The organism is Telluria sp. ZB4P34, assembly GCF_059686055.1.
Genome location: NZ_JCASIF010000016.1, coordinates 1 through 57671, shown reverse-complemented (window position 1 = coordinate 57671; position 57671 = coordinate 1). Strand labels below are relative to the sequence as shown.

The 57671-nt window shown below is 66.8% G+C and carries 46 protein-coding genes (1 of these 46 running past the window's edge); 28 read left to right on the top strand and 18 right to left on the bottom strand.

Translation table 11 applies throughout. The annotated features are described in order from the left end of the window. Positions 1-21, bottom strand: partial view of a carbohydrate kinase gene (locus AC56KL_RS19820; protein WP_497181890.1) — the 5' portion only. It extends 1107 nt beyond the left edge of the window; 21 of the gene's 1128 nt are visible here — the first part of the coding sequence; it begins with the start codon at positions 19-21; its stop codon lies beyond the left edge, outside the window. A gap of 307 nt (positions 22-328) precedes the next feature. Between AC56KL_RS19820 and xapA the strand changes: the two genes are divergently transcribed. The 8 genes from xapA (at position 329) to AC56KL_RS19780 (ending at position 12387) form a co-directional block, all read left to right on the top strand. Continuing rightward, positions 329-1171: a xanthosine phosphorylase gene (gene xapA / locus AC56KL_RS19815; RefSeq protein ID WP_497181889.1), complete on the top strand. Its 843-nt coding sequence runs from the start codon at positions 329-331 to the stop codon at positions 1169-1171. Positions 1172-1205: 34 nt separating this feature from the next. Further along, entirely contained in the window at positions 1206-2399 is a 1194-nt protein-coding gene (locus AC56KL_RS19810; protein ID WP_497181888.1) for a phosphopentomutase, read from the top strand. Then, entirely contained in the window at positions 2396-3352 is a 957-nt protein-coding gene (deoC, locus tag AC56KL_RS19805; protein WP_497181887.1) for a deoxyribose-phosphate aldolase, read from the top strand. Before AC56KL_RS19810 ends, deoC begins: the two co-directional genes overlap by 4 nt. Before the next feature lie 17 nt (positions 3353-3369). Beyond that, positions 3370-5748 (top strand): aldehyde dehydrogenase family protein, encoded by a 2379-nt coding sequence (locus AC56KL_RS19800; protein ID WP_497181886.1) that lies wholly within the window; start codon positions 3370-3372, stop codon positions 5746-5748. A gap of 176 nt (positions 5749-5924) precedes the next feature. Next, complete coding sequence (deoA, locus tag AC56KL_RS19795) at positions 5925-7250, top strand: thymidine phosphorylase (RefSeq protein WP_497181885.1); 1326 nt, start codon at positions 5925-5927, stop codon at positions 7248-7250. Between the two features lie 8 nt (positions 7251-7258). Next, entirely contained in the window at positions 7259-7663 is a 405-nt protein-coding gene (locus AC56KL_RS19790; RefSeq protein WP_497181884.1) for a cytidine deaminase, read from the top strand. 463 nt (positions 7664-8126) lie between these two features. After that, positions 8127-10775: a TonB-dependent receptor gene (locus tag AC56KL_RS19785; protein WP_497181883.1), complete on the top strand. Its 2649-nt coding sequence runs from the start codon at positions 8127-8129 to the stop codon at positions 10773-10775. 61 nt (positions 10776-10836) lie between these two features. Next, on the top strand, positions 10837-12387 hold the full coding sequence (locus AC56KL_RS19780) for a tryptophan halogenase family protein (RefSeq protein WP_497181882.1): 1551 nt from the start codon (positions 10837-10839) through the stop codon (positions 12385-12387). Positions 12388-12401: 14 nt separating this feature from the next. Here the strand turns inward: AC56KL_RS19780 and AC56KL_RS19775 are convergent, their stop codons facing one another. Then, positions 12402-13148: a GntR family transcriptional regulator gene (locus tag AC56KL_RS19775; protein ID WP_497181881.1), complete on the bottom strand. Its 747-nt coding sequence runs from the start codon at positions 13146-13148 to the stop codon at positions 12402-12404. A 167-nt stretch (positions 13149-13315) separates the two neighbouring features. On the opposite strand from AC56KL_RS19775, the gene AC56KL_RS19770 reads away from it, so the two are divergent. Further along, a complete protein-coding gene (locus tag AC56KL_RS19770) occupies positions 13316-14296 on the top strand; it encodes a glycoside hydrolase family 18 protein (protein ID WP_497181880.1) in 981 nt (326 codons plus the stop codon). A 53-nt stretch (positions 14297-14349) separates the two neighbouring features. Here the strand turns inward: AC56KL_RS19770 and nagZ are convergent, their stop codons facing one another. The 3 genes from nagZ to AC56KL_RS19755 all read right to left on the bottom strand — a co-directional run bounded on the left by nagZ (position 14350) and on the right by AC56KL_RS19755 (position 16809). Further along, entirely contained in the window at positions 14350-15867 is a 1518-nt protein-coding gene (gene nagZ, locus AC56KL_RS19765) for a beta-N-acetylhexosaminidase (protein WP_497181879.1), read from the bottom strand. A 77-nt stretch (positions 15868-15944) separates the two neighbouring features. Then, complete coding sequence (locus AC56KL_RS19760; RefSeq protein ID WP_497181878.1) at positions 15945-16679, bottom strand: GntR family transcriptional regulator; 735 nt, start codon at positions 16677-16679, stop codon at positions 15945-15947. A gap of 1 nt (position 16680) precedes the next feature. Beyond that, a complete protein-coding gene (locus AC56KL_RS19755; protein ID WP_497181877.1) occupies positions 16681-16809 on the bottom strand; it encodes a hypothetical protein in 129 nt (42 codons plus the stop codon). A 530-nt stretch (positions 16810-17339) separates the two neighbouring features. Here AC56KL_RS19755 and AC56KL_RS19750 point away from each other — a divergent pair. After that, a complete protein-coding gene (locus AC56KL_RS19750) occupies positions 17340-18707 on the top strand; it encodes a sugar MFS transporter (protein ID WP_497181876.1) in 1368 nt (455 codons plus the stop codon). Between the two features lie 143 nt (positions 18708-18850). Beyond that, positions 18851-19522, top strand: a complete 672-nt coding sequence (locus AC56KL_RS19745; protein ID WP_497181875.1) for a DUF2076 domain-containing protein — start codon at positions 18851-18853, stop codon at positions 19520-19522. An 18-nt stretch (positions 19523-19540) separates the two neighbouring features. On the opposite strand, the gene AC56KL_RS19740 is transcribed toward AC56KL_RS19745, so the two are convergent. The 6 genes from AC56KL_RS19740 to AC56KL_RS19715 form a co-directional block, all read right to left on the bottom strand. Beyond that, positions 19541-20311, bottom strand: coding sequence for a LytR/AlgR family response regulator transcription factor (locus AC56KL_RS19740; protein WP_497181874.1), 771 nt, complete (start codon positions 20309-20311; stop codon positions 19541-19543). Further along, positions 20311-21201, bottom strand: coding sequence for a sensor histidine kinase (locus AC56KL_RS19735; protein WP_497181873.1), 891 nt, complete (start codon positions 21199-21201; stop codon positions 20311-20313). The genes AC56KL_RS19740 and AC56KL_RS19735 overlap by 1 nt, the downstream gene beginning before the upstream one ends. Positions 21202-21204: 3 nt before the next feature. Then, positions 21205-21456 carry a hypothetical protein gene (locus AC56KL_RS19730; protein WP_497181872.1) on the bottom strand — a complete coding sequence of 84 codons (252 nt, stop codon included), beginning with the start codon at positions 21454-21456 and terminating at the stop codon, positions 21205-21207. A 164-nt stretch (positions 21457-21620) separates the two neighbouring features. Continuing rightward, positions 21621-22184: a GNAT family N-acetyltransferase gene (locus AC56KL_RS19725; protein ID WP_497181871.1), complete on the bottom strand. Its 564-nt coding sequence runs from the start codon at positions 22182-22184 to the stop codon at positions 21621-21623. Positions 22185-22224: 40 nt separating this feature from the next. Next, positions 22225-22869 carry a TetR/AcrR family transcriptional regulator gene (locus AC56KL_RS19720; protein ID WP_497181870.1) on the bottom strand — a complete coding sequence of 215 codons (645 nt, stop codon included), beginning with the start codon at positions 22867-22869 and terminating at the stop codon, positions 22225-22227. Positions 22870-22876: 7 nt separating this feature from the next. Beyond that, complete coding sequence (locus AC56KL_RS19715; RefSeq protein WP_497181869.1) at positions 22877-24325, bottom strand: aminotransferase-like domain-containing protein; 1449 nt, start codon at positions 24323-24325, stop codon at positions 22877-22879. A gap of 225 nt (positions 24326-24550) precedes the next feature. On the opposite strand from AC56KL_RS19715, the gene aptA reads away from it, so the two are divergent. The 8 genes from aptA to AC56KL_RS19675 all read left to right on the top strand — a co-directional run bounded on the left by aptA (position 24551) and on the right by AC56KL_RS19675 (position 35160). Next, complete coding sequence (aptA, locus tag AC56KL_RS19710; RefSeq protein WP_497181868.1) at positions 24551-25867, top strand: omega-aminotransferase AptA; 1317 nt, start codon at positions 24551-24553, stop codon at positions 25865-25867. Positions 25868-25883: 16 nt separating this feature from the next. Continuing rightward, positions 25884-27377, top strand: coding sequence for a CoA-acylating methylmalonate-semialdehyde dehydrogenase (locus AC56KL_RS19705; RefSeq protein ID WP_497181867.1), 1494 nt, complete (start codon positions 25884-25886; stop codon positions 27375-27377). 190 nt (positions 27378-27567) lie between these two features. Beyond that, on the top strand, positions 27568-28956 hold the full coding sequence (locus tag AC56KL_RS19700) for an NAD(P)-dependent oxidoreductase (protein ID WP_497181866.1): 1389 nt from the start codon (positions 27568-27570) through the stop codon (positions 28954-28956). Continuing rightward, on the top strand, positions 28944-30221 hold the full coding sequence (gene preA / locus AC56KL_RS19695; protein ID WP_497181865.1) for an NAD-dependent dihydropyrimidine dehydrogenase subunit PreA: 1278 nt from the start codon (positions 28944-28946) through the stop codon (positions 30219-30221). The genes AC56KL_RS19700 and preA overlap by 13 nt, the downstream gene beginning before the upstream one ends. Before the next feature lie 163 nt (positions 30222-30384). Further along, a complete protein-coding gene (locus tag AC56KL_RS19690; RefSeq protein ID WP_497181864.1) occupies positions 30385-31878 on the top strand; it encodes an NCS1 family nucleobase:cation symporter-1 in 1494 nt (497 codons plus the stop codon). Positions 31879-31893: 15 nt separating this feature from the next. Further along, positions 31894-33285 (top strand): dihydropyrimidinase, encoded by a 1392-nt coding sequence (hydA, locus tag AC56KL_RS19685; protein ID WP_497181863.1) that lies wholly within the window; start codon positions 31894-31896, stop codon positions 33283-33285. Between the two features lie 14 nt (positions 33286-33299). Then, positions 33300-34538, top strand: a complete 1239-nt coding sequence (locus tag AC56KL_RS19680) for a Zn-dependent hydrolase (RefSeq protein ID WP_497181862.1) — start codon at positions 33300-33302, stop codon at positions 34536-34538. A gap of 79 nt (positions 34539-34617) precedes the next feature. Then, positions 34618-35160: an MgtC/SapB family protein gene (locus tag AC56KL_RS19675; RefSeq protein ID WP_497181861.1), complete on the top strand. Its 543-nt coding sequence runs from the start codon at positions 34618-34620 to the stop codon at positions 35158-35160. Positions 35161-35194: 34 nt separating this feature from the next. Here AC56KL_RS19675 and AC56KL_RS19670 read toward each other — a convergent pair whose 3' ends face one another. From AC56KL_RS19670 to AC56KL_RS19645, 6 genes are all read right to left on the bottom strand, one after another. Then, entirely contained in the window at positions 35195-35830 is a 636-nt protein-coding gene (locus tag AC56KL_RS19670; RefSeq protein ID WP_497181860.1) for a response regulator transcription factor, read from the bottom strand. After that, positions 35827-37065 carry a sensor histidine kinase gene (locus AC56KL_RS19665; RefSeq protein WP_497181859.1) on the bottom strand — a complete coding sequence of 413 codons (1239 nt, stop codon included), beginning with the start codon at positions 37063-37065 and terminating at the stop codon, positions 35827-35829. The genes AC56KL_RS19670 and AC56KL_RS19665 overlap by 4 nt, the downstream gene beginning before the upstream one ends. Positions 37066-37131: 66 nt before the next feature. Further along, positions 37132-37716: a porin family protein gene (locus AC56KL_RS19660; RefSeq protein ID WP_497181858.1), complete on the bottom strand. Its 585-nt coding sequence runs from the start codon at positions 37714-37716 to the stop codon at positions 37132-37134. 143 nt (positions 37717-37859) lie between these two features. After that, complete coding sequence (locus AC56KL_RS19655) at positions 37860-38567, bottom strand: DUF3841 domain-containing protein (RefSeq protein ID WP_497181857.1); 708 nt, start codon at positions 38565-38567, stop codon at positions 37860-37862. A 7-nt stretch (positions 38568-38574) separates the two neighbouring features. Beyond that, positions 38575-40335: an allantoate amidohydrolase gene (locus tag AC56KL_RS19650; RefSeq protein WP_497181918.1), complete on the bottom strand. Its 1761-nt coding sequence runs from the start codon at positions 40333-40335 to the stop codon at positions 38575-38577. A gap of 95 nt (positions 40336-40430) precedes the next feature. Next, a complete protein-coding gene (locus tag AC56KL_RS19645; protein WP_497181856.1) occupies positions 40431-41369 on the bottom strand; it encodes a LysR substrate-binding domain-containing protein in 939 nt (312 codons plus the stop codon). A 125-nt stretch (positions 41370-41494) separates the two neighbouring features. Here AC56KL_RS19645 and AC56KL_RS19640 point away from each other — a divergent pair, with 125 nt between their 5' ends. Further along, a complete protein-coding gene (locus AC56KL_RS19640; RefSeq protein ID WP_497181855.1) occupies positions 41495-42742 on the top strand; it encodes a urate hydroxylase PuuD in 1248 nt (415 codons plus the stop codon). After that, entirely contained in the window at positions 42742-43977 is a 1236-nt protein-coding gene (locus tag AC56KL_RS19635) for a M20/M25/M40 family metallo-hydrolase (protein WP_497181854.1), read from the top strand. The genes AC56KL_RS19640 and AC56KL_RS19635 overlap by 1 nt, the downstream gene beginning before the upstream one ends. Positions 43978-44157: 180 nt before the next feature. On the opposite strand, the gene AC56KL_RS19630 is transcribed toward AC56KL_RS19635, so the two are convergent. Further along, complete coding sequence (locus AC56KL_RS19630) at positions 44158-46515, bottom strand: S9 family peptidase (protein ID WP_497181853.1); 2358 nt, start codon at positions 46513-46515, stop codon at positions 44158-44160. Between the two features lie 628 nt (positions 46516-47143). Here AC56KL_RS19630 and AC56KL_RS19625 point away from each other — a divergent pair. From AC56KL_RS19625 to AC56KL_RS19595, 7 genes are all read left to right on the top strand, one after another. Beyond that, a complete protein-coding gene (locus AC56KL_RS19625) occupies positions 47144-47788 on the top strand; it encodes an ANTAR domain-containing response regulator (protein WP_497181852.1) in 645 nt (214 codons plus the stop codon). 28 nt (positions 47789-47816) lie between these two features. After that, complete coding sequence (locus AC56KL_RS19620; protein WP_497181851.1) at positions 47817-48992, top strand: CmpA/NrtA family ABC transporter substrate-binding protein; 1176 nt, start codon at positions 47817-47819, stop codon at positions 48990-48992. A 306-nt stretch (positions 48993-49298) separates the two neighbouring features. Next, positions 49299-50603, top strand: a complete 1305-nt coding sequence (locus AC56KL_RS19615) for an MFS transporter (protein ID WP_497181917.1) — start codon at positions 49299-49301, stop codon at positions 50601-50603. An 11-nt stretch (positions 50604-50614) separates the two neighbouring features. Beyond that, positions 50615-53164 carry a nitrite reductase large subunit NirB gene (nirB, locus tag AC56KL_RS19610; protein ID WP_497181850.1) on the top strand — a complete coding sequence of 850 codons (2550 nt, stop codon included), beginning with the start codon at positions 50615-50617 and terminating at the stop codon, positions 53162-53164. 22 nt (positions 53165-53186) lie between these two features. Further along, positions 53187-53534 (top strand): nitrite reductase small subunit NirD, encoded by a 348-nt coding sequence (gene nirD / locus AC56KL_RS19605; RefSeq protein WP_497181849.1) that lies wholly within the window; start codon positions 53187-53189, stop codon positions 53532-53534. Beyond that, entirely contained in the window at positions 53519-54754 is a 1236-nt protein-coding gene (locus AC56KL_RS19600; RefSeq protein WP_497181848.1) for an NAD(P)/FAD-dependent oxidoreductase, read from the top strand. The genes nirD and AC56KL_RS19600 overlap by 16 nt, the downstream gene beginning before the upstream one ends. Positions 54755-54765: 11 nt before the next feature. Next, entirely contained in the window at positions 54766-57432 is a 2667-nt protein-coding gene (locus AC56KL_RS19595; RefSeq protein WP_497181847.1) for a molybdopterin-dependent oxidoreductase, read from the top strand. Positions 57433-57671: the final 239 nt, after the last annotated feature.

Below are 57671 nucleotides of genomic sequence, written 5' to 3'. Positions count from 1 at the left end.
TTTTTTGGGCAGCTCGTTCACGGTGGCAGGCCTGGGGTGATCTAAACAAATGTTCGTCGATACTAGATAAATGTTTGAAGCATGTCAAAGCAAACGTGGCTGTCGCTATTGCCCTGTACCAGGAGGTCAACAATACACCCGCTGATTTATTTTTTAAACCAATAAATCGACAAGAAAAATGGTATTTGCCCACCATATCGCCCCTCATGCATAGTTATAATATTCCGGCTGATATGTGTCTCCTCGCTACTGTCTGGTAGCCATTACCCTTAGCAGCATCCATACCAGCCCCTCCCCACGCCTCCCGAATTCGCACACAAGGACGACCATGTTCAGCAACACCCCTTTTGAAGCAGCAGAAGTCATCAAGGCCCGCAAGCCGGGCTTCGCACCGCGCGCCGCGCTGATCCTGGGCTCGGGCCTGGGTGTGCTGGCCGAGCAGATGACGGACGTGGTCTCGATCAGCTATGCCGACCTGCCGGGTTTCCCGATCAGCACCGTGCATGGCCATGCGGGCGAGCTGGTGCTGGGCCTGCTTTCCGGCGTGCCGGTGGTGTGCATGAAGGGCCGCGGCCACTTCTACGAAGGCTATGGCGCCAACGTGATGACGTCCGCCGTGCGTACCTTCAAGCTGATCGGCTGCGAGATGCTGCTGGTGACGAACGCCGCCGGTTCCCTGCGTCCCGAAGTGGATGCGGGCAGCGTCGTGGTCCTGAGCGACCACATCAACCTGCTGCCGGGCAGCCCGATGGCCGGCCCGAACGACGAACGCTTCGGTCCGCGCTTCTTCAGCATGGCCAACGCCTACGACGCCGAGCTGCGCGCCCTGATCAAGGAAACCGCGGCCGCCAGGAACATCACCCTGCACGAAGGCGTGTACCTGGCCTGCCCGGGCCCGAACTTCGAGACGGCTGCCGAAATCCGCGCCTTCAAGACGCTCGGCGCCGACGTGGTCGGCATGTCCGTGGTGCCGGAAGTGATCTCCGCGCGCCACTGCGGCCTGAAGGTCGCCGGCATCTCGGCGATTACCAACCTGGCCGAGGGATTGACCCCGTTCCCGCTGTCGCACGAGCAGACCCTGAAGTACGCCGCGATCGCGGCCAAGGACCTGGTCACCCTGATCCATTCCTTCATCGAGCGCCTGGGCGCGACTCCCGCTTCTTCCAACTAAGCGAAGCCAACTCATTCCATAAGCGAGCGATCCCATGTCACGCGCATTCATCCTCCTGCTTGACTCGTTCGGCCTGGGCGCCTTGCCCGACGCCGACAAGTACGGCGATCAAGGGGCCAACACCTTCGGTCATATCGCAGCCTGGGCGGCGCAAGAGGGCAAGCCGATGGCGCTGCCGAACCTCGAGCGCCTCGGCCTGGCCGCCGCCGCCCACAAGGCCAGCGGCGAATGGGCCGCCGGCTTCGGCCAGCGCGACGGCTTCACGGGCGCCTGGGGCGCCGCGCGCGAGCAGTCGACCGGCAAGGACACGCAGAGCGGCCACTGGGAGATCGCCGGCGTGCCGGTGCTGTTCGACTGGGGCTACTTCCCGAAGACCGTGCCGTCCTTCCCGGCCGAGCTGACCGACAAGCTGCAGGCGCTGACGGGCGTGCCGGGCTGGCTGGGCAACTGCCACGCCTCGGGCACCACCATCATCGACCAGCTGGGCGACGAGCACGTCGCTACTGGCCGTCCAATCCTGTACACCTCGGCCGACTCGGTGCTGCAGATCGCCGCGCACGAAGAGCACTTCGGCCTGGAGCGCCTGTACCAGGTCTGCGAAGCGGCCTATGAACTGGTCAAGCCCTACAACATCGGCCGCGTGATCGCGCGTCCCTTCCTGGGCGAGAACGGCAAGTACAAGCGCACCAGCAACCGCCACGACTACGCCGTGCCGCCGACCGCACCGACGCTGCTCGACCACGTCAAGAACGAGGGCGGGGAAGTCATCGCGCTGGGCAAGATCAGCGACATCTTCGCGGCCCAGGGCGTGACCCAGCTGATCAAGGGCGTCGACAACATGGCGCTGTTCGACCGCCTGGTGGAAGTCGCCGACAGCGCGCCTGAAAAATCGCTCACGTTTGTCAACTTCGTCGACTTCGACATGCACTTCGGCCACCGTCGCGACGTCGCCGGCTATGCGAACGCCCTGCACGAGCTGGACGCGCGCCTGCCGGAATTCATGGCGAAACTCAAGGATGGCGACCTGGTCGTCATCACCGCCGACCACGGCTGCGACCCGACCGCGCCGGGCTCGGACCACACCCGCGAACATATCCCGATGATCTTTTTCGGCCCGAAGGTCGCCCCGCAGGAACTGCCGATCGCCTCGACTTTCTCGGATATCGGCGCAACGCTTGCCAAGCACCTTGGCGTCAAACCACTCTCGAACGGAACCGCACTGCTATGACCCAGCCCCTGGACTTCAAACGTAATACCGCCGTCGGCCTGGACCTCGGGCTGGTCAGGCACGTCAAGGTGAACCGCAACGCGGCCGACCGCCGCGCCGCGAGCCTGGCGAACCGCCGTACCGTCAAGAAGGAATACCAGGCCGCCTGGCTGGTGCGCGCCGTCGAGTGCATGGACCTGACCACCCTGGGCGGCGACGACACCCCGGGCCGGGTCGAGCGCCTGTGCATGAAGGCGATGCGCCCGCTGCGCGCGGACCTGATGGCGGCACTGGGACTCGAGAAGTTGACCACCGGCGCAGTCTGCGTGTACCACGAGATGATCGGGCCGGCCGTGAAGGTCCTGCAGGGCCGCCTTCCGATTGCCGCGGTGTCGACCGCCTTCCCGGCCGGCCTGTCGAGCCTGGAGACCAAGCTGCGCGAGATCGAATTGAGCGTGGCGGCCGGCGCGACTGAAATCGACATCGTGATCACCCGCCAGCACGTCTTGCTGGGTAACTGGCAGGCGCTGTACGACGAGATGCTGGCCTACCGCCAGGCCTGCGGCGACGCGCACGTGAAAGCGATCCTCGCCACCGGCGACATCGTCACCCTGGACAACGTGGCCAAGGCCTCGATGGTCTGCATGATGGCCGGCGCCGACTTCATCAAGACCTCGACCGGCAAGGAAGGCGTCAACGCCACCATCCCGGTGTCCCTGGTGATGACGCGCGCGATCCGCGACTACTACGAGCAGACCGGTTTCCAGGTCGGCTACAAGCCGGCCGGCGGCGTGAGCACGGCCAAGGCCGCGCTGCAATACCTGACCGTGATGAAGGAAGAACTCGGCAACGACTGGCTGCAGCCGCACCTGTTCCGCATTGGCGCCTCGAGCCTGATGACCGACATCGAACGCCAGCTCGAACACTACGTGACCGGCAACTACTCGGCCGCCCACCGCCACGCGCAACCATAAACAGCTACGGATTCGTCATGCCCACTATTAAAGAGATTCTTCAGACTATGGATTACGGCCCCGCACCAGAAAGCACCAAGGAAGCAAATGCGTGGCTGGACCAGCATGGACGCCGTTTTGGCCTGTTCATCGACGGCGCGTGGACCGATGCAGCGGAGACCTTCGCCACCAGCAATCCGGCCGACGCCAGCGAACTGGCGCAGGTAACGCAAGCGACCAGCGACGACGTCGAACGCGCCGTGCAGGCCGCGCGCCGCGCCCAGCCGGGCTGGGTGGCGCTGGGCGGCCATGGACGCGCGCGCGTCATGTATTCGCTGGCCCGCCTGCTGCAGAAGCATGCGCGCCTGTTCGCCGTGCTCGAGACCCTGGACAACGGCAAGACCATCCGCGAAACCCGCGATGCCGACCTGCCGCTGGCAGCACGCCACTTCTACCACCATGCAGGCTGGGCTGCGCTGCAGTCGGAAGAATTTGCGGACTACCGCGCCGTGGGCGTGGTCGGCCAGATCGTGCCGTGGAACTTCCCGCTGCTCATGCTGGCATGGAAGATCGCCCCGGCCCTGGCCGCCGGTAACACCATCGTGTTCAAGCCGGCCGAGTTCACTCCCTTGAGCGCCTTGCTGTTCGCCGAGATCTGCCAGCAGGCCGGCGTGCCGGCCGGTGTGGTCAATATCGTCACCGGCGACGGCGCCGTGGGCGAAGCCATCGTGAACCACCCGGGCATCGACAAGCTGGCCTTCACCGGCTCGACCGAAGTGGGGCGCATCATCCGCAAGGCCACCGCCGGCACCGGCAAGAAGCTGTCGCTGGAACTGGGCGGCAAGTCGCCCTTCATCGTGTTCGACGATGCCGACCTGGACGCAGCCGTCGAAGGCCTGGTCGACTCGATCTGGTTCAACCAGGGGCAGGTCTGCTGCGCAGGCTCGCGCCTGCTGGTGCAGGAATCGGTGTACGAGCGCTTCATCGCCAAGGTGAAGGCGCGCATGCAGAACCTGCGCGTCGGCTCGCCGCTCGATAAATCGAACGACATCGGCGCGCTGGTGGACCCGATCCAGCAGCAGCGCATCCACGCGCTGGTGGAATCGGCACGCAGCGAGGGTTGCGAAGTCTGGCAGCCGGCCTGCGAAGCGCCGGCTGCCGGCTCGTGGTACCTGCCGACCCTGATCACCGGCGCCTCGACCTCGGCCGCCGTGGCGCAAGCCGAAATCTTCGGCCCGGTGCTGGTGGCGATGAGCTTCCGCACTCCGTCGGAGGCGGTGCAGCTGGCGAACAACACCGTGTACGGCCTGGCCGCCTGCGTGTGGTCGGAATCGATCTCGCTGGCGCTGGACGTGGCGCCGCAGATCAAGGCCGGCGTGGTGTGGATCAACACCGCCAATCAGTTCGACGCCGCCTGCGGCTTCGGCGGCTACAAGGAATCCGGCTTCGGCCGCGAAGGCGGCAAGGAGGGCATGTACGAGTACCTGACCCCGCTGTCGGAAGATGCACGTCCTGCCGCGCCGGTGGTACCTGAAAAAGCTCGCGTGAAAGCGTCGGACGAGGGCAGCCCCTTCGCCGTTGACCGCACCGCCAAGCTCTACATCGGCGGCAAGCAGGCACGTCCGGATGGCGCCTACAGCCGCGCCATCAACGGCGCCAACGGCGCCTTCCTGGCCGACGTCGGCGAAGGCAACCGCAAGGACATCCGCAATGCCGTCGAAGCCGCGCACAAGGCATCCGGCTGGGCCAAGGCCACCGCGCACAACCGCGCCCAGGTGCTGTACTACATCGCCGAGAATCTGGCCATCCGCGCCGACGAATTCGCCGAGCGCATTGCTGCGCAGACCGGCTCAAAAGAAGCCGCACGCGAGGTGCAGGCGTCGATCGAGCGCCTGTTCTACTGGGCCGCGTGGTGCGACAAGTACGACGGCGCGGCCCACCAGCCGCCGATGCACGGCATTACCGTGGCGCTGAACGAGCCGGTCGGCGTGATCGGCATCATCTGCCCGAACGAGAACCCGCTGCTGGGCTTCATCTCGCTGGTCGCTCCGGCCCTGGCGCTGGGCAACCGCGTGGTGGCGGTGCCGTCGGAAACGGCGCCGCTCTCGGCGACCGACCTGTACCAGGTGCTGGATACCTCGGACCTGCCGGGCGGTGCGCTCAACATCGTCACCGGATCGAGCGCGGAGCTGGCGCGTACGCTGGCCTCGCACTCTGACGTGGATGCGGTGTGGCGCCATGACGGTTCTGCCGAGGGCTGCGCGGAAGTGGAGCGCTTATCAAGCGATTCGCTCAAGCGCACCTGGGTCGGCGGCGCGAAGGGGCGTGACTGGTTCGATGCGAAGCAGGCGTGCGGGCGTACGGTGCTGCAGCATGCGAGCCAGGTCAAGAACGTCTGGATTCCGTACGGCGTCTGATTGAATTATTGGCGCCTGCGGGCGTCGTAGGGTGGGCGGGTCTCCCGCCCGCGCGTTCAAATCATGTATCCCGGCCCGCTCGGTGGCTGATCATGGGACGCTTGAACGCGCGGGGTGAATCGGGCCGGGGGCCCGATTCACGAGCCGCCCACCCTACGTTATAGAAAAGGATTGATATGTTCCTCCCCCAAGAAATCGTCCGCAAAAAACGCGACGGCGGCGTCCTGAGCGCCGAAGAGATCGGGTTCTTCGTGCGCGGCATCCCGGACGGCAGTACCACCGAAGGCCAGATCGCCGCGCTGGCGATGGCGGTCTACTTCAATGACATGAACATGGACGAACGCGTCGCCTTCACGCTGGCGATGCGCGATTCCGGCCTGGTGATGGAATGGACATCGCTGGACCTGCCGGGCCCGGTGGTCGACAAGCACTCGACCGGCGGCGTCGGCGACGTGGTCTCGCTCATGCTGGGCCCGATGATCGCGGCCTGCGGCGGCTACGTGCCGATGATCTCGGGCCGCGGCCTCGGCCACACCGGCGGCACCCTCGACAAATTCGATTCGATCCCCGGCTACAGTACTGTCCCTGACCCGGACACCTTCCGCCGGGTGGTGAAGGACGTGGGCGTGGCCATCATCGGCCAGACCGCCCAGCTGGCGCCGGCCGACAAGCGCTTCTACAGCATCCGCGACACCACGGCGACCGTGGAGTCGGTGGCCATGATCACCGGTTCGATCCTGTCGAAGAAGCTGGCGGCCGGCCTGGACGCGCTGGTCATGGACGTGAAGGTGGGCAGCGGCGCCTTCATGCCGAGCTACGCCAAATCGGTAGAGCTGGCCGAGAGCATCGTCCACGTCGGCAACGGCGCCGGCACGCGCACCTCGGCGATCCTGACCGGCATGAACGAGTCGCTGTGCCACGCCGCCGGCAATGCCGTCGAAGTGCGCGTCGCGATCGACTACCTGACCGGCAGGTCGCGCCCGGCGCGCCTGCACGAAGTGACGATGGCGCTGTGCGCCGAGATGCTGGTCATCTCGGGCCTCGCCGCCAATGAAACCGAGGCCCGCGCCAGGCTGCAGGCGGCGCTGGATTCCGGCGAAGCCGCCGAGCGTTTCGCGCGCATGGTGACCGCCCTGGGCGGTCCTGCCGACCTGATGGACAAGCCCGACGCGCACCTGGAGACGGCGCCGGTCATCGTACCGGCGCCCAGCCTGCAGGCCGGCTTTGCCGGCGCGGTCGATACCCGCGGCCTGGGCCTGGCCGTGGTGGCGCTGGGCGGTGGACGCGTGCGTCCGCAGGATACGATCGACTTCGCCGTCGGCCTGACCGGCCTGGCGGAACTGGGCGACGGCATCGCGGTCGGCCAGCCGCTGGCCATGGTCCACGCCCGCACCCGGGACGCTGCCGAGCGGGCGGTGCGCCAGGTGCAGGCCGCCTACCAGATCGGCCCTGACAAACCGGCTGCCGAGCCGATGATCTACCGCACCATCCGCCCTGAATGAGCCTGGATATGAAATACGCAAAACTCATCGACGAAGCGCGCGCCGCGCGTGAACTGGCCTACACCCCCTACTCGAAGTTCCAGGTCGGGGCCGCGCTGGAATGCAGGGATGGGCGCATCTTCCGCGGCTGTAACGTGGAAAACGCGTCCTACGGCCTGTGCAACTGTGCCGAGCGCACCGCCTTCTTCAGCGCCATCGCTGCCGGCTACAAGCCGGGCGATTTCACGGCGCTGGCCGTCATCGGCCAGACCGACGGCCCGATCGCTCCTTGCGGCGCCTGCCGCCAGGTGATCCTGGAGCTGGGCGGCAATACGCTGCCGGTGGTATTGACCAACCTGAACGGCGACGTATTCGAGACCACGGCGGCGGCCCAGCTGCCGAACGCGTTCGGCGGCCGCGACTTGAATCAGTAAGCTTCTGCATGCGCGAGGGCAGCGCCCTCGCATCCCCTGCGGGCCATCCCCCGGCCCGACCCAGCCTGTCCAGGCGATGTCAATGCCACCGCATACCAATGTTGATTTTTTGCGACATCGGCAACAGCACGGTTTACACCATCGAGTCCTAATACCACTTCAGATGTGGTCTGTCTCTCTTACCTAATAGCAAGGCGAACCCAACTTCGCATTCGCCTGATACCAGTTGCGTGTTTCATCCCTGTCAACGCATAGGCCTATACCAAAATCTCATGGTCAACTCAAAATTGGTAGTGCTTTGGTATTAAAAGGAGGGTATATTGGTCACAAACTGGTTTAGTAGAGGGTGTAACAGCTTAGTTCGATAATCAGGCGGTGCAATGCACGGCTATTCCATGAGGGGACACACATGCAGCGTGAATCAAAACCATTCAATCTCACTCCATTTGCCGCCGCGGCGGCAATGTTGGTAGTGAGCCTGAACGCGAATGCTCAGCAGGAGAACACGGATGCGGCGGCCACCGTCGTCGTGACCGGTATCCGGGCATCGATGCAGGAGTCGATCAACCAGCGCCGCAATGCCGACTCCTACGTGGAAGTGATCACGGCCGAAGACGTGGGCAAGCTGGCCGACAAGAACGTGGCCGACTCGCTGCAGCGCCTGTCGGGCGTGAACGTGGCGGCGGCCGGCGGTTCCGAGGGCAGCTTCGGTGAAAACGACCGCGTCTCGCTGCGCGGCACCCCATCGTCCCTCACGCTGACCACCCTGAATGGCCACTCGGTCTCGAGCGGCGACTGGTTCGCCGACAACATCATCGCCGGTGGCCGCAGCGTCAGCTTCACCCTGTTCCCGTCCGAACTGATCGGCCGCGTGACCGTCTACAAAGGCTCCCAGGCCAGCCTGATCGACGGCGGCGCCATGGGCCTGATCGACATCGAGACCCGCAAGCCGCTGGACCTGCTGCGCAAGCAGACTTTCACCGGCCAGGCCAGCGTCGGCGCGATGCACTCCGAATACGCCAAGAAGACCGATCCGCAACTGAGCGGCATGGTCGCCTGGCGCAACGATGCGGCGACGGTCGGTGTGCTGGTCCAGGGCTTCCACCAGAAGCGCCACCTGAGCCGCGTTGCTCAGGAGAACTCGATCTGGTACGACAAGGTCGAAGCCGGCTCGCCGATCGCGAACGCGATTCCCGGCTCGGTCGGCGCCATCGTCAACTACCTGGGCGGCACCGCCTGGTTCGAGCAGGAGCGTACCCGCACCGGCGGCCTGATCGACCTGCAGATCCGCCCGAACCGCGACCTGAACCTCGACCTGACGGTCTTCCATTCGAAGATGGATGCGCCGAACGTCAACCACAACTTCATGCAGACCATGGGCCGCTTCCTGGGTAACTCCTGGGCCGCGCCATCCTTCCCTGCAGCGAACGTCAAGGGCACGGTCAGCAACGGCGTCATCACCTCGGTCTCGGCCACCGTGCCGGCCAACTGCACGGTGTGCGCCGACATGTCCGGTTCGATCCAGGAAATCTTCGCCCGTCCGGTCGCCGAGAGCCAGTCGCAGTTCGTCAACCTGGACGGCAAGTACCGCATCAACGAGCTGTGGACCGTGAGCGGCAAGATCGGCACCACCAAGGGCCGCGGCAATACCGAAAGCGGCGCGCTGAGCAACCCGATTCCCTTCGGCCCGATCAGCTATACGCTGAACGGCAGCGACAAGCCGATCACCTACGTGACCGCCGGCAGCGACAAGCACGCCATCGGCGGCGGCTACGGCGGCGTGCCGGGCACCTTCGGCTCCCACGTCACCTCGAAGGACCAGGAAAGCTACGGCCAGCTCGACCTCGAGCGCAGCATCGACGATTCCTTCTTCCGCGCCGTCAAGTTCGGCGTGCGCACCGCCCGCCACAAGCGCAGCCTGTCGGTGATCGACAATGGCCCGCTGCCGGGACTGACCGATCCGAAGAACCTGCCGCTGGCCAGCCTGACGACCTTCCCCGAACACCTGTCGGACGTGGCCGGCGTGGGCTCGAACTACTGGACCTTCAGCCAGCAGGGCGTGATCGACTGGGTGCGCAAGTACACCGCCTTCCTGGTGCGCCGCAGCCAGGCCGAGTTCGACATCAAGGAGCCGACCACCTCGGCCTATGTGCAGGGTGATTTCGGCAACGACACTGGCCTGTCCGGCAACGTCGGCGTGCGCTTCGCCCGCACCAAGGAAAACGTGCTCAAGTACGAGATGGGCCCGTCGGGCAACTTCGAGCCGCGCCGCTACGAGAACACCTACAAGGACGTGCTGCCGAGCCTGAACATCCGCTACGAGCTGGCGCGCGACCTGATCGTGCGTTCCGGCCTGAGCCGCACGCTGGCGCGTCCGGAACTCGGCGCCATGGCCGGCATCGACCTGCGCGACCAGCAGCGCACCGGCACCACCGGCAACCCGAACCTGGCGCCGATCACCTCGGACAACTTCGACATCGGCGTCGACTGGTACTTCGCACCGCGCTCGCTGCTGGCCGCCAATGTGTTCTACGCCGACATCGACGGCTACGTGTCGTATGGCGCCAGCTCGGGCACCTACTGGAACCAGCAGGCCCAGGCGAACACCCTGTACACCACCAGCTCGCCGATCAACTCGACGGCCAAGGTCAAGGGCCTGGAGCTGAACTGGATCCAGTCGCTGCCGATGGGCTTCGGCGTCAACGCCAACTACACCTACACCGATGCGGAAGAAACCGGCCGCAAGCCTGGATCGGCCTGCGGCGCCGTGCAGTTCGCGGACTGCACCATGATCGGCGCGTCGAAGAACGCCTACAATGCCGGCGCCTTCTTCGAGAACGACCGCTTCAGCGCCCGCGTCAACTACAGCTGGCGCTCGGGCTTCCTGAACGGCTTCAGCCGCAACACCGCGCAGTACCAGGATGCCGTCGGCACGGCTTCCGTCACCTTCTCGTACCGCATCAACGAGAACCTGAGCCTGTCGCTGGACGGCAAGGACCTGAACAACCCGACCCACCGTTCGATCGTCAAGAATCCGGGCGCGCAAGACCTGCCGGGCTCGATCTACCGCAACGGCCGCCAGTGGTTCCTGTCCCTGAACGGCAAGCTGTAATCTAGCTTACGCCAACCCGGCGGGGGCCAAGGCCTCCGCCTTTTGTCATGAGGAGTGCGACATGAAAAGCGCTTCGGAAATCAAGCAGATCGTGATCGTTGGCGGGGGCACGGCGGGCTGGATGAGCGCCCTGATCCTGGTCGACACGCTGGCGCAGTCCGACACCATGCGGGGAGCGACCATCACCCTGCTGGAGTCGCCCGTGGTCGGGACCATCGGCGTCGGCGAAGGCTCGACCCACGCCCTCAAGCGCTTCTTCGATTCGCTGGAGATCAGCGAAACCGAATGGATGCCGGCCTGCCATGCCACCTACAAGTGCGGCATCACGTTCGAAGGCTGGTCGACCCGTCCCGGCTTCACCAGCTACTTCCACCAGTTCTCGACGATGGTGGACAACCTCACCCAGCCGATCTTCATGGCCAACGTGCAGGCGCGCCTGCGCGGCGTGGATGCGCCGGCCTGGCCGAACGATTACTTCCTGTCCGCCCAGCTGGTCAAGAACAGGCTGGCGCCGGTCAATCCCGAACACTTTCCCTTCACCGCCAGCTACGGCTACCATTTCGACGCCGCCCTGCTGGCCCGTTTCATGCGCAAGAAGGCGCTGGAGCGGGGCGTGCGCCATCGCCAGTGCCACATCGTCGCCTCGACATTGAGCGCGTCGGGCGACATCGCCTCGGTGCGGTCGGAAGAGGGCGAGGAGTTCGCGGCCGACCTGTTCGTGGATTGTTCCGGCTTCGCCGGCCTGCTGATCGACAAGGCCCTGAACACGCCCTACCACAGCTACGCCAGGGACCTGGCCAACGACGCCGCGGTGGCCCTGCCGACACCGCACGAAGGCAAGGTGGCCCCGCACACGCTGTCCACTGCCCTGAAGCACGGCTGGGCGTGGCAGATCCCCCTGACCAGCCGCTTCGGCAACGGCTATGTCTACAGCAGGCAACACTGCAGCGCCGACGAGGCGGAATGCGAGCTGCGCGAACGTCTCGGCCTGCTGGACGCGGACGTGCCGGCTCGCCACCTGGCGATGAAGGTCGGCCGCGTGGAGCAGCACTGGAACCGCAACTGCGTCGCCATCGGGCTGTCGCAGGGTTTCCTGGAGCCGCTGGAAGCGACCGCGCTGTTCCTGACCCAGACGGCGGCGGCGATCTTCGCGGACTTCCTCACCGCCGGCGACTACGGCGAGCGCGCGCGCCAGGCCTACAACCGCGAAGTCAATGGCTACTTCGACGGGCACCGCGACTACATCGTGGCCCACTACAAGACCAACAGCCGCCTTGATACCGCCTATTGGCGCGAACGTGCGCAGAACCTGGGTTCGGTCTCGGACTCGCTGCGCATGGTCTTCGAAACCTGGCTCGGCGGGCGCGACCTGGCCGCGGAGATCACCCGCCAGGGGCTCGACAAGTATTACCCGATCGGCTCATGGTATGCGCTGCTGGCCGGCATGGGGATCTTTCCGCCATCGGTGCCGGCGCCGCCCAATCCGGCCTATGCGCAGCAGACGCGCGACATGGGCGAATTCCTGCGCCGCTGCACGCTCAACTTCCGCGACCACATGGAGGTGCTGCGCGAGTACGAACAGCCCGCTGCACAGCAGGCCCGGGTCGCGTGAAGCCGCGGCAAACCTCAGCCCGCGTTGAGCTCGGCGACGAAGTCGTACATGTCGCCGCGGAAGAACGAGCGGCAGAACTCGACGGCGCGCCCGTCGGCAAGAAAACCGAGCCGTTCCACGCACAGGCCCGCCGCGCCCGGTTTGGACTGAAGCAGTTCGGCCTGCTCTTCGTTCAGGGTGATGGCCGACAGGCGCTGCAGCGCGCGCACCGGACGGTGGCCGGTCTTGCCGAGCGCCTCGTACATCGAGGCGCCAACCTCGTCGATGCCGCCCAGTGCGCTGCCGGTCAGGGTTGCGTACTCGATGCACATCGGAATGCCGTCGGCGCAGCGGATGCGGTTGAAGCGGTACACCGGTGCTCCCGGCGACAGCCGGAAGCGCATGGCCTCTTCCGGCGTCACGGTGCCTTGCTGGCGCTTGAGCCAGCGGCTGCTGGGGACCTGGCCGCGCGCCCGGATGTCTTCCGAGAACGAGGTCAGCTTGGCAAAGTTCTTTTCCACCCGCGGCTGGACGTTGATGTAGGTGCCGGAACCGGGATTGCGCGCCAGGATGCCGTCCGCCACCAGACCGTCGATGGCCTTGCGCACGGTGATCCGCGATATGCCGAGCTCGGTAGCCAGCTGGCGCTCGGCCGGCAGGGCCCGGTTCGGGCCGAATACCCCCTGCTCGATGGCCTGGCGCAACGCAATATCGAGCTGCTGGTACAGCGGCAGGTTTCCGCTCGCCGCAACGGTGTGCATGATCGCCAAAAGCGCACTCATCAGAATGTTTCCTTAAGTAAATTCTTGCTCGGGCAGCCAGGCATGATAACAAAAAACGCATGCAGGCCGCATTAGCCAGGAACAGCAGTTTCCCCTTCGACGCCTGCAAAGGCCAACCCTCCGGCGGGCTGCCATGCGGCGGCGCCGGTCTTGCACAAGGAATGACGATGAAGCTGAAAGTTGTTTGCATTTTGCTCGCCCTGTCGACAGGCGTCCAGGCGGCGCCGCTGATGCGCGGGCCCTACAAGCACGTGCCCCAGCACCTGGGCGAGGACCTGGTGATCGCGGCGGCGCCGGGCGGCGTGCGGGCGCCCTACGTCGACGCAGGGAAGGCAATGTACGGCAATGCAACCGTGTCCCTGGCCTTCGCCACCGGCGAGTGCGGCAAGGAGACCTGGGGCGAGCCGGATGCGGATGCGCTCATGAAGGCCAACGTCCCGGCCTTCGTGCGGGCCGGGGTGCCCTATGTGATCTCGACCGGCGGCGCCGAAGGCATGTTCACCTGCAGCTCGAAGGCCGGCATGGACCGCTTCGTGCAGCGCTACATGTCGCCGATGCTGGCCGGCTTCGACTTCGACATCGAAACCGGGCAGACCGAGAAGCAGGTGGCCAGCCTCGTCAAGCAGGTGCGCTATGCCCAGCAAAAATATCCGAAGCTGCGCTACAGCTTCACGATCGCCAGCATCGCGGCGTCTGACGGCAGCCGCAACAGCCTCAACGAAACCGCCCGGATGGTGCTCAGGCAGGTGCGCAAGGGTGGCATCCGCAACCCGGTCTTCAACCTGATGGTGATGAACCATGGCGAGGCCACCCCGGCCAATTGCGTGCCGCTGGCGAACGGCAAGTGCGACATGGGCCGATCGGCGATCCAGGCGGTGCGCAACGTGCACGAGCGCTATCAGGTGCCGCTGTCGCAGATCGCCATCACGGCCATGATCGGCCGGAACGACCGGCCGAACAACGAGACCACGATCGAGGATGCGCGGATGATGACGGAAGCGGCCGAGAAGATGGGACTGGCGGGCCTGCACTACTGGTCGCTCGACCGCGACACGCCCTGCGTCGAAAAAGTCACCGAAGCCAGTCCGGTGTGCAGCGGCCTCGATGTGCCGGCAGGCGACTACGCACGGGCTTTCGGCCTGAAGTAATCCGGTATACGCCCCCCGTCCGGCCCGGCCGGCGGACGGGGAGGGCGCCGTGTTCAGGCGCGCTGCGCCTCGTGGTCGAAGCCGGGCACCGGGATGGACCCCGTGGCCTCGAGGCTGCCAGCCAGCCAGTCCCTGACCGCCACCAGGGCAGGTTCCGCGAACCCGTAGGTCATCAGGGCGGGCGCGTCGATGTCGAGCGCATGATAGGGATTCCACAGCGCCAGGTGCAGGTCCGGTTTCCAGCTGCGCCGCGCATGCTCGCCGTAGCGCAGGCGCGAGGTGGAGGCCAGGATGGTGTAGCTGCCGTCGTCGGGCAGCGTGCTCCAGTCGAAGTCCTCGGCGTCGGCGAATGTCACCAGCTCGAGTTCGCCCAGCCGGCCCAGGCAGGCCGCGATCTCCTCGGCCGGCACGCCGGCTTCCGACACGCCATCGCTCACCACGTCGCGGCGCGCGACCAGGCGCAAGCGGACGCCAGGCGCCGGGCGGCGCGGCGCGCCGTAGGCGCTCAGGCCGCGGCGCCAGCCCTCGTCCATGCAGCGCCGGTCGGCTTCCTCCTCATGATAGTGGGCCTGCACGCTGGGGTAGCGCCCGGCCAGGGCCGCCAGCCTGGCCCCGCGCTGCGCGGCCTCGGCGAGCGGCAGCGCACCGCAGGCCAGGGCCTGTGCGATCGCGTCCAGCGTTTCTTCCTGGGTTTCCCGGGTGCCGAGCGCCATCACCATGTCGGCGCCCGCTTCGAGCGCGCGCACCGCCGCCTGGCCGGCGCCATAGCGCCCGGCGATGGCATGCATGTCCATGCCGTCGGTGATGATCACGCCGCGGTAGTGCCACGCCTCGCGCAGCAGGCCGGTGAGGATCGGCCTGGACATGGTGGCGGGGTACTCGGCGTCGAGGCAGGGATAGACGATGTGGGCGCTCATGATGGCTGGCGCATAGTGCGCCGCCAGCCGGAACGGCTTGAACTCGAAGTCCTGCAGTGCCTGCAGGGGTTTGTCGACCACGGGCAGGTCGCGGTGCGAATCGACCACCGTGTCGCCGTGTCCCGGGAAATGCTTGACGCAGCAGGCCACGCCCTGCGACAGGCTGCCTTCCATCCACGCCAGCGCCAGTTCCGTGGCGCGTCCGGGCTCGGCGCCGAAGGAGCGCTCCGCGATCACGGGATTGTCCGGATTGTTGTTCAGGTCCAGCACCGGCGCGAAGTTCCAGTTGAAGCCGAGCGACCTGACGGCGCGCGCGACGGCAGCGCCGGTGCGGCGCGCCAGGTCGAGGTCGTCGGCCGCGCCCAGGCCCATCGCCGCCGGCGGCGGCGGCAGCCAGGTCGAGCGCACCACCGCGCCGCCTTCCTGGTCGACGCCGATCAGCGCGGCGGGGCCCATGGCTTCGCGCAGGTCGGCGGTGAGTTTGCGCAGTTGTTCAGGGTCGCGCATATTGCCCCGGAACAGGCACACGCCGCCGATGTCGTTGTCCCGGATGAATGCTGCCGTCGAGGCGTCGAGTTCGGTGCCGGGAAAGCGGATCATCATCAACTGTCCGGCTGTCTTCCTGTACTGCTGGTCCTGCCTCGTCTGGCTCATCTGGGCTCCGTGCTGGTAGGGATGGTGTGGATGGTGTGCGGACACGCGGCCGGCGGCATGGTCGGGCGGGGGCCGCCTCAGCGATGGGTTTCGGTGACATAACCGTAGTAGTCGCTGCGAAAATACGAATGGGTCAGCTCGACGGCCGCGCCGGAAGCGAGGTAGCTCACCCGGGTGATGTGCAGCATCGCGGCGTTGGCCGGCAGCGAGGTCAGGCGCGCCTGCGCGGCGCTGGCGTTCACTGCGCGGATGTGCTGCAGGGCGCGCACCGGATGGATGCCGCGCCCGTCGAAATAGTCGTAGAGCGAATCGCCGACCGCCTCCGGGTCCGGGATGTGGATGGCCGGGATGGTGGAGGTCTCGATCGCCATGACGATCTCGTCCGCCGTGCGCAGGCGCTTGAGCCGGACCACCGGCATGTTCGGCGACAGCCCCAGGGACAGCATTTCGAGCGGCGTGGCGGCGCCGGTCTCGCGCGCCAGCCAGATCGAGCCGGCCTTGGCGCCGCGCAGGCTGAGTTCCTCGGAAAAACTGGACAGCCGCGACAAGGGCTGCTCGAGCTTGGGCGTGATGTAGGTGCCCGAGCCACGGACCCGGGTCAGCACGCCCCGTTCGCACAGCAGGTCGGTTGCCTTGCGCGCGGTGACGCGGGAAATGTTGAGCATGCTGGACAGCATGCGTTCCGAGGGCAGGGCTTCGTTGGGGCGCCAGCGCCCGGTGCCGATCGCATTTGCCAGCTTGTTCGCCAGCTGGATGTACAGGGGCGTCACATCCGTCGGATCGGGTCGGAAGGCCTGCAATTCCTCGTCCATGCTACTGCCGGCCCAGGTGGTCGAGCGCCGGGGGCAGGGGCGCTCGCCAGGTGGGGGCAAGGACCGTGACCCTGGGCGCTGGCGTGTCGTCGCCACCGCCCTTCATGCCAACGAGGGATCCAATCATCATGAACTTTCTGCAATGAGGTAGAGAAACTATAGGGTGGACAGTACCGACTAGTCAATCGGTATTTAACTGGTATTGTAGATGTTTGTTGAGGATGGGATACGTTCCGTCAGCCGGCCGGCATCCATGCAACAAGGCGCCGGTCTCTAGGGGAGAGTGGCCTGTGGGGCGGATTTGGCCGATGCGGATGGTGGGAAGCTATCGGAGCAAGGGGCAGTCGATGGAGCTGGATTGCGCGACCAAATGACATCCCGATGTGAGTCCAAATACCCCTAGACGCGAATTTTCGTAAATTGGTAATAACCAGTGGCTTATATATTTATGTTTTGGTACCATAACTTCGCCGGTGCCTGATCCTTGGTGTTCGCGGCGTGCAAGCCTGCGCCGCCGGCGATTCCGTTTGAATGCTCACGGTGTCTCCCCTGTGAGTTCCCTCGTGGCGCTTCGCGGCGCCATGGGGGCTTTTTACGCATCCGGCAGGCGCCCCTGGATAGGGTTGCGGCATGCCGTATCTATTTTCCATGAGGGTAGCCATGAAGCGAGACGGAGCAGGTTCGGCAAGCGGTTCGACAAAGGAAGTGGTGGTGGCCATGCTGTTCGTCGGCATGCTGTTCTTCATCCTCGGGTTTGTCACCTGGCTCAACGGTTCCCTGATTCCCTATCTCAAGATCGTCTGCGACCTCAGCAATTTCCAGGCCCTGTTCGTTACCTTTGCCTTCTACATCGCCTATACCGTGATGGCCCTGCCTTCGGCCGCGGTGCTGGACCGGGTCGGCTACAAGCACGGCATGACGCTGGGCCTGGGCATCATGGCGCTCGGCGCCTTGCTGTTCATCCCGGCTGCCCGCAGCGCCGCCTATCCCTTGTTCCTGCTGGCCCTGTTTACACTGGCCTCCGGCGCCACGCTGATGCAGACCGCGGTCAACCCTTACCTCGTGTGCATCGGCTCGCGCGAGAGCGCAGCCATGCGCATCAGCATCATGGGACTGTTCAACAAGGGCGCCGGCATCGTCGTGCCGCTCGTGTTCGCTTCGCTGATGCTGTCCGGTGTCGGCGATGTGTCGGACACCGCGCTCGAGAGCATGAGCCTGGCGCAGAAGGACGCCCTGCGGGCCGAACTGGCAACGCGCCTGGTGCTTCCCTACCTGGCCATGGCGGCCGGCCTGCTGGCCATCATGGTGATCGTCCACTTCTCGACGCTGCGCGAGATCGCGCCCGAAAAGGATGCGGACGAGGTCACGGTGCGCCGCTTCGGTGTGCTGCAGTTCCCCCAGCTCGTGCTGGGCGCCCTTGCCCTGTTCGCCTACGTCGGCGTGGAAGTGATCGCAGGCGACACCATCGGCCTCTACGGCCAGCACCTGAACGTGAAGGAGTTCGGCGTGCTGACGTCCTACACCATGGGCTTCATGGCGCTCGGTTACCTGGTCGGGATCGTGGCGATTCCGCGCCTGCTGGCGCAAAAGACGGCCCTGATGCTGTCGGCCCTGCTCGGCTTGCTGTTTACCGGCGGCGTCCTGTTCGGCTCACCGAGCGATACGGCGCTTGCGCGCATCCTGCTGGGATGGGCCGGCGTGCCGCCGGTGCCGGAGTCCGTGATGTACCTGGCCTTGCTCGGCCTGGCCAATGCGCTGGTGTGGCCGGCGATCTGGCCCCTGGCCCTGGAGGGGCTGGGAAAATACACGGCGGCCGGATCGGCCCTGCTCGTGATGGGCGTGGCCGGAGGCGCCTTGCTGCCCATCGCCTACGGCCATTTTTCGGATGCGCTGGATCCGCAATCCGCCTATCTGGTCATGCTGCCGTGCTATGCCCTGATCCTGTTTTACGCGAGCAAGGGCCACACGTTGCGGAGCTGGACGCGGACGGCTGCTCCGGTGCGGCCCGGCTCATCGACCGTGGAGTAGCAATTCAACCCGGCAGTCAAGGTGCTCATCTCACTGCTGGGCATCTGCTGGGCTCCTCGTGGATGTCTACTGATGTGGTCTTGAAAACGTCCGGGTATGCACAACATGCAGAAGTGATCACGTTTTCGATGAGGAGCACCAGCATGAGCCCATCCGACACCCAGAAACTGCATGATTTCCTCGCCCAGCTCATCCAGGCCCGCGGCATCCAGAAAGACCCCGAGGCCGACGCGCTCATCCAGCGCGCGGTTGCCCAGCAACCCGATGCGGCCTACCTGCTCGTGCAGCGCGTGCTCCTGATGGAGCAGGCCCTCGACAGCGCTCGGGCCCAGATCGCCACGCTGGAAAGCCAGCTGCTCCCGCAACAACACGACAAGCGCGGCGGATTCCTCGATCCCTATTCCTGGAGCAACCGCAGGCAGGTCAGCCACCCGCACTCCCACCACATGCACTACCAGCACGCCATGCCGGGTTCGATGGGCTTCGGACGTGGCATGGGCGGCTTGCTGCGTGGCGGAGGAGGGGGCGGATTGCTCGGCTCGATCGCGGCCACTGCTGCCGGCGTGGCGGCGGGCAGCTTCCTGTTCCACGGCCTCGACAATATGTTCCATGACCACGACGGCCACGGCGGCGCCCACTTGCTGGGCGGTGAAAACCTGACGGGAAGCGCTGAGCTGTCGGGCAGTGCGCTGGCCGACCAGGCCGGCCTGGGCGACATCGGCAGCGGCGACAGCCTGCTGGGGGAGGAGAGTGGCCTGGACGGCAACGGCGGCTTCTTCGACGGCGACGGTTCGGACGACGGCCTGTTCGGCTGATTCTCTACCGGGAAAGCATCACATCTGCTGGAACAGGTGCCCGTGGTTGCGGCTCACTTCCAGCTCGCCAGGGAAGTTGCGCAGCTTGATCATCTGCCGGCCGCGCATGTCGCGGAAGACTTCGGCGATCGTATCCACCCGCACCAAGGTCGAGCGGTGGATGCGCCAGAACTCGTCCGGGTCCAGCTCGTCCGCCAGTTCCTTGAGCGTCTTGCGGATCAGGAGCTGGGCGGTGGCGGTCTGCACGCAGGTGTACTTGTCGTCCGCCTGGAAGAACAGCACCTCGCGGGTGCTGACCATGCGCAGGCTGCCGCCGACCTGGGCCTGGATCCAGCGCAGGTAGTTCGGCTTCGGGGCGGCGCCGCCCTTGAGCAGGGCGCCCAGCTCGGCGAGCTGCGCGCCGATGTCCTGCGGCGCGCGTGTCAGGCGCGCGCGCAGGCGTTCGCAGCTCGTCTGCAGCCGCGCCGGCGTCACCGGCTTGAGCAGGTAGTCGATCGCGCCCTGTTCGAAGGCGTCGAGCGCGTACTGGTCGTAGGCGGTGGCGAACACGATGTGGCAGCGGTCGTAGAGCTGGCGCGCCGCGTCGATGCCGCCCATGCCGGGCATGCGGATGTCGAGGAAGGCGATGTCGGGCTTGTGCAGCGCGGCCAGCTCCAGCGCCTCGGCGCCGTTGGCGGCTTCGGCCACGATGCGCAGCTCGGGCCAGGCCTCCGCCAGGCGCATGCGCAACTGGTCGCGCATCGGCGCCTCGTCGTCGGCGATCAGGGCGGTCGGCATACCTTGACTCATCAGTCGAACTCCGTCATCCGGTAAGGCAGGCGGATCGATGCGCACGCCCCGCCGCTTGCAGGCATTTCGATCACCAGTTCGGCATCCTTCCCGTACAGCAGGGCCAGGCGCTCGCGGATGTTGGCCAGGCCCACGCCTTCGTCGGCATGGACGTCGATGCCGACGCCGTCGTCGCACACGTCCACGTGCAGCGTGGCGACGTCGACGTGGGCGCGCACGGTGATGGTGCCGCCGCTGACCTTCGGCTCCAGCCCATGCTTGATCGAATTCTCGATCAGGGTCTGCAGCATCATCGGCGGGAAGGGCGCGCTGCCGAGGAAGTCGGGCACCTCGAAGCGTACCGCAAGGCGCTCCTTCATGCGCGCCTGCATGATGGCCAGGTAGGCGCGCGACAGTTCGACCTGCTTGCCGAGCGTGCCGCCGCCGCCCGACCGCATCTGCGGCAGCGAGGAGCGCAGGTATTCGATCAGGTGCGCATGCACGCGCGCCGCTTCCTTCGGGTCGGTTTCGATCAGCTGGCCGATCAGGGCCAGCGTGTTGAACAGGAAGTGCGGCTCCACCTGGGCCTGCAGCGTGGCCATCTGCGCTTCCATCAGGCGGCGCTCGAGGGTGGCCACGTTGGCCTTGTCGGCCGCTTCGTGGGCGGTGAGTTCGGCGCGCCGCTTGCCGCCGGCCAGCACCTTGACGCCGAACGAGATCAGGATGAACCACACGGCCGGTTCGGTGAGCTGGAACGAGATGCCGAAGATGAAGACCAGGAACCAGGTCACGTACAGCTTGCGCCACTCGACCAGGGCCAGCCAGTCGAAGAAGCTCCACCACAGGGTGCTCGCTTCGCTGACTGCTTCGCGCACGAAGTCGAGTGCACGGTTGATCGGAGCGGCGGTCATGGCTTACTCCACGATCTGGGCAGGGCGGCGGCCGAACAGGGCCGCGGCGGCGAGTTTCAGGAGCAGGAAAGCGACGAACAGGGTAAGCGCGAGCGGTACGATGCTCAGCACCAGGGCCAGGCCGATCGAGACCGCCAGCAGCGAGGGCCACGACAGGGATGCCAGGGTGCGCGCGCCCGAGCGCAGGGCACGGTTGGCCTGGCGGGCGATGTCTTTCATGTCGGTCATGAACGAATCAAAGCGGGAGGGTTTCATGTGTCGTCCTTCGGTTGAGTTGATGGCGCTACTGTAGGCCCTGGATGGGCAGCGCGCCATGCCGATCCGACGAACGGTCGAATTCCCGGGTTTGGCGGCAGCGAGGACGGATAAGCGGGCAGCCAGCTATCCCCCTAGGGAGAGCTGGCGCGCCTTCGATGCCCTCAGGCCCGGCCGCGCGCGTCCCAGTAGCTGCGCAGCAGCCCGTAGTTGATCGTGTCGGCCATCTCGCCATGCACGAACCAGCGTTCGGGCATGTAGCCTTCCTTGCGAAAGCCCAGCCGTTCCAGCACCGCGCCCGATGCTGCATTGCGCGGGTCGATGTCGGCCTCGACCCGGTTCAGGCGCAGCTCGTGGAAGCCGTAGTCGAGGGCCGCCTCCAGCGCTTCGGTCGCATAGCCCTTGCCCCAGTGGACACTGCCGAGCGCATAGCCCAGTTCGCAGCGGCGGTTCTGCGGGAAGAAGTGGTGCAGGTTGACGGTGCCGATCATGGCGCCGGTCTCGGCCAGCTCGATCCCGAAGCGCACTTCCGATTGCGCGCGGTAGGCATCGAGCGCACGCGCGATGGCGCTTTCCGCGAAGGCGAGCGAGGTCCACGGCTCCGCGCTCCAGTAGCGCACCACGGCAGGGTCGGAGAAAACGTCGAACAGGTCCGGCGCATCCGCCATCGTCAAGGGACGCAAGGTGAGGCGGTTGGTCGTGAGGATGGGCGTGGGATAGCTGGACATGGCGCAAATGATAACACCGCCGGCGCCCTGGCCGCCTACCTCAGCCGGCAGAGGCCAGCGCCCGCACAACCAGGTCGCCGATCAGGCGTTCGGCATCCTCGAAGTCGCCCGCGCCCAGTTCAGGCTTGTCCAGCACCAGTGTCATCTGGGCGGCGAAGTCGGCGTACGACTGCGTCATGGCCCACAGCGCGAACAACAGGTGGGTGGCGTCGACACGGGCGATGCGGCCGTCCGCCATCCAGCGCTCGAACACCGCGATATCGCGGCGCAGCAGGGGCACCACGCGCGCGCGGATCTGCTCGCCGTAGAACTTGGCGCCGCCGATGACTTCCATCGCATACACGCGCGAGGCCCAGGGCTGCTCGCGCGAGAAACGCAGCTTGGCGGCGACGTAGGCGCGCAGTACGTCGGCCGGCTCGCCCTGTGCCTCGGCCAGGTGGGCCATGCGTTCGAGCCAGTCGTCGAGGACCTCGTCGAGCACGCGTTCGTACAGGCTGGGCTTGGTGGGAAAGTAGTAGAGCAGGTTCTGCTTCGAGATGCCGGCCCGTTCGGCGACGGCGGCGATGCTCGTGCCTTCGAAGCCGCATTCGGCGAACAGGCGGGTCGCGGCGGCGAGGATCGCGCCTTCCACCCTGTCGCGCCGTCTGGCGCTCGCGGAAGCGTTGTCGGTGACATGGATGTCCATAGGGTCCTCAGCGCCGGTTGGGCAAAAAAGTGCGCAGGAAGTCGAGCAGTTGCGGATTGGCCGCGTAGGCGGCATTGAAGCGGAACCAGATGCTGCCAGGTGCGCGCTGCGTGAAGAATTCGGCCGGCGCCAGCAGGATGCCGGCCTTGAGGGCGGCGTCGGCAATGCTGCGGCTATTGCGCGCCGCCGTGGGCCGCAGCTGCTCGGCCGTCCAGCCGGCGCTGACGAACATGCCGCCGCGCGGATGCGCCAGCGGGCGCATCCCCACTTCGCGCAACGCATCCAGGGTGCGCTCGCGCGCATCGCCCAGCTGGGCGGCCAGGCGCTCGACCATGCGGCGGTAGCCGCGCGTGCCGGTCGCATGGAATACGGCGCGCTCGTTGATCTCCGAGGTGGTGAGGCCGGCCACCATCTTCACGCGCAGCAGTTCCGGCGCCAGCGAGCGCGAGGCGCACAGCGAGCCGACCCGCAGCACCGGCGACAGGGTCTTGGAAAAGCTGCCGACCCGGATCACGCGGCGCAGGCCGTCCATGGCCGCCAGGGAGGCGTCGCCGGGCTGCGCCAGTTCGCGGTAGATATCGTCTTCCACCAGCCAGAAATCGAACTGCTCGGCCAGCCCCAGCAGGCGGTGCGCCTGGGCTTGCGACAGCGAGGTGCCGAGGGGATTCTGCAGCACCGTGTTGACGAACATGAGCTTGGGACGCAGCAGCGCCGCCTGGCGCGCCAGCTCTTCCATGTCCAGCCCGGCTTCAAGGCGCGCGATGCCCACCGGGATGCAGCCGTGGTGGCGCACCAGCGCCAGCAGGTTGCTGTAGCCGGGGTCTTCGACCAGCACCACGTCGCCGGGCCGGGTGAGGGTGCGCAGCACCAGGTCGAAGGCGTGGGTGGCGCCGTTGGTGAGCAGCACCTGGTCGGGTTCGACGGCAAACAGTTCGCTCGACAGGGTGCTGGCGAGGTGCTGCCGCAAGGCCGGAAAGCCAAGCGGATGACCGTAGCCGCGCAGGCGGCCGGCCGGGATCTTCATCGCATGGCGTACGGCATCGAGGATGGTGCTTTCGCCATACCACTCGGGCGGCAGCCAGCCGGCGCCGACCGGCAGGGCTTCGCCCTGGCCGCTGTACAAATCGGGAGCGAGGGCGTCGATCTCGGATTGCAGGCCGGGAGGTGGCGCTTCGGGCGCGCACTGCGTCTGGGGCAAGCTGCGCGTCACGTAAAAACCGGCGCCGCGCCGCGAAGACAGCAGCCCCAGCTGGTGCAGGCGCTCGTAGGCTTCCACCACGGTGAATGTGCTGACGCCATTGCACTTTGCGAATTGTCTAACCGATGGCATTTTCGTACCGGCAGCGAGCTGGCGCTCGTTTACCATCGCCGAGATAGTCCCGACGATCTGGTCGACCAGGCTGCCGCGCCGGTTCCGATCGATGGCGAGCAGGGGCCAGGCCGCAGCTGCTGCCATACTGGTCGCCGACCGCAAGCTTTCACAAGGAATGACTTCTGTTAACACAGCTTCTTCCATTGTCACCACTCCACGCACGGGGTTGAACACTGTACAGGTCAGCTGGCCTGTACGGTTGGCCGGTTTTGCCCTCGGTGTATCTGTGCCGGTGTTGCCTTGCTGACTATTATTGATCAATATTTTGCCAAATGGTAAAAATTTCGCCTTTAAGGCGGGGAGAGACGCATGAACGAGTCCAGGCCCAAGTCGATGTCGTCGTTTTGGATGCCCTTCACGAATAACCGCGACTTCAAGGCCAGTCCACGCCTGCTGGTCTCAGCCGAAGGGATGTATTACAAGGATGTCGACGGCAAGCGCGTGCTCGACGGCGCCGCCGGCCTCTGGTGCGTGCCCTGCGGCCATGCCCAGCCGCGCATCACGCAGGCGGTCAGCGAGATGGTCGGCCAGCTCGACTTCGCACCTACCTTCCAGATGGGGCACCCGGCCGCCTTCGACCTGGCCGAAGAACTGATGGAATACACGGGCCACAAGTTCGGCCACGTGTTCTACACCAACTCGGGCTCCGAGGCGGTGGACACCGCCCTGAAGATCGCGCTGGCCTACCACAAGGCGCGCGGCGAGGGCGGGCGCACGCGCCTGATCGGCCGCGAGCGCGGCTACCACGGTGTCGGTTTCGGCGGCCTGTCGGTGGGCGGCATCGGCAACAACCGCAAGAGCTTCGGTCCGCTGCTGCCGGGCGTGGACCACCTGCCGCACACGCACAACCTGCTCAAGAATGCTTTCTCGCGCGGCGAACCGGACTTCGGCGCGGAACTGGCCGACGAGCTGGAACGCCTGGTGACGCTGCACGATGCCTCCACCATCGCGGCCGTCATCATCGAGCCGGTGTCCGGTTCCACCGGCGTGCTGGTGCCGCCCAAGGGCTACCTGAAGCGCCTGCGCGAGATTTGCGACAGGCACGGCATCCTCCTGATCTTCGACGAGGTCATCACCGGTTTCGGCCGCCTGTGCACGCCCTTTGCCAGTGACTATTTCGGCGTCGAACCGGACATGATGACCACGGCCAAGGGCCTGACCAATGGCGTGGTGCCGATGGGCGCCGTGTTCTCGAAGCGCTTCATCCACGACACCTTCATGGAAGCGCCGGCCGGCATCGAGCTGTTCCACGGCTACACCTACTCGGGCCACCCGCTGGCCTGCGCCGCCGCACTGGCCACGCTCGCCGTATTCCGCGAACAGGGCGTCATCGAGAATGCGGCCTCGGTCCAGCCTTATTTCGAGGACGCGCTGCATGCGCTGCGCGGCCTGCCGCACGTGATCGACCTGCGCTCGATCGGCCTGGTGGCCGGCATCGAGCTCGAACCCATTCCAGGTGCGCCAGGCGCACGCGCCTACAGCGTCTTCAAGAAAGCCTTTGCGGACGGCATCCTGATCCGCGTGACGGGCGACATCATTGCGCTGTCGCCGCCGCTGGTGTTGAACAAGCAGCACATCGACGAGCTGTTCGGCAAGCTGGCCAACATTCTCAAGAACCTGGACTAAGGATGGAAACCGAGTCATGACCATCATTTCGCACTTCATCAACGGCCGGGAAACGCACGCGGAAGGCATGCGCCAGGGCGACGTCTACAACCCGGCGCGCGGCGAGCCCTGCGCGCGGGTCGCGCTGGCCGAGCCGCGCGATGTGGACGCGGCGGTGTGCGCCGCCCTTGGCGCCTTCCCGGCCTGGGCCGCCACGCCGCCGCTGGCGCGCGCGCGCGTCCTGTTCAGGTACCTGCAGCTGTGCCAGCAGCATCTGGATGACTTCGCCGCCATGGTGGTGCGCGAACACGGCAAGACCTTCGCCGATGCACAAGGCGAAGTCGCGCGCGGCATCGAGGTAGTGGAATTCGCGGTCGGCATTCCACACATGCTCAAGGGCGAGTTCACCGACCAGATCGCCCGCGGCATCGATGCCTGGTCGATGCGCCAGCCGCTCGGCGTGGTGGCCGGCATCACGCCCTTCAATTTCCCGGTGATGGTGCCGATGTGGATGTTCCCGGTCGCGATCGCGTGCGGCAATACCTTCGTGCTGAAGCCATCCGAACGCGATCCGTCGCCGTCGCTGCTGCATGCCCGGCTGCTGAAGGAAGCCGGCCTGCCGGACGGCGTGTTCAACGTGGTCCAGGGCGACAAGGTGGCGGTCGATGCCCTGCTTGACCACCCCGACGTGCAGGCCATCAGTTTCGTGGGCTCGACCCCGATCGCCGAATACATCTACGCCCGCGGCGCGAGCAAGGGAAAGCGCGTGCAGGCCCTGGGCGGCGCCAAGAACCACATGGTGGTGATGCCGGACGCCGACATGGACATGGCGGTCGATGCGCTCATCGGCGCGGCCTATGGCTCGGCGGGCGAACGCTGCATGGCGATCTCGGTGGCGGTGGCGATCGGCGACGCGGGCGACCGGCTGGTGGCCGCACTGGCCGAACGTACCAGGCAACTGAAGGTCGGCGACGGCATGGCCGAGGGCGCCGAGATGGGTCCGGTCGTCAGCGCGGCCGCCAAGGAACGCATCGAAGGCCTGATCGGCCAGGGCGTGGAGCAGGGCGCGACCCTCGTGGTCGACGGCCGCGGCTACCGCGTGGACGGCTGCCCGAACGGCTTTTTTGTCGGCGGCACCCTGTTCGACCACGTCACGCCCGACATGACGATCTACCGGGAAGAGATCTTCGGCCCGGTGCTGTGCGTGGTGCGCCTGCCCGACGTGGGGCGCGCGGTGGAACTCATCAACGCCAACGAGTACGGCAACGGCGTGGCCATCTTTACCCGCGACGGCGGCGTGGCGCGCGAGTTCGTGCGCCAGATCGAGGCCGGCATGGTCGGCGTGAACGTGCCGCTGCCGGTGCCGATGGCCTTCAACAGCTTCGGCGGCTGGAAGCGCAGCCTGTTCGGCGACCACCATGCCTATGGTCCGGAAGGCGTGCGCTTCTACACCCGCCACAAGGCGGTGATGGAGCGCTGGCCCAGCGCCGCCAGCGGCGGGCCGGAATTCGCTTTCCCGCAGATGAAGTAGCAATAGCACCTCGATGCGTAGGGTGGTCGGCTTTGCCGACCGCGCGTTCAGGAGGCTGCCGATCTGCCGCTACGCTGTTCAGCAAAGAGTTGAACGCGCGGTCGGCAAGCCGGCTGCGCGCCCCCGACCGCCCTAAAAAAATGCATTTCTCTACGCCGGGCATTGTCGACTACAAGAAGAAGGGATGCACATGATCGAGTCACTCCAGCACCTGCCGCCCGCGGCGGGGTCGAGCGGCGAACTGGCCGCGCAGTTCACCGACCTGGCGCCGCCGCTCACGGCGCGCCAGGCCGCCGTCGAGGCGGCGCGCTGCCTTTACTGCTACGACGCTCCCTGCATGAACGCCTGCCCGACCGGCATCGACGTCGCCAGCTTCATCAAGAACATCCACGACGGGAACATCGATGGCGCGGCGCACGGCATCCTGCAGGCCAACATTTTCGGCGGCAGCTGCGCCCGCGTGTGTCCCACCGAGATCCTGTGCGAGCACGCCTGCGTGCGCAACAACCCGCTTGAACGCGAGCCGGTGCGCATCGGCCTGCTGCAGCGCTATGCGATCGACAATGCGCGCTTCACTGGCCATCCGTTCCGGCGCGCTCCCTCCACCGGCAAGGTGATCGCCGTGGTGGGCGCCGGGCCGGCCGGGCTGTCCTGCGCCCACCGCCTCGCCATGCTGGGCAACGACGTGGTCGTGTTCGAGGCCCGTCCGAAAGCGGGCGGGCTGAACGAATATGGCATCGCCAGGTACAAGCTGCCGGGCGACTTCGCACAGCAGGAGGTGGACTTCCTGATGTCGATCGGCGGCATCCACATCGAGTACGGCCGCAGGCTGGGCGAGAACCTCAGCCTGGCCGAGCTGCACACGCGCTACGACGCGGTCTTCCTCGGCATCGGCCTGCAGGCCAGTCGCGCGCTCGGCCTCACGGGCGAGGATGCGCCCGGCCTGATGGCGGCCATCGACTATATCGCCGCCTTGCGCCAGGCGGACGACCTGTCCAGCTTGCCGGTGCCGCGCCGCGCGGTGGTGATCGGCGCCGGCAATACGGCCATCGACATGGCGGTGCAGATCAAGCGCCTAGGCGCCGAAGACGTGACCCTGGTCTACCGCCGCGGCCTGGAATCGATGAGCGCGACCGGCCACGAGATCGCGATCGCCAAGGCGAACTTCGTGCGCATCCGCACCTGGGCGGCGCCGCTCGAAGTGCTGCTCGATGAAAGCGGCCTGGTGGCCGGCATGCGCTTCGAGCAGACCCGCATGGAAGAGGGCCGGCTGGTGCGTACCGGCGGCTTCATCGAGATCGCCGCCGAGGCCGTGTTCAAGGCCATTGGGCAGAGCATGGGCGAAGAGGGTTTGCAGGAGCCGCTGGCGCGCGAACTCGCGCGAGACGGCGACCGCATCCGGATCGACGATCGCTTCCGCACCGCTTTGCCGGGCATCTACGCGGGGGGCGACTGCGTCGCGCCGGGACAGGACCTCACCGTGCAGGCCGTCCAGCACGGCAAGCTGGCCGCCCTGGCGATCCACGAAGACATCCAGGCACGCACTGGAACCATTACGGAGGCAGCATGGCCGACCTGAGCATCGATTTCTGCGGCATCAAGAGCCCGAACCCGTTCTGGCTGGCCTCGGCGCCGCCCACCGACAAGGCCTATAACGTGGTGCGCGCCTTCGAGGCAGGCTGGGGCGGCGTGGTGTGGAAGACCCTGGGCGAAGACCCGCCAGCCGTCAACGTGTCCTCGCGCTACTCGGCCCACTACGGCAAGAACCGCGAGGTCATCGGCTTCAACAACATCGAGCTGATCACCGACCGCAGCCTGGAAATCAACCTGCGCGAGATCACCCAGGTCAAGAAGGACTGGCCGGACCGCGCCCTGATCGTCTCGCTGATGCTGCCCTGCGAGGAAGCGCCGTGGGCGGCGATCCTGCCGCTGGTGGAAGCCACCGGCGCCGACGGCATCGAACTGAATTTCGGCTGCCCGCACGGCATGCCCGAGCGCGGCATGGGCGCGGCGGTGGGCCAGGTGCCGGACTACGTGCAGATGGTGACAAGCTGGTGCAAGAAGCACACGCGCCTGCCGGTGATCGTCAAGCTGACCCCGAACATCACCGACGTGCGCCACCCGGCGCGCGCGGCGCTGGCCGGTGGTGCGGACGCCGTCTCGCTGATCAATACGGTCAACTCGATCACCCACCTCGACCTCGACCGCATGGTGGCCTACCCCATCGTGGGCGGGGCCAGCACCCACGGCGGCTATTGCGGCTCGGCGGTCAAGCCGATCGCGCTGAACATGGTGGCCGAGATCGCGCGCGACCCTGCTACGCGCAAGCTGCCGATCTCGGGCATCGGCGGCATCGGCAACTGGCGCGACGCGGCCGAGTTTATCGCGCTGGGCGCCGGCAGCGTGCAGGTGTGCACGGCCGCGATGCTGCACGGCTTCCGCATCGTCGAGGAGATGAAGGACGGCCTGTCGCGCTGGATGGACAGCAAGGGCTACGCCGACATCGCCGCGTTCTCGCGCAAGGCGGTGCCGAACACCACCGACTGGAAGTACCTGGACATGAACTACCAGGTGATCGCCCGGATCGACCAGGACAAGTGCATCGGCTGCGGCAAGTGCTACGTGGCCTGCGAGGACACCTCGCACCAGGCGATCGCGCGCGCGGTGGATGACGCCGGCAAGCGCCGCTACGAGGTGATCGAGGCAGAGTGCGTGGGCTGCAACCTGTGCGAAATCACCTGTCCAGTGGAGGCCTGCATCGCCATGGTGCCGCAGGAGACGGGCAAGCCTTACATGAACTGGACGCAGGATCCGCGTAATCCGCGGGCCGAAGTTGTTACGTAGGGTGGCCGGCTTCGCCGGCCGCGCGTTCAACGGGTGCCCGCGTGACGGCATATGTCATTTGAACGCGCGGTCGGCATAGCCGACCACCCTACGAAATACAAGCGTATTGACGTTTGCGCTACACTCGGCTGCACCAGCTGCAACCGACGAGGAGAGTCCCACCGTGACCACGCACCACGACGCGCCCGCCGGCGCCAGCTCCGAACTCTGGAACCACGACCTGGCTCCGACCACGGCCGCGCAGCGCACCTGGCGCTGGTACCACTTCGCCGCGCTATGGGTCGGCATGGTGATGTGCATTCCCGCCTATACGCTCTCGAGCAGCCTGATCGAATCCGGCATGTCGGCCTGGCAGGCCGTGTGGACGGTCTTCCTCGCCAACGCCATCGTGCTGGTGCCGATGCTCCTGATCGGCCACGCCGGCACCAAGTACGGCATTCCCTACGCCGTGCTGGCGCGCACCTCCTTCGGCACCCGCGGCGCCAAGCTGCCGGCCCTGATGCGCGCCATCGTGGCCTGCGGCTGGTACGGCATCCAGACCTGGTTCGGCGGCAGCATGATCTACACGCTGCTGGGCGTGCTGAACGGTGCACCGATCGGCGGCGCGCCGATCGCGGGCCTGGGCATCAACCTGGCGCAGCTGCTGTGCTTCCTGGCCTTCTGGGCGATCCAGCTCTACTTCATCGTGCACGGGATCGAATCGATCCGCAAGCTCGAAACCTGGACCGCGCCTCTGAAGATCGCGATCTGCTTCGTGTTGCTATGGTGGGTGTACGAGCGCGCCGGCGGGTTCGGCCCACTGCTCGACCGTCCATCGGCCTTCGTGGAGGGTGGGCCGAAGGCAGGGCAGTTCTGGCAGGTGTTCTGGCCTTCGCTGACAGCCATGATCGGCTTCTGGGCCACGCTGGCGCTCAACATCCCGGACTTCACGCGCTTCGCCAGGACCCAGCGCGACCAGATAGTCGGCCAGACCGTCGGCCTGCCCGTCCCGATGGGCTTGTTGGCCGCCCTGGCGGTGATCGTCACCTCGGCCACCGTGGTCCTGTACGGCAAGGCCTTGTGGGACCCGGTGGACCTGGCCAGCCGCATGGAAGGGGTGGCCGTGCTGGTGGCCCTGATCGTGCTGCTGATCGACACCGTGAGCGTCAACCTGGCCGCCAACCTGGTCGGCCCGGCCTATGACTTCTCGGCGCTGGCGCCGCGCGCCATCAGCTATCGGCTGGGCGGCTACATCACGGCCGGCCTGGCCCTGGTGATGATGCCCTGGAAGATCCTGGAGACGACCCAGAACTACATCTTCACCTGGCTGGTCGGTTATTCCGCGCTGCTCGGGCCCATCGCCGGCATCCTGATCGTCGACTACTACCTGGTGCGCAGGACCCGCCTCGACGTCGGCCAGATGTACCGCGACGACGGCATCTACTCGTACGGGAACGGCTGGAACACGGCGGCCATCGTCGCCTTCGTGCTGGGCGTGCTGCCGAATATTCCCGGCTTCCTGCATGCCGCCTTCCCGAACGCCTTCCCGGACGTCGGCGAGGCGTTCAAGACCATCTATACCTATGCATGGTTCGTCGGCGTCGCCATCGCTGCCGTCGTCTACGGCGCCATGATGAAAAGCCATCGCGTCCCGGCCCTCGCGGCACACCAATCCTAGACAAGGGGAGAAAGCATGACAACGATGATCCGTGGCGGCACCGTGGTGAACGCCGACCGTGCCTTTCGCGCCGACGTGCTCTGTGTCGGCGACAAGGTGGTGGCGGTGGGGGAGAAGCTAGAAGCGCCGGCCAAGGCCACGATCGTGGACGCCGGCGGCCAGTTCGTGATGCCGGGCGGGATCGACACCCACACCCACATGCAGCTGCCCTTCATGGGCACCGTCACGGCCGACGACTTTTTCACCGGCACCGCCGCTGGCCTGGCGGGCGGCACCACCACCATCATGGACTTCGTAATTCCCGACCCGAAACAGTCGCTGCTGGAAGCTTTTCACACCTGGCGCGGCTGGGCCGAAAAGTCGGCCGGCGACTATACCTTCCATGTGGCCGTGACCTGGTGGGACGCGTCGGTGCACGAGGAAATGGGCGTGCTGGTGCGTGAGCACGGCGTGAACAGCTTCAAGCACTTCATGGCCTACAAGAACGCGATCATGGCCGACGACGAAACCCTGGTGAGGAGTTTCCGCCGCGCGCTGGAACTGGGCGCGATCCCGACCGTCCACGCCGAGAACGGCGAGCTGGTCTACCAGCTGCAGCAGGAGCTGCTGGCGAAGGGCATCCGCGGCGCCGAAGCGCACCCGCTGTCGCGCCCGCCCGAGGTGGAAGCGGAAGCCGCCAACCGGGCAATCGCCATCGCGGGCGTGCTCGGCACCCCGGTCTACATCGTGCACGTGTCCTGCGCCGAGTCGCTCGAGGCGATCACCCGGGCGCGCGCCCGGGGGCAGCGCGTGTACGGTGAAGCGCTGGCGGGCCACCTCGTCATCGACGACAGCGTGTACCGCCACCCGGACCCGGACTTCGCGCGCGGCCACGTCATGAGCCCGCCGTTTCGCAGCCGCCATCACCAGCAGGCGCTGTGGCAGGGGCTGCAGGGCGGGAACCTGCACACCACCGCCACCGACCACTGCACTTTCTGCGCCGAGCAGAAGGCGGCCGGCAAGGACGATTTCACCAGGATTCCGAACGGCTGCGGCGGCGTCGAGGAACGCATGGCCGTGGTCTGGGACGCCGGCGTGAACACGGGCCTGCTGACCCCCTCGGAGTTCGTGCGCGTCACGTCGACCAACGCTGCCCAGATCTTCAACATGTATCCTCGCAAGGGCGTCATCGCAGTGGGGGCGGATGCCGACATCGTGGTCTGGGACCCGAGCGGCAGCCGCACGATCTCCGCCCAGACCCAGCACGCCAAGGGTGGCTTCAATGTGTTCGAGGGCCGCACCGTGCGCGGCGTGCCGACCCATACGGTGGCGGCCGGCAAGCTGGTGTTCGAGTGCGGTGCGCTGCGCGCCGAAGCCGGGGCCGGGCGCTACATCGAGCGTCCCGCTTTCACTGCAACCGTTGCCTGAGCGAGGAAACCGGCATGGACGAACTGCGTATCAATGGAGAGCGCATGTGGCAGTCGCTGATGGACCTGGCCGCGATCGGCGCCACCGCGAAGGGCGGGGTCAAGCGCCTGGCCCTGACGGACCTGGACCGCCAGGGCCGCGACCTGGTCGTGCAGTGGGGACGCGAGGCCGGGCTCGAAGTCACGGTCGACCGGATTGGCAACGTCTTCATGCGGCGCGAAGGACGCAATCCCTCGCTGTTCCCGATCGTCACCGGCAGCCACGTGGACACCCAGCCCACCGGCGGCAAGTTCGACGGCAACTACGGCGTGCTGGCCGGGCTGGAAGTGGTGCGCACCCTGAACGACCGGGGCATCCAGACCGAGGCGCCGATCGAAGTCGCTTTCTGGACCAACGAAGAAGGCTCGCGCTTCGTGCCGGTGATGATGGGTTCGGGCGTCTTCTGCGGTGCATTCAGCCTGGAGACGGCCTACGCGGCCAGGGACGTCGACGGCAAGAGCGTACGCGAGGAGCTGGAACGCATCGGCTACCTGGGCGACGAAGTGCCGGGCAAACACCCCATCGGCGCCTATTTCGAGACCCACATCGAACAGGGACCGGTGCTGGAGGACGCCGGCAAGGTGATCGGCGTGGTGCCGGCCGTGATGGGCCTGTCGTGGTACGACTGCACGGTGACGGGCATGGAAGCGCACGCTGGTCCCACGCCGATGGGACTGCGGCGCGACGCGCTGCAGGTGGCCACCACGATCATGCAGGAAGTCGTCCGCATCGCGAACCGCTACCCGCCCTACGGACGCGGGACGGTGGGCATGGTGCAGGTGTTCCCGAACAGCCGCAACGTGATTCCCGGACAGGTGAAGTTCAGCGTCGACCTGCGCAACGTGAACGACGAATTGCTGAACACCATGCACGAGGAGATGCTGGCCTTCGTCGCGCAGGCGCGCAAGGACAGCGGCCTCACCGTTGAGCTCGAGCGGGTGTCCTATTACCCGCCTTGCCCCTTCCACCCGGACTGCGTGAACGCCGTGCGCGCGGCGACGGAAAAGCTGGGCTATTCGACCATGGACGTGGTCTCGGGCGCCGGTCACGACGCGATCTACGCGGCGCGCGTGGCGCCGTCCGGCATGATCTTCGTGCCCTGCAAGGATGGGATCAGCCATAACGAAATCGAAGATGCCCAGCCGGCGCACCTCGAGGCCGGCTGCAACGTGCTGCTGCATGCGATGCTGGACAGGGCAGGCATTGCCAAGTAAGACCACCCCTTGCCGATCAGCGTGGCGCTGCTGTTCTTGTTTGAATGGCATGATCTCCACGTGATTCTGGAGGAGCGGCATGGATTGGATCGAACGGAGCTGGCTGACAATACAGCAGGAATTTTCGGATTTGGGCAATGTGGAGGACATCACCCGCATCGTCGTGCGCCTGCTGGTGGCGGTTGTCCTCGGCGGTTTGCTCGGCTACGAGCGCGAGTCCGTCGGGGCCTCGGCCGGCCTGCGGACGCACATGCTGGTGTCGCTGGGGGCTGCACTGTTCGTCCTGATTCCCTTGCAGGCGGGGATGAACGTCGGCGACCTGTCGCGCGTCCTGCAGGGCGTCACGGCGGGCATCGGCTTCATTGGCGCGGGCGCCATCCTCAAGCATACGAAACATGACGATATCAAAGGCGTCACGACGGCCGCCAGCGTATGGCTGACCGCCGCCGTCGGCATCGCGGCCGGCATGGGACGTGAAGCCACGGCCGTGCTGAGCGCGCTGTTTGCCCTCGCGATCCTGGCGATCCTGCGCCTGACGCCAAGGAAGGAACTGCTCCCGACGAAGGAGGAGCGGCAGGCTGCTGACGGGCGTTCCACCAAGGCCACGGAAGAAGCCGAGTAACGCCTCGCCGGCCATCGCGGTGATGTCCGTCAGCTCAGATCAGGCTCAGTTCGATGCCGCGTAATACCGCGCGCACCCGATCGCGCACGCCCAGCTTCGACAGGATGCTGGAAACGTGGTTCTTCACGGTGCCTTCGCTGGCGCCCAGGTGGGCAGCGATTTCGCCGTTGCTCAGGCCCGCAGCCACCAGGGCCAGTACTTCGGTTTCGCGCTGCGTGAGCACGTGGACAGGGGCGGCAGCTCCATCGGCCGCATCGCTGCGCGTAAAAGAGGAACGGATGCGCTCCGTCAACGCCGGCCGGAACAGCGTACCCCCTCGCGCCACCGTCCGGATGCCGTCGGCCAGGCGCTCGAGTGAGATATCCTTGAGCACGAAGCCGCGCGCGCCCAGGCGCATGGCGTCGAACAGGGCGTCGTCGTCGTCGAAGGTGGTCAGCATGATCGCCGGCGGCAGGGCGCTGCCGTGAAGGCGCAGCAGGTCGACACCGCCGCAGCCGGGCATGCGCACGTCGAGCAGCAGGACGTCGACCGGCGTGCGCTCCAGCACCTGCCTGGCCTCGACGCCATCCGCCGCTTCGGCCACCACGCGGATGTCATCGGTCAGGTCGAGCAGGCCGCGGATGCCGCTGCGCACCAGGGTCTGGTCGTCGGCCAGCGCCACGCGGATCATGCCGTCACCGCTTCGCGCGGCAGGCGCAGTTCGAGCGCGAAGCCGCCGCCGACCCGTGGGCCGTAGCGCAGCTCGCCGTCCAGGTCCGCCAGCCGTTCACGGATGCCGCGTAGCCCATTGCCCTCGACCAGGCCCGGCTTGCCGCAGCCATCGTCGAGCACCTGCGCCACCGTCGCGCCGTCTTCCTCGCGCAGTACGATATCCAGCCGGCGCGCATGGGCATGGCGCAGGGCATTGGTTACCCCTTCCTGGATACAGCGGAACAGGGCATGCGCTACCGGCGCGGGATAGCAACCCGCCGCCGCGTCGACGCGCACGCTGATTGCCATGCCCGGAATCCCGTCACCCAGCAGGCGAATGGCCTGCGCCAGGTCGATGGACTGGTCCTGGCGGCTGCTCGAGACCACGTTGCGTACTTGGGCGAGCAGCGTGCCGCTGGCGTCGCGCGCCGTATGCAGGGCAGGCGGCGCAGCGTCGCGGGCTTGGCGCAGCGCCAGGTCCAGGTGCAGGTTCAGGGCCGTCAAGTGGTGGCCGACGGCATCGTGCAGGTCGCGTGCGATGCGCAGGCGTTCCGCACCGCGCACGGTTTCCGCGAGCAGCGACTGGGTGGCGAGCACCTGCGCATGCGCCGCCGCGAGCGACTGCCGCATCCGGTGCTCGCGCAGGACCAGGCGCGCGACGATGAAACCCGCCACCGTGATGGCGCGCTCCGCCGTCACGTAGGCAAGCAGCGACCAGCGCGGCGGCTCGTTCAGGCGCGTGACCAGGTCCAGTATCAGCAGGGTGTCCACGGCGACGCCCGCCAGGTATTGCGCCAGCAGCATCCAGGTGCCGCGGCGTAGAGGAAGCAGCATGCCGAAGTGCGCCGCGACCAGCATGTGCAGCGGCAGCGAATCCAGCAGCACTGCGCACGCGCCCAGTAGCCCCAGCAGGACCATGCGGCGCCGGATCGTCCTGGCAACGCAGGCCATGCCAGAGAGCAGCGCGAACAGCAGGCATCCTGCCGCCTTTAATGCCGCGAACAATTCGACCGCCAGCGGTACAGCGCGCGGATTCAGGCTGCCGCGCCAGTCGCCGGTCATGGCGGCCGACCACAGGCCCAGCGGATTGTGCAGCGAGATGCGCCAGTTGAGCGCTGCCCAGGCGTCCAGCCCGCCGAACAGGAGTGCGACAGCGACAGCCATCATCCAGGTTGGGATGCGGGAAAGCTTGCTGGCGGTCGGCTCGGGCGTCATGTCGTCGCTGGGGATGGAAGGTGCTGCATTCTAGCGGAAGGCCGGGCGCTGCCCGGCCGGTGCCTGTCAGAAGCCGAACTTCAGGCCGGCCTGCAGCTTCCGCTGGCTCAGCTTGCTCTTGTGCTCGCGGACCGTGCCATAGTGCTCGAACTCCAGCGTGGCCGCCATGTTTTCCGTGAGCTTGTAGGCGGCGCCAATGCCGAGCATCGGCTTGGTGCCGCTGAACTTGCGGTCGTTCGTGCCCGCATCCGTCAAGGTGAAGCGACTGTGCGCCACCCCCAGCTTGGCGTGCAGGTCGACTCTGTCGCTCACCGCCACCGTCCCTTTCATGGCCACGTAGAACGCATGCGACGCCAGCTGCGGTTCGGTGGGACTGCCATACAGGCGGCGGTCGAATTCGTATTTGCCGGTCGCGCCCGAAAAGCCGGCTTCCAGCGCCAGGGTGTCGTTCAGCTTGACGCCGCCATAGGCCTTGACGGGCAGGGGATGATTCTTGCTGCTGAAGCGTTCGCCGGCGCTGTTCTCCAAGGTCGATTTCCCTTGGCCAGTCGCCAGGCCGGCGTAGAAGCTGGGGGTGTCGCTCGCCTGGTAAGCGTGCGCGGGCAAACTGGTGAAAAGAGCGAGGGCTGCTGCAAATGCGAGTTTGTTCATGTGGCTTCCGATTCAGGTAGTCCGCTGCGTCACCGAGATGCAGCGTGTACACCTATTGTCGGGATGCGGCACGCGGGCCGCATGTGCCATTCGTCATGCGTATGTGTCAGACGGTGTCCTGGCGGGCCGAACGTTCGCGCGAATCACTTCATGGAAGCGAGTGCGCGTTTGTCCTGGATTGCCCTGGAACGTCCCGATGACATGAGCCGCTGACACGGCCGTCCATGTCCGAACTCGACCGCTTCAAGCACATGCTCCACGCGCAGCTCCCAGAATGTGGCCTGCACCACCTGGTCTGCTGCCGATTCCTGCATCAGGCGCCGGACCGCCTTGAGGTTGAAGATGGTCTGCCACGAATGTTCCAATTCCGCACGCAAGTCCGGATCGCCGCAGGGAACCCCGGAATACAAAGGGAACCCAGCTGCCTTGCATCGCCGTTCAAAGACGTCGCTGGCTTTCTGTGGGCCAAGGTACCAGTGATTCAACGCATAGTGCCAGGCTTCGTAATCGTGCAGCAGGACCTGGTCGGCTGGAACCTCCAGCGTCAGCAAAACTTCGCGCCCACCTGCACACCAGTGTCTGACTGTCCGAAGGTCGGGTTTTGGATTTCGCACTCCGCGGAACTGCTGCCATGCCCAGACAGGGTAGGCCACGGGGTCGGGCCGGGCAAGGCCACGCGCTTGCATCTCGCCGCACAGCCATTCATAAGCGGCTCGCCCATGAGGCGTATCTGCTTGCTCCCATTCATCACCCGCGTCCATTGGGCGCGGCAGGAACCGACCATCCCTACACAAGGCGTCGTAGATGAAGCGGGGCTGAACCGAATAGAGGCGCACCTTCGTTCCGCTCACGGGAGGGTCATGCCGGGCCGGCACGGTGCAGATGCATCAGGAAGTCCAGGAGCACCTCTCCCGCCACTTCGGCATCGTCCGCCGTCATGGTCTCGAGCGGATTGTGGCTGATGCCGCCATTCCCGCAGCGCGTGAACAGCATGGCGACCTCCGTAATCCTGGCCATCTCCATGGCGTCGTGCCCGGCGCCGGACAGCAGGTCGAAGCGCGGCAGGCCGGCGGCCTCGATGGCCGCGCCCAGCCGGTCCATGAGGCGGCGTGCGCAGGGCGCCGCATCCGCTTCCACCAACTTCGACAGCGTCTGTTCGATACCGCGCCGCCGGCAGATCGCAGCGATGCCGGCCAGGATGTCGTCCACCGCCGCCAAGCGTTCTTCATCGCTGGCCGCGCGGATGTCGAGCGACAGCCGGCACCTGCCGGGGATCACGTTGACCGAGCCGCCTGGTACTTCGAGCTGGCCCACCGTCCCGACCAGCGAGCCGCGTCCGCTGCAGCGCGCTTCCACCAGCAGCACGATCTCGGCCGCGGCGGCGGCGGCATCCCGGCGCATGCCCATCGGGGTGGTGCCCGCATGGCTGGCCACGCCCGCGAGTTCGACCAGGTAGCGCGAGCTGCCGGCAATCGCCGTCACCACGCCCACCGGCAGAGCCCGTTCGAGCAGCACCGGTCCCTGCTCGATGTGGACTTCGACGAAGCCCAATAGCGACGCCGGGTCGCGTGCGATCGTCTCGACGTCCGCCGGGTCGTGGCCGGCGGCGCGCAGGGCCTCTCGCATCGTGAGGCCTTCGCCGTCCCGCTGGTCGAGCAGGCTTGGGGCGAAGCGGCCCGTGACGGCGCTGCTGCCCAGGAAGGTGCTGCGAAAGCGCACGCCTTCCTCTTCCGCGAAGCCGATCACCTCGAGGTGGAAGGGCAGGCGCTCGCCGCATTCGTTCAGGTGGCGCACCAGGGCGATCGGCAGCAGGACGCCCAGGCGTCCATCGTACTTGCCGCCGTTGCGCACGGTGTCGTAGTGCGAGCCGGTCATCAGGGTCTTCGCATCCGGCTGCGCGGCCGCGTAGCGCCCGACCACGTTGCCGACCGCATCGATGCGGGCTTCCATGCCGGCTTCGATCATCCAGTCGCGCAGCTGGCTTGCCGTACGCTGGTGGCCGGGGCTCATGTAGGCGCAAGTGAGGCCGTCGACGCTGTCGCTGATCGCGCCGAGCGTCTCGGCCCAATCCATCACCTGCGGCCCGAACAGGTGCCGCACGCCCAGCAGCTCGTTCAGGCGGATTTCGGCGATGCGGTGCACCTGGCGCAGGCACTCCGCCATTTCATCGGCGCGCGTGTTGTTCAGGCGGCGCGCGAAGCTGGCGATGATGGCGGCACGCGTCAGGCCGCGTCCCGTCGGGCCTTTCACCGCCAGGATGAAGGGAAAACCGAACTTCTCCCTGTACTGCGCATTCAGTGCGTGCAGCTGCGCGTATTCTTCCGGGCTGCAGCGGTCCAGGCCGGAAGCGGCCTGCTCGCCGCTGGATTCCGCCGTCAGTTCCCCTGCGATGGCGGCCTTGCCGGCCAGCTCGGGGTGGGCGCGCAGCAGCGACAATTGCTCGTCTTCGCTGGCCCCGGACACTGCCGCCTGCAAGGCCTGCTTGAGGGCGGCCACGCTGGCGAACGGGCGCAGGCCCGCCGTGCGTTCGGCGATCCAGGGGGAGTGTTCGTAGATGCCGCGCAACGCGTCGACGAAGGCGCCGGCATCGCAGGTGTTCAGGTCCGACAGGGTGGTCATGGTGTGCATCGCCTCGGTGGAGTCAATGATGATAAATCCTGGGAGCTCTCCCGCTCATACGCCTGGCCAGATAAAGGGTATTGCGCGGCCCCGGACTATTTTGCCAGCAGCGACCGTGCCGCCGCGCTGACCTGGTCGCGCAGCCATTTGTGCTCCGACGACTGGTGCACGCGCTGGTGCCACAGCTGGTAGAAGCGCATCGGCGGGAACTTGACCGGCACGTCGAAGCTCTTGAGCGGCAGGGTGCGCTCGTAGAAGCGGATGAACTGGCGTCCGGTGGTGAGCACCAGGTCGCTCTGGGTCAGCATATAGGGAATCACGCCAAAGTAGGGCGACTCGACCGCCACCTTGCGCCGCATGCCGAGGCGGTCGAGGTGGGCGTCGATCACGCCGTGGTAGCCCGGCAGCATCTGCGAAGGCGCTACGTGCGGCAGCGCCAGGTAATCCTCGACGGTCATCGCGTCCGCCGCAGTGCGGCGCGCATACGGACTGTCGGCCCGCATGGTGCAGATGATCGGGTCCTCGAACAGCTTCGACATGTGGAGGTGCGCGGGCGGTCCGTCCCAGTTGGCGATCACCAGGTCCATCTCGCCGTCGGACAGCATGCGCAGGTAGTCCATGCCTGGGCCCAGGCTATGGATCACCACCTTGCTGTTGGGCGAGCCGCGCCGCAGTCCCGCCACCACGCTGGGCAGGAACTGGATGTCGAGGTAGTCCGGCGCGGCGATGTGGAAGGTGCGCGCCGCTTCCTCCGGCACGAAGGGCGACTTCTTGACGAACAGGCTCTCGGCTTCGTCCAGGATGCGCTTGGCCGGCTTGAGCAAACTCTCGCCGTGCTGGGTCGGCACCATGCCGCGCGCGCCGCGCACCAGCAGCGGGTCGCCGGTGAGCTCGCGGAGTTTACGCAGCGAGGCCGAGATCGAGGGCTGCGGCTGGTTCAGCTTGAGCGCGACGCGCGAGACGTTCTTTTCCAGCAGGAGCAGGTAGAGGATGCGGATCAGGTGCAGGTCGAGGTGCTGGGGCAGGCTGGACATGGCGCGCGTTCTCGTTGATCGTGTCGTGTGTATATCAATCTGGCTATGTCGAATATACGCTATATTTCATGTTGCAGAAATTGAAATCACGCTATCGTCGAGGGATACTCAACAAGGATGCCCCTATGGATGGTTTTGGATACCTGGGCCCGTACGCCCTCGAGTGGTTCAACATGCTGGTGCGCTGGCTGCACATCATTACCGGCATCGCCTGGATCGGCGCTTCCTTCTACTTCGTCTGGCTCGACAACAGCATCCGCCCGCCGGCGGCGGGCTCGGAGCTGGCAAAGAAGGGCGTGGCCGGCGAGCTGTGGGCAGTGCACGGAGGCGGCTTCTACAACCCGCAGAAATACCTGGTGGCGCCCGCCGAGCTGCCCAGGGAACTCCACTGGTTCAAGTGGGAAGCCTATTCCACCTGGCTGTCCGGCTTCGCGCTGCTGGTCATCGTCTACTACCTGAACGCGCAGGCCATGATGGTCGACCGCAGCGTGGCGGACCTCACGAGCTGGCAGGCGGTCGGCATCGGCCTGGGCAGTCTGGTGGTCGGCTGGATCGTCTACGACCTGCTGTGCCGTTCGCCCCTCGGCAGGCACGACCTGGCCTTCGGCCTGGTCATCTTCGCCTTCCTGGTCGCCAGCAGCTACGTGCTCACCCAGTTGCTGAGCGGCCGCGCCGCTTACCTGCACGTGGGCGCGATGATCGGCACCATGATGGTGGCGAACGTGGCCATGCTGATCATCCCGGGCCAGCGCAAGATGGTCAACGCCATGCTGGCTGGCAGGCAGCCGGACCCGGTCCACGGCATCAAGGCCAAGCAGCGCAGCGTCCACAACAACTACTTCACGCTGCCGGTGCTGTTCATCATGATCAGCAACCACTACGCGATGACCTACCGCCATGCATATTCCTGGGCGGTGCTGGGCGTGATCATGGCGGCGGGCGTCCTGATCCGCCACTTCTTCAACCTGCGCCACAAGGGGCGGGTCGAGTGGAAGTACCCGGCGGCCGGCGTCGCGCTGCTCTCGATCCTGGCCTTCGCGATCGCGCCCACGGCGCCGGTGCGGCAACCGGCGGCAGCCGGCGCCGACGATGCCGCGCGCTTCGCCCAGGTGCGCACCATCATCGACCAGCGCTGCGTGTCCTGCCACGCGCAGCAGCCGACCCAGCCGGGTTTCGCCACCGCACCGTCCGGCGTCATGCTGCACACCCCTGAACTCGTGAGCCAGAACGCGCAGCGCATCTACCAGCAGACCGTGCAGATGAAAGCCATGCCGCTGGCGAACCTCACCAACATGACCGATGCCGAACGGGCGCAGGTCGGCGCCTGGTTCGAAGCCGGCGCAAGAACAGGACACCGAGCAGGAGCCTACTAATGGACCAGCAAAACCGCGAACGCCTGATTGCGTGGATCGACGCGCATTTCGACGAGCAGATCGGCTTCCTGCAGCAGGTCGTCCGCATCCCGACCGACACGCCGCCGGGGAACAATGCGCCGCACGCCGAGGCGGTGGCGGACATGCTCGCCCAGTACGGCTGGACTGCCGAGCGGCATGCCGTGCCGGAGCAGGAGGTGCGCGACTATGGCATGGAAAGCATCACCAACCTGATCGTGCGCCGCCCCTACGGCGCTGGCGGTCCCACGCTGGCCTTGAACGCGCATGGCGACGTGGTGCCGCCGGGAGACGGCTGGACCAGGCCGCCCTACGGCGCCGAGATCCATGACGGGGCGATCTATGGGCGCGCCGCGGCGGTATCGAAAAGCGACTTCGCCACCTACGTATTCGCCGTACGCGCCCTGGAAGCGCTGGGCCTGCCGCTCAAGGGGGCGCTGGAGCTGCACTTCACCTACGACGAGGAATTCGGCGGACTGCTCGGGCCGGGCTGGCTGCTGGAGAAGGAGCTGACCCGTCCCGACTATGTGATTGCGGCCGGCTTCAGCTACAACATCGTCACCGCCCACAACGCCTGCCTGCAGCTGGAGATCACGGTGCACGGCAAGGCCGGCCATGGCGCCATGCCTTCGATGGCGGTGGACGCGCTGCAGGCCGCCACCCGCATCCTGAACGCCATCTACGGCCAGTTGCCGGAGCTGGAGAAGATCAAGTCGCAAGTGCCTGGCATCGATTCGCCCACGATGCTGGTCGGCCGCATCGACGGCGGCACCAACACCAATGTGGTGCCGGGCAAGGTGGTCATGAAGATGGACCGCCGCATGATTCCGGAAGAAGACCCGGTGGCGGTGGAAGCACAGGTGCGTGCGCTGGTCGAGGAAGCGGTGGCCGGCATGCCCGGCATCCGGCTGGAGATCCGGCGCCTGCTGCTGTCGCATGCGCTGCGTCCCTTGCCTGGTTCCGAGAAACTGGTGGCGAGCCTGCAGCGCCACGGCCGCGCCATCCTGGGCGAGGAGGTCACGGCCCAGGGCACGCCGCTGTACGCGGATGCGCGCCTGTACGGCGAGCGCGGCATCCCGGCGGTGCTGTATGGCGCCGGCCCGCGCACGGTGCAGGAGTCGAACGCCAAGAAGGCCGACGAGCACGTGCGGCTGGACGACCTGCGCAAGGCGACCAAGGTGGTGGCGCTCACGCTGCTGGATTTTTTAGCCGCGTAATTCAGTAGGGTGGTCGGCTATGCCGACCGCGCGTTCAAACTACGCTTATGCTGCCCGATCGGTGTTTCACCTGCTGGCTGAACGCGCGGTCGGCGGAGCCGACCACCCTACGAAACAGCAACAGCCAGTGATCAACGAAAAAGGCGCCCGCAGGCGCCTTCGTCGGGATTTTCCGACGATTTACTGCTTGAGCGTCCGCTCGAACAGCTGGTAGATGCGGCGGTACTGGTCGTACCAGGCTTCCGGCTGGACGTAGGCGTGGCGCTCCAGCGGGTAGCTGGCCAGTTCCCAGTTGTCCTTCTTCAGCTCGATCAGGCGCTGGGCCATGCGCACCGAGTCCTGGTAGAACACGTTATCGTCGATCATGCCGTGCGCGATCAAGAGGTGGCCCTGCAGCTTGTCGGCGTACTCGATCGGCGACGAGATCTTGTAGGCCTGCGGGTCGATGTCCGGCGTGTTCAGGATGTTGGCGGTGTACTCGTGGTTATACGTCACCCAGTCGGTCACCGGACGCAGTGCGGCGCCCGACTTGAAGGTTTCCGGCGCGCGCATCAGGGCCATGAAGGTCATGAAGCCGCCGTAGCTGCCGCCGTACACGCCGACGTTCTTCGCATCGCCCTGGTGCTTGGCCACCATGTAGTTCACGCCGTCGATGTAGTCCACCAGTTCCGGATGGCCCATCTGGCGGTAGATCGCGGTGCGCCACTTGCTGCCGTAGCCCTTGGAGGCGCGGTAGTCCATGTCGAGCACGATGTAGCCCTTCTGGACCAGCAGGTTATGGAACATCTGCTCGCGGAAGTAGTTCGGGTAGCGCTTGCTGACGTTCTGCAGGTAGCCGGCGCCGTGCACGAACATCACCACCGGATACTTCTTGTTCGGATCCAGCTGGGCCGGACGATACAGCTTGGCCCAGACCGGGTCGCCGCCGGCGCTCGAGGGCACCGCCACGTATTGCGGCTCGACCCACTGGCGCGCCTTGAAGTCGGCAGTGCGGGTGTCGGTCAGCTTGACGGCCGCGCCGCCGCCGGCCGGCACGGTGGCCAGCTGCACCGGGGTGTAGCTGCTCGACCAGTGCACCAGCAGCTTCTTCTGGTCCGGCGACAGGCGGAAGCGTTCGACGCCGTCCATGTTCGTGACTTCGCGGACCGCGCCGTTCTTCGCGTCGACGGCGCACACTTCATAATCGCCGGGGGTGGCGCGGTTGCACATCACCCAGGCAAGGCTGCCGTCGTGCGACCAGCGCACGTCCGAGGCTTCCCACTTGCCGGAGGTGAGGGCGCGTGCGGCCCCGCCGCTTGCGGGCTGGGTGTACAAGTGCGAGTAGCCGCTTTCTTCCGACAGGTACCACAGCGTGCGGTTGTCCGGCAGCCAGCCGAATTCGTTGTTGTCGTAGTTGACCCAGGCGCCGTCCGTCAGGCGGTGCAGCGGCTTCAGCTTGGCCGCCTGCAGGTCGACGGTGGCGATCCAGCGGTCCTTGTTGTCCACCGAGCGCAGCATCACGGCGACGTTGGCGCCATTGGCCGACCATTCGATCGCATCGGCGCCATCGATCACGCGCACCGGGCGCTTGCCCTTCAGCGGCTCTTTCTTGGCGGCGGCGCGCAGCTCGGCCAGCGGGTCGACGTCCACCCCCGGCAGCACGTCGAAGGAGAGGTCCTGCACCGCGTTGGTGCGCAGGTCGACCAGTTTCAGGGCATGGGGCGCCGGCATGTTGCGGCCGACGCGGGTGCGCTGGTCGTCGAATTCCTCGTAGCCCGACTCGGTCACGTAGCGCGGCATCTTGCCGACGCGGCCCTTGTCGCCGCCTTTCGGTGCGGTGACGACCAGCAGCCAGCGGCCGTCAGGGGACAGCACGCTGCTCTCGATGTCGACCTTGTCGCCCAGGTAGATCGGGGCAGGGGGCAGGGTTGGGTCGAGGCGGCGCTGCTCGTTCATGCGCTCGCGCAGCGCGTCGCGCTCGTCCTTCTGGCGCTTGAGCGTGGCGATCAGGCGCAACTGCTGCGCGCGCAGCGGATCGTCCTCGGCGGCTGCCGGATCCTTGGCGGCGCGCGGCAGCGCGACCGGGCCCACCACCTTGGTAGCGCGGTCCCAGCTGTACCAGTCGGTGCCGATGCGGTAGTGGACGCTGCGGCCGTCGCTCGCATACTGCGGCGCCTCGAGTCGGCTGGCGCCACGCGTGATCTGCACCAGCGCGCCGCTCTTCAGGTCGCGCTCGAACAGGTCGCCGTTGCGCAGCATCAGCACGCGGGTGTGGTCCGCGTTATACACCTCGTCGGCGCCGTCGATCTTCGCCAGTTCCGCGTCGGCCACCAGCTTCGGCTGGCCGCCCGGCGCGACCTGCCAGGTGTCGCGCACCGGCGAGCCGGTGCGCTTCTGCTTGTAGAACACCTGCTTGCCGTCCCAGCTCCACCAGGCGGCTTCCACCGGGGTGCCGATCCAGTCGGGGTGGGCCATGGCTTGGTCGAGGGTGATGGGCGTGGATGCCGCCGCCGGCAGCGGCAGGAGGGCTGCGAAGATCGTGAGTGCTGGTGTACGCATCGTGTCGTAAGGAGCTGAAGTAGAAAGGAGAATGGCTTTCTTGCCAGAAAATGCGACTTGCATTCTAGCTCAGCATTTCACGTTGCGGGCGATATGGAGAACGCACCTGCTAGAAAAGACAGGGCCGGGGTACGTATGTACGTACACCGGCCCCGGCCGTCAAATCAGCTGTTGCGTCGCAGCGTTCAGGCTTCCTTGCGTGGTCGCTTGGCCGGACGCAGGGTCAGGGCCAGGCGCACCAGCAGCGCCGCCGGGACGAAAATGCTCAGGACGGTATCGGGGATGCTCATGCTCAGCCTCGGATTGCCGGCGCGGAGCCGCCATGTGCGGCATAGAGTTCGATCGAGAAGCTGCGCACTGCGGCGCGGGCATTGGCGAAGAAGCGGCGGGCGACGGTCATGGTGGATCCCCTGTAAAGAGTGCGATGTTGCGTTGCAGTATAAGGAGGAAGTCGCCATAAATAAACTTTAGATTCGTGATTCCTTTCATGCGTTTGGTGAATAATTGCTGAAATGCGTCGGCTGCAGATATGCATCCGGCGAATGTCTCCTTGTTGCAACCGTGAATGACAAGGGCAGCGTAAGCGCATACCGGTTGAGCTGGATCGCTTCTTGCATGTCAACCCGGCATGAAAGCAACCGGCTGTACACCACCTTACCTGCGGATCCTTGTCGTCAATCCTGCCACGCCGCCCGGCGCGCAGCGCGATGCGGCGCTTGCCGAACAGGCGCGCCGCAGCGCCGCGCTGCGCATCGGCCTGCTCGAATCGGGCTACGACCTGGTCGCCTCGCTGCCGGCCGACGTGTTCCTGCCCGAACGGATCGCCCAGCTGCAGCCCGACATGATCATCGTCGACAGCGAGTCGGACGCGCGCGACGTCCTCGAGCACATCGTGATCGCCACCCGCGATGCGCCGCGCCCGATCGTGCTGTTCACCGAAGACGATGCGCCCGCCAGCATGGACGCCGCGCTGGAAGCGGGCGTGTCGGCCTATATCGTGGCGGGCCTGCAGGCCGAGCGCGTCAAGCCGGTGCTGGACGTGGCGCTGGCGCGCTTCCGGCGCGAGCAGAAGCTGCTCGACGAGCTGCAGGGCACGCGGCAAAAGCTGGCCGAACGCAAGCTGGTCGAGCGCGCCAAGGGCCTCCTGATGACGCGCTACCGGCTCACCGAGGACCAGGCCTACCAGCGCCTGCGCAGCATGGCGATGAACAAGAACATGAAGCTGGCCGAGATCGCGCAGCGGCTGATCGATGTGGAAGACCTGCTCGGCTGATGCCGGCAACAGGAAGGACGGGAACACGATGGAAAGCATTACCAGCAAGGGCGCATGGATCGCCGGCTCCGACCGGCCGGAACGGACGACGGTGCGGATCGGCTTCATGCCGCTGGCCGACTGCGCGCCGGTGGTCATGGCCTCCGTGCTCGGCTTCGACGAGGAGTTCGGCATCCGGTTCGAACTCAGCCGCGAGCTGTCCTGGACCGGCATGCGCGACCGCCTGACGGCCGGCGACATCGATGCGGCCCATGTCCTGTACGGCCTGCTGTATGGCCTGCAGATGGGCATCGGCACGCGCGCGCGCCAGATGGCGGTGCTGATGAACCTGAACCGCAACGGCCAGGGCATCACGCTGTCGCATGCACTGGCGGCGCGAGCGCCAGGGGAAAGCGCGGGCGCGGCGCTGGCGCGGCTGCTGCGCACCCGCGGCCTGCGCCCGACCTTCGGGCACACCTTCCCGACCGGGAACCATGCGATGTTCCTGTATTACTGGCTGGCGGCCGCCGGCATCGATCCTTTCGAGGACTGCAAGCTGGTGACCGTGCCGCCGGTGCAGATGGCGGCCAGCCTCGCCGCCGGCCACATGGACGGCTTCTGCGCGGGAGAGCCGTGGGGCCGGCGCGCGGTGCGCGAGGGCGCGGGGGCGCTGGCGGTATCGAGCGAGGAAATCTGGCCGGACCATCCGGGCAAGGTGCTGGGCGTCAGCGCCGACTTCGCCGCTGCCCATCCGAACACCTGCCGCGCCATGGTCGCCGCGCTGCTGGCGTCGGCGCGCTGGCTCGACGCCTCGCGCGCCAACCGCGAGGCCGCGGCCGAGGTCCTCGCCAGTCCCGCCTATGTGAATGCGGACAGGGAGATGCTGCAGGCCTGCCTGGCGGGCCGTAGCAGCACCCAGGCCGGCCGCGACGGCTGGCGCGGCCACAACGGCCTGCACTTCTTCGCCGGCGGCGAGGCCAGCTTCCCCTGGCTGTCGGACGGGATGTGGTTCCTCACCCAGCTGCGCCGCTGGGGACTGCTGCGCGCCGATCCGGCCTACGCGGCGATCGCGCGCGAGGTGAACCGGATCGACTTGTACCGCGACGGCGCGGAAATGGCTGGGGTGGCCGTGCCGGACGGCGTGATGCGCCCGTCAACCTTGCTGGATGGCCGCGTGTGGGACGGCAGCGACCCGGCCGCGTATGCCGCTTCATTCGTCGCCTAGTTCGCCGCTTCGTTCAGGCGCACGGCCTGAATCGGTGCGCAGCGCTGCATCATTTGCGCGCATGTCGCACTGCAATGTGGCGCATCGAGCGGCAGCGCTGCCGCACCTCCCTCTGGGCATCGGGTGGCACGCCTCTTGCTCATACATCGATACGGGATCAATGGCGATCCTCTTCTGTTAGATCTTTACATTCGGCCGGTCCAACGCGGGATCGGCAACCAGGACAACGGCGTCCGCAGCTTCTGCTCCACGAGCAGGCGTGCGGACGCCGTTTTGTTTTCTAAAGGAAGAAACATGGCCAGACCATTGGATAGCAAGGCAGACAGCATCAAGCTCTTCTCGTTCGACACGGCGCCGATGCGCGCCTTCCACCTGACCTGGGTGGCCTTCTTCATCTGCTTCTTCGCCTGGTTCGCCTGCGCACCGCTGATGCCGGTGATCAAGGGCGAATTCGGCCTGTCGATGGAGCAGATCGCCAACATCAACATCGCGGCCGTCGCCATCACGATTTTCGTGCGGCTGCTGGTCGGCCCGCTGTGCGACCGCTTCGGCCCGCGCAAGACCTACACCGGCCTGCTGCTGCTCGGATCGATCCCGGTGCTCGGCGTCGCCATGGCGCAAAGCTACGAAAGCTTCCTGCTGTTCCGTCTCGGCATCGGCGCGGTCGGCGCCAGCTTCGTCATCACCCAGTACCACACGTCGGTGATGTTCGGCCCGAAGGTGGTCGGCACCGCCAACGCGGCGGCGGCAGGCTGGGGCAACAGCGGCGGCGGCGCGGCCCAGGCCCTGATGCCGCTGCTGCTGGTCGCCGTCACCATGCTGGGCGTCTCGCAGGCCCTGAGCTGGCGCGTGGCCCTGGTGGTGCCGGGCCTGATGATGATCGCGATGGCCTTCTTCTACTGGCGCTACACCCAGGACTGCCCGGCCGGTAACTACGACGAGATGCGCGCCCGGGGCGAAGCCCTCCCCGGCGGCAAGGGCGGCTGGGCCAGCTTCGCAGAGGGCTGCCGCAACTACCGCGCCTGGCTGCTGTTCGTCACCTACGGCGCCTGCTTCGGCATCGAGATCTTCATCCACAACATCGCCGCCGTGTACTACGTCGAGCACTTCGGGCTGTCCCTGGGTGCGGCCGGACTGGCGGCCGGCAGCTTCGGCCTGCTGGCCCTGTTCGCCCGCGCACTGGGCGGCTGGCTGTCGGACCGCAGCGCGCGCAAGGGAAGCCTGAACAGCCGCGTCACCGTGCTGTTCGTGCTGATGATCGGCGAGGGCCTGGGCTTGCTGTGGTTCGCGCAGGCGGACGGCGTCGTCTATGCCGTGATCGCCATGCTGTGCTTCGGCCTGTTCACCCACATGGCCTGCGGCGCCACTTATGCGCTGGTGCCCTTCGTCGCGCCGAAGGCGCTGGGCGGCGTGGCCGGCATCGTCGGCGCCGGTGGCAACGTCGGCGCGGTGGCGGCCGGCTTCCTCATGAAGGGCACCGGCGACATCGCCCAGACCCTGAGCATCCTGAGCGTGCTGGTGCTGGCCTCGAGCCTGTGCGCCATTGCCGCCCGCTTCACCATGACAGCCAGCGAGGCCAAGCCGGCCGCGCCGGCAGCTTCCGCAGCATAAGGAGTAGCAGAATGCATATCGTCGTCGTCGGCCACGGCATGGTGGGCCATAAATTCGTCGAGACCCTGGTAGCAGCGGGAGATCCGGACCTGCGCGTGACCATTCTTGGCGAAGAGCCGCGTCCCGCCTATGACCGGGTCCACCTATCCGAATTCTTCGCCGGGAAAAGCGCGCAGGACCTGTCGCTGGTGGCGCCTGGCTTCTTCGACAACCAGCAACTGTGCCTACGCCTAGGTACCCGCGTGGTCGGCATCGACCGCGAAGCGCGTCAGGTGCAGCTGGCGGAAGGCGCACCGGTGGCCTACGACAAGCTGGTGCTGGCCACGGGTTCCTATCCCTTCGTGCCGCCGGTGCCCGGTTCAGACCGCAAGGACTGTTTCGTCTACCGCACTATCGAAGACCTGGAGGCGATGAGCGAGTGCGCCGTCCGCGGAGGCGGCCCGCGTTCCCGTACCGGCGTGGTGGTCGGCGGCGGCCTGCTCGGCCTGGAATGTGCGAAGGCGCTGCGCGACCTCGGCCTGCAGACCCACGTCGTCGAGTTCGCACCGCGCCTGATGGCGGTGCAGGTCGACGATCCCGGCGCCCGCGTGCTGCGCAACAGGATCGAAGAGCTGGGGGTGCAGGTCCATACCCAGAAGAACACGCTCGCCATCGTCGATGGAGAAGAGGCGACCCACCGCATGCAGTTCGCCGATGGCAGCCATCTGGACGCCGACATGATCGTGTTCTCGGCCGGCATCCGTCCGCGCGACGAACTGGCCCGCTTCAGCGGCCTGGCGCTGGGCCAGCGCGGCGGCATCGTCATCGACGAGCGCTGCCTCACCTCCGACCCGCACATCTACGCCATCGGCGAGTGCGCCCTGTGGAATGGCCAGCTGTTCGGCCTGGTGGCGCCGGGCTACGACATGGCGCGCACGGCGGCGAAACACATCCTCGGCCTGGACGCGGCCTTCAGCGGCGCCGACATGAGCACCAAGCTCAAACTGATGGGCGTGGACGTGGCCAGCATCGGCGACGCCCATGGCGCCAGCGCCGGCTGCCGCAGCTACCAGTTCCTGGACGAGCGCAAGCAGGTCTACCGCAAGATCGTCACCTCCGATTGCGGCAAGTACCTGCTCGGGGCCGTGCTGGTAGGCGACGCCGCCCCCTACGGCGAGCTGCTGCAGATGATGCTGAACAAGATGGAGCTGCCAGCCTCGCCCGAGGTACTGATCCTGCCGCAGCTGGACGGCGCGGCGCGGCCCGCCCTGGGCGTGGCGGCGCTGCCGGCCGGCGCCCAGATCTGCTCGTGCAACGACGTCTCCAAGGGCGCGCTGTGCGAGGCGGTGGCGGGCGGTGCGACGACCGTCGGCGCGCTGAAGAGCTGTACCAAGGCCGGTACCGCCTGCGGCGGCTGCGTGCCCCTGATGACCCAGGTGATGAACGCCGAGCTGGCGCGCCTGGGCGTGGAAGTGAAGGACCACCTGTGCGAGCATTTCGCCTGCTCGCGCCAGGAGCTCTACCACCTCGTGCGCGTGGAAGGCATCCGCAGCTTCGGCGAGCTGATCGCACGCCACGGCAAGGGCCTGGGCTGCGACATCTGCAAGCCGGTGGTGGCCAACATTCTCGCATCGAGCTGGAACGACTTCGTGCTCAAGCCGGAGCATGCCAGCCTGCAGGATTCGAACGACTACTTCCTGGGCAACATCCAGAAAGATGGGACCTATTCGGTGGTGCCGCGCATGCCGGGCGGCGAGGTGACCGCCGACGGACTGATCGCGGTGGGGCAGGTGGCCAAGAAGTATGGCCTGTACACCAAGATCACCGGCGGCCAGCGGGTCGACCTGTTCGGTGCGCGCGTGGAGCAGCTGCCGCACATCTGGGAAGAGCTGATCGCGGCCGGCTTCGAGTCGGGCCATGCCTACGGCAAGTCGCTGCGCACCGTGAAGTCCTGCGTCGGCTCGACCTGGTGCCGCTACGGCGTCGGCGACAGCCTGGCCTTCGCCATCGCGCTGGAGAACCGCTACAAGGGGCTGCGCGCCCCGCACAAGATCAAGTTCGGCGTGTCCGGCTGCACCCGCGAGTGCGCCGAGGCCCAGGGCAAGGACGTCGGCCTGATCGCCACCGAGAAGGGCTGGAACCTCTACGTGTGCGGCAACGGCGGCATGAAGCCGCGCCATGCGGAACTGATTGCCTCCGGCATCGACGACGAGACCGTGGTGAAGCTGGTCGACCGCTTCCTGATGTTCTACGTGCGCACTGCGGGCCGGCTGCAGCGCACCAGCGTGTGGCGCGACAACCTGGAGGGGGGCCTGGACTACCTGAAGCAGGTGGTGGTCGAGGACAAGCTGGGCATCGCCGCCGAACTCGAGGCGCAGATGCAGCACGTGGTCGACACCTATGCCTGCGAATGGAAGGAAGCCGTCACCAATCCGGAAGTGCGGCGCCGCTTCCGCCACTTCGTCAACAGCGAAGCCGGCGACAGCAACGTCGTGTTCGTGCCGGAGCGCGGCCAGATCCGCCCGGCCAATCTTGACGAGCGGGGCGGCCGCGTCATCCCGATTGCCGCCAGCGCGGCCTGACCCGTATTGAGGAGAGAGAGCCATGCACCGAGACTTGCAACTTCAGAACTGGACCGCCGTCTGCGACATCGACGAGATCGTGCCGGACACCGGCGTCTGCGCACTGCTGGGTGGCCGCCAGGTGGCCGTGTTCCGCGTGGGGCGCGAGGAAGCGCGCGTGTTCGCGATCGATAATTTCGACCCGAATGCGCAGGCCGCCGTGCTGTCGCGCGGCCTGGTCGGCAGCATCGGCGAGCGCATCGTCGTCGCCTCACCCATCTACAAGCAGCACTTCGACCTCCACAGCGGCGAGTGCCTGGAAGCGCCCGAGCACTCCGTGGCGAGCTATCCGGCCCGGGTGGAAGGAGGCAAGGTATGGATCGCACCGTAAGCAAGGCAACCAGGCAAAGGCTGGTAGTCGTCGGCAACGGCATGGCCGGCATGCGCACCGTCGAGGAATTGCTGAAGCTCGACGCGGGCATGTACGACATCACCGTGTTCGGCGCCGAGCCGCGCGTCAACTACAACCGCATCATGCTCTCCCCCGTGCTGGCGGGCGAGAAGAAGGCGGAAGACATCGTCCTGCATACGCGCGAATGGTACGTGGAGAACGGCATCGTGCTGCACGCCGGCGACCCGGTGGTGGCGATCGACCGTTCGCGCCGCATCGTGCGCGCCCGCTCCGGCCTGGAAGTGGCCTACGACCGCCTGCTGTTGGCCACCGGCTCCAGCCCCTTCATCGTGCCGGTGCCCGGCGCACAGCTGGCGGGCGTGGTGGGTTTTCGCGACCTGGACGACGTCGACCTGATGCTGGCCGCCGCCCGGCGCGGCGGCAATGCGGTCGTGATCGGCGGCGGCCTGCTCGGCCTGGAAGCGGCCAACGGCCTGCTGCGCCAGGGCATGGCGGTCACCGTCGTGCACCTGACGGGCAGCCTGATGAACCAGCAGCTCGATCCTGCCGCGGCGCTGCTGCTGAAGAGCGCACTCGAGGGGCGCGGCCTGCGCGTCCTGCTCGGCGCCCAGACCGAGGCGATCCTGGGCGAGGGCAGGGTAGAAGCGGTGCGCTTCGCCGACGGCCTGGAAGTACCCGCCGACCTGGTGGTGATGGCAGCCGGCGTGCGCCCCAACGTGGCCCTGGCTCGCGAAGCAGGCCTGCACGTCGAACGCGCCATCGTGGTCGACGACACCCTGCAGACCTACGACCCGCGCGTGTACGCGGTGGGCGAATGCGTCCAGCACCGCAAGGCCATTTTCGGACTGGTGGCGCCGATCTGGGACCAGGCGCGCGTCTGCGCCGCCCACCTGGCCGGGCTCGGGCACCGCCGCTATGTGCAGCAGGCCCTAGCTGTCAAGCTGAAGGTGACCGGCATCGACCTGTATTCGGCCGGCGACATCGTGGGCCTGGAGGGCAGCGAAGACCTGGTGCTGCGCGACCGCCATGCCGGCGTCTATAAACGCCTGGTACTGGCGGGCAGCCGCGTGACCGGCGCGGTGCTGTACGGCGACGTGGCGGACGGCCCCTGGTATTTCGACCTGATCCAGCGCGGCGCCGACATCTCGGCTTTCCGCGACCGGCTCCTGTTCGGCCCCGGCATGTGCGAGGCCGCCTGATGGGTGGGCCGATGATCCCGATCGCCGCAGCGGTCCGCACCACTTGTCCCTACTGCGGCGTCGGCTGCGGCATCAAGGCCACCCCCATGGCGGACGGCGCCCTGATCGAGGGCGACCCGGAGCACATGGCGAGCCGCGGCCGCCTGTGCGTGAAAGGCTCGGCGCTGGGCGAGACGCTCGGCCTGGACGGGCGCCTGCTGGCTCCCGCCATCCGCGAGGACGGCAGGCTGCGCAGCGCCGGTTGGGGCGAGGCGCTCGATAAAGTCGCCTCGGGCTTCGCATCCATCATCGCCGAGCACGGCCCGGATGCAGTGGCGATGTACGTGTCGGGCCAGCTGCTCACCGAGGATTACTACGTCGCCAACAAGTTCATGAAGGGCTTCGTCGGCAGCGCCAACATCGACACCAACTCGCGCCTGTGCATGTCGTCCAGCGTCGCGGGACACAAGCGCGCCTTCGGCGAAGACCTGGTGCCCGGCTGCTACGAGGACTTCGAACTGGCCGACCTGGTCGTGCTGGTCGGTTCCAACACGGCCTGGTGCCATCCCACGCTGTTCCAGCGCATCGTGAAAGCGAAGGAAGCGCGGCCCGGCCTGCGCATCGTCGCCATCGACCCGCGCCGCACGGCTACCTGCGAGCTGGCCGACCTGCACCTGCCGGTCAAGGCGGGCACCGATGTATGGCTGTTCAACGGCCTGCTCAGCTACCTGGCGCGCAGCGGCGCGGCCGACGATGTTTTTGTGGCTGCCCATACCGCCGGGCTCGACGCCGCCCTGGCCGAGGCCGACGCCTGCGCCGACATCGACTTCGTTGCCCGCAGCTGCGGTGTCGATCCGCGCCGGCTGGCCGAGTTCTATGCCATGTTCGCCGCGACCGGCAAGGTCGTCACCGCCTTTTCTCAGGGCGTCAACCAGTCCTCGCGCGGCACCGACAAGGTCAACGCCATCATCAACTGCCACCTGCTCACGGGCCGCATCGGCAAGCCGGGCATGGGACCGTTCTCCTTGACCGGCCAGCCGAACGCCATGGGCGGCCGCGAAGTGGGCGGCCTTGCGAACATGCTCGCCAGCCACCTCGAGCTGGACAAGCCGGCGCACCGCGAGGCCGTGCGCAGCTTCTGGGATGCGCCGCGCATCGCCGGCAAGCCCGGCCTGAAGGCGGTCGACCTGTTCCGCGCCATCGAAGCGGGGCAGGTCAAGGCCGTGTGGATCATGGCGACCAATCCGGTGGTCAGCCTGCCGGACGCCGACCAGGTAAAGCGCGCCCTGCAGCGCTGCGAGCTGGTGGTGGTCTCGGACATGAGCCCGGACACGGACACGGCCAGGCTGGGCGACGTGTTGCTGCCCGCGCTGGGCTGGGGCGAGAAGGATGGCACCGTCACCAACTCCGAACGCTGCATCTCGCGCCAGCGCAGCTTCCTCCCAAGGCCGGGCGAGGCGCGCAGCGACTGGCAGGCGATCTGCCAGGTGGCCCGGCGCATGGGTTTCCACGGTTTCGATTACGCGGGCGTGCACGAGATTTTCGACGAGCATGCCCGGCTGTCCGCCTGGCGCCAGGAGGACGCGGGCCTGGCGCGGGTGTTCCAGATCGACGGCTTGGCCGGGATGGACCGCGCCGCCTACGATGCGCTGGAGCCGCTGCAATGGCCGGTGCTGCGCGGCCGCGAGGGCACGGCGCGCCTGCTGGGCGACGGCCGCTTCGCCCATCCCGACGGCAGGGCGCGCTTCATCGCCACCACTCCGCGCGCCCCCGTGCATGCGCCGGACGCCGAGTTCCCGCTGGCGCTGAACACCGGCCGCCTGCGCGACCAGTGGCACACCATGACCCGCACCGGCAAGTCGCCGCGCCTGGCCGGCCACGCGCCGGAACCCTTCGTCGACCTGCATCCGCACGACGCCCTGACCTGTGGCGTGCGCGAGGGCGAGCTGGCGCGGGTGAGCAGCCGTTGGGGCACGATGGTGGCGCGGGTGGTGCACGGCGGCGGCATCGCGCGCGGCGCCGCCTTCGTGCCGATCCACTGGAACGGCCAGACGGCGTCCGACGCCCGGGTCGGCGCCGTTGTCAACCCGGAGGTCGACCCGGTATCGGGCGAACCGGAGTTCAAGCACACGCCGGTGCGCGTGGAACCCTTCGGCGTGTCCTGGCACGGCTTTATCCTCAGCCGCCAAGAACTCGACCTGGCAAGAGTCGCCAACTGGACACGGGTATGCGGCGCCGGCTTCGTGCGCTACGAGCTGGGTGGCCGCGAACCGGTCTCGCCAGGCTGGGCGCGTGCCCTGCTGGGGGCGGGCGATGAGTCGGACTGGATCGACTACGAGGACAAGGCCGAGGGCATGCTGCGCTGCGCCCTGCTGGTCGACGGACGCCTGCAGGCCTGCCTGTTCGTGTCGCGCCGACCGGACCTGCCGGCACGCAGCTGGCTGGGTGGGCTGTTCGCACAGGAAGCGCTGTCGGCCAAGGAACGCGCCACGCTGCTGGCCGGGCGGGCGCCGCAGCAAGGCCCCGATCCCGGCCCGACGGTGTGCGCATGCTTCGGCGTTGGCCGCAACACCATCTGCCGGGCAATCGCCGAGCGCGGCCTGAAGGACGCCGGCGAGGTCACCGCCTGCCTGCGCGCGGGCGGTAACTGCGGTTCCTGCCTGCCCGAGATCCGGCAGCTGCTGGCGCAGCCTTCCTAGCGCGGCACCCGGGCGAAGAAGGCGCCGGGGCGGCTGCGCCTGCTGGTCGATGGTAGAGCAGGGGGCGGTACGGATGAAAAAACAGCGAGCCCGAGCGCTGATGCCGGTCAGTTAGCCGGAATTGTAGATACCGTCTTGCCCGTCAAGCCCTACATCGCGTATTTTGGATCATAGGGCTTGCCGGAGTGGACGACACCAAAGCACAGATGTGCCAGTTTGCGCATGGCAGCACCAATAGC

What these genes read in the sequence shown, in the direction of transcription:
- xapA (WP_497181889.1), top strand. Translation starts at nt 329, where the DNA reads ATGTTCAGCAACACCCCTTTTGAAGCAGCAGAAGTCATCAAGGCCCGC.
- AC56KL_RS19810 (WP_497181888.1), top strand. Translation starts at nt 1,206, where the DNA reads ATGTCACGCGCATTCATCCTCCTGCTTGACTCGTTCGGCCTGGGCGCC.
- deoC (WP_497181887.1), top strand. Translation starts at nt 2,396, where the DNA reads ATGACCCAGCCCCTGGACTTCAAACGTAATACCGCCGTCGGCCTGGAC.
- AC56KL_RS19800 (WP_497181886.1), top strand. Translation starts at nt 3,370, where the DNA reads ATGCCCACTATTAAAGAGATTCTTCAGACTATGGATTACGGCCCCGCA.
- deoA (WP_497181885.1), top strand. Translation starts at nt 5,925, where the DNA reads ATGTTCCTCCCCCAAGAAATCGTCCGCAAAAAACGCGACGGCGGCGTC.
- AC56KL_RS19790 (WP_497181884.1), top strand. Translation starts at nt 7,259, where the DNA reads ATGAAATACGCAAAACTCATCGACGAAGCGCGCGCCGCGCGTGAACTG.
- AC56KL_RS19785 (WP_497181883.1), top strand. Translation starts at nt 8,127, where the DNA reads ATGTTGGTAGTGAGCCTGAACGCGAATGCTCAGCAGGAGAACACGGAT.
- AC56KL_RS19780 (WP_497181882.1), top strand. Translation starts at nt 10,837, where the DNA reads ATGAAAAGCGCTTCGGAAATCAAGCAGATCGTGATCGTTGGCGGGGGC.
- AC56KL_RS19775 (WP_497181881.1), bottom strand. Translation starts at nt 13,148, where the DNA reads ATGAGTGCGCTTTTGGCGATCATGCACACCGTTGCGGCGAGCGGAAAC.
- AC56KL_RS19770 (WP_497181880.1), top strand. Translation starts at nt 13,316, where the DNA reads ATGAAGCTGAAAGTTGTTTGCATTTTGCTCGCCCTGTCGACAGGCGTC.
- nagZ (WP_497181879.1), bottom strand. Translation starts at nt 15,867, where the DNA reads ATGAGCCAGACGAGGCAGGACCAGCAGTACAGGAAGACAGCCGGACAG.
- AC56KL_RS19760 (WP_497181878.1), bottom strand. Translation starts at nt 16,679, where the DNA reads ATGGACGAGGAATTGCAGGCCTTCCGACCCGATCCGACGGATGTGACG.
- AC56KL_RS19755 (WP_497181877.1), bottom strand. Translation starts at nt 16,809, where the DNA reads ATGATGATTGGATCCCTCGTTGGCATGAAGGGCGGTGGCGACGACACG.
- AC56KL_RS19750 (WP_497181876.1), top strand. Translation starts at nt 17,340, where the DNA reads ATGAAGCGAGACGGAGCAGGTTCGGCAAGCGGTTCGACAAAGGAAGTG.
- AC56KL_RS19745 (WP_497181875.1), top strand. Translation starts at nt 18,851, where the DNA reads ATGAGCCCATCCGACACCCAGAAACTGCATGATTTCCTCGCCCAGCTC.
- AC56KL_RS19740 (WP_497181874.1), bottom strand. Translation starts at nt 20,311, where the DNA reads ATGAGTCAAGGTATGCCGACCGCCCTGATCGCCGACGACGAGGCGCCG.
- AC56KL_RS19735 (WP_497181873.1), bottom strand. Translation starts at nt 21,201, where the DNA reads ATGACCGCCGCTCCGATCAACCGTGCACTCGACTTCGTGCGCGAAGCA.
- AC56KL_RS19730 (WP_497181872.1), bottom strand. Translation starts at nt 21,456, where the DNA reads ATGAAACCCTCCCGCTTTGATTCGTTCATGACCGACATGAAAGACATC.
- AC56KL_RS19725 (WP_497181871.1), bottom strand. Translation starts at nt 22,184, where the DNA reads ATGTCCAGCTATCCCACGCCCATCCTCACGACCAACCGCCTCACCTTG.
- AC56KL_RS19720 (WP_497181870.1), bottom strand. Translation starts at nt 22,869, where the DNA reads ATGGACATCCATGTCACCGACAACGCTTCCGCGAGCGCCAGACGGCGC.
- AC56KL_RS19715 (WP_497181869.1), bottom strand. Translation starts at nt 24,325, where the DNA reads ATGGCAGCAGCTGCGGCCTGGCCCCTGCTCGCCATCGATCGGAACCGG.
- aptA (WP_497181868.1), top strand. Translation starts at nt 24,551, where the DNA reads ATGAACGAGTCCAGGCCCAAGTCGATGTCGTCGTTTTGGATGCCCTTC.
- AC56KL_RS19705 (WP_497181867.1), top strand. Translation starts at nt 25,884, where the DNA reads ATGACCATCATTTCGCACTTCATCAACGGCCGGGAAACGCACGCGGAA.
- AC56KL_RS19700 (WP_497181866.1), top strand. Translation starts at nt 27,568, where the DNA reads ATGATCGAGTCACTCCAGCACCTGCCGCCCGCGGCGGGGTCGAGCGGC.
- preA (WP_497181865.1), top strand. Translation starts at nt 28,944, where the DNA reads ATGGCCGACCTGAGCATCGATTTCTGCGGCATCAAGAGCCCGAACCCG.
- hydA (WP_497181863.1), top strand. Translation starts at nt 31,894, where the DNA reads ATGACAACGATGATCCGTGGCGGCACCGTGGTGAACGCCGACCGTGCC.
- AC56KL_RS19680 (WP_497181862.1), top strand. Translation starts at nt 33,300, where the DNA reads ATGGACGAACTGCGTATCAATGGAGAGCGCATGTGGCAGTCGCTGATG.
- AC56KL_RS19675 (WP_497181861.1), top strand. Translation starts at nt 34,618, where the DNA reads ATGGATTGGATCGAACGGAGCTGGCTGACAATACAGCAGGAATTTTCG.
- AC56KL_RS19670 (WP_497181860.1), bottom strand. Translation starts at nt 35,830, where the DNA reads ATGATCCGCGTGGCGCTGGCCGACGACCAGACCCTGGTGCGCAGCGGC.
- AC56KL_RS19665 (WP_497181859.1), bottom strand. Translation starts at nt 37,065, where the DNA reads ATGACGCCCGAGCCGACCGCCAGCAAGCTTTCCCGCATCCCAACCTGG.
- AC56KL_RS19660 (WP_497181858.1), bottom strand. Translation starts at nt 37,716, where the DNA reads ATGAACAAACTCGCATTTGCAGCAGCCCTCGCTCTTTTCACCAGTTTG.
- AC56KL_RS19650 (WP_497181918.1), bottom strand. Translation starts at nt 40,335, where the DNA reads ATGACCACCCTGTCGGACCTGAACACCTGCGATGCCGGCGCCTTCGTC.
- AC56KL_RS19645 (WP_497181856.1), bottom strand. Translation starts at nt 41,369, where the DNA reads ATGTCCAGCCTGCCCCAGCACCTCGACCTGCACCTGATCCGCATCCTC.
- AC56KL_RS19640 (WP_497181855.1), top strand. Translation starts at nt 41,495, where the DNA reads ATGGATGGTTTTGGATACCTGGGCCCGTACGCCCTCGAGTGGTTCAAC.
- AC56KL_RS19635 (WP_497181854.1), top strand. Translation starts at nt 42,742, where the DNA reads ATGGACCAGCAAAACCGCGAACGCCTGATTGCGTGGATCGACGCGCAT.
- AC56KL_RS19630 (WP_497181853.1), bottom strand. Translation starts at nt 46,515, where the DNA reads ATGCGTACACCAGCACTCACGATCTTCGCAGCCCTCCTGCCGCTGCCG.
- AC56KL_RS19625 (WP_497181852.1), top strand. Translation starts at nt 47,144, where the DNA reads ATGAAAGCAACCGGCTGTACACCACCTTACCTGCGGATCCTTGTCGTC.
- AC56KL_RS19620 (WP_497181851.1), top strand. Translation starts at nt 47,817, where the DNA reads ATGGAAAGCATTACCAGCAAGGGCGCATGGATCGCCGGCTCCGACCGG.
- nirB (WP_497181850.1), top strand. Translation starts at nt 50,615, where the DNA reads ATGCATATCGTCGTCGTCGGCCACGGCATGGTGGGCCATAAATTCGTC.
- nirD (WP_497181849.1), top strand. Translation starts at nt 53,187, where the DNA reads ATGCACCGAGACTTGCAACTTCAGAACTGGACCGCCGTCTGCGACATC.
- AC56KL_RS19600 (WP_497181848.1), top strand. Translation starts at nt 53,519, where the DNA reads ATGGATCGCACCGTAAGCAAGGCAACCAGGCAAAGGCTGGTAGTCGTC.
- AC56KL_RS19595 (WP_497181847.1), top strand. Translation starts at nt 54,766, where the DNA reads ATGATCCCGATCGCCGCAGCGGTCCGCACCACTTGTCCCTACTGCGGC.